Below are 57,671 nucleotides of genomic sequence, written 5' to 3'. Positions count from 1 at the left end.
GACGTGATTGAGGGTGACAATGATCTCATTTTGCCCCTCGGTCAAAAGCGCGCCGGGCAGAATTATCTGTTTGAACCCTTCAAAGGCATCCGGCCGGATAATCGGAAGATCAACACCGTTGACACGGATCGCCAGACGCGACTGCTCGGACAGAACGTAGATCGAAACCCGGTAAGACAGCACCATATCCCGAATGGCTGACGATTGCGGCAAATCAACGTAGAATGCCTCGCTTTGCACTTCACCTGTCAGCCGCACAATGCCATCCAGCGTCGCGTTGCCGGCATGCAGGGGCAACAGCAAGTCATCCGACGGTCCGCGCCACATCTCTTGCCCGGCATCCGAGCGGGCAAAGACCGGCAAGGTCAGCAAGCTCTCATCCAGTATCTCGGCCTTCAAGGGCGGGGCGCTGACCTCGGGGGCGGGCGCCGGGATGATGCCCCCAGCGCTGCCCTGCTCAACAGGAGCATCCAAGACGGCATCAAGATCTATCATCGGCGGGTCATCGGGGCTGACGCCGGTCTGCGCCGAAACCGGGCCACTGGTGGCCAATGCCAATGCCAGTACCACCACGAGACGAACAAGACCGATTTTGCAAACTGTCATTTGTCTACCCGCCTGGCGGAACTGTCGCCTTTGACACCAGGAAACCTTGCTGCCATTTCCCGCAGGTAGGCGGATTCGGCAGCTGTACTGCGAGACTGCTCTTGCGCCGCCACAATCTGGGCCTGCCGTGCGGCCTGTGCTGCGCGGGCCTGCGCCTCCAGATCGACACCAAAGGCCAGAAGATGGGCCGGCTTTTCATTGGCAAGCGGCACGCTGCGGATGGCAGCACGGCGAGCGGGCTCACGCGCCAGATCGCGCATCAACGCCGGGAAACCGGTAAGGAAAAGATAAATCGTATAGCCAAACCCGGCCAGAACCCCCTTCTTGGCCTGGCTTGCCTGACGGTATTTGCGCCAGTTCTCGCTATCGCCAAAAATCAGAAAGGCGACAGAGGATTGCACCTTCATATCCTGATCCGGTTCAAGAAACAGGCCAAGCACCTGCCCCTCTGGGGCGGATTGAATTGCGACGATCCGCGCAAGTACGGGGGCCTCCAGATGCGGGGAATCTTCAAAAAACGGACGGAAATAAACCGATTGCCCTTCAAGCTGGGCCGCGGGCAGGGGAAATTTGGTTTTCAGCAAAATCCGCATGCCGCCCGTTGAGGCATCTATTATCCTGACCGGGATCGTATTCTCACTATCCCCAGCCAACCACAGGGTAGCGGGTGTATCCATCTTTACCCGCGGTGCCGAGCGGCGCTGTTGCTTTTCAGCCACCGCGCGATACGCCAATGAGACCAGAAGAAAGTTGAAAATAGCCCAGCCCCCCACGACGATCAGCACCGTATGGTCGCCGGGAAACGCGATCCAGCGGATAATCAGCGCGATGACCCCTGCAAGCGTTACCAGCCACATAAAGGTCAGCGGGCCGTGGATTGGCGAAATGTAATCTTCGGCCAGGGTTTCATCCTTGGCGGTCACATTGAAACTTGCGCTGCGGGGGCGAATTATGGTTCTGAGAACGGCCTTTGCCAGATAGGGCGACTGCGCAACCTCATAAATCTCTGAGATCAACGGCCAGCGCGTTCGTTTATACAGCGCATTCTGCACCAGATAGGCCACAGCAAGGTAACTGAGCATATAGGCCATGACGTCACTGAATGTGGCGACAAAAATTTCTATCCCCAGAAACAGATAAACCAGTGGCGCGTAAATAAAGGTAAGCCGGATCAGCGGAAAAACCCAAAAGCTCATCGAGTTGATGTAGCACATGCGTTGCGGCAAGCGCAGACCTTTACGAAAGAGCGGGTTTTTCAACATCAACATCTGCATCATGCCCGATGCCCAGCGCCCGCGCTGCTGAATGAAAGAAGCAAAGGTTTCAGGCTGCAAACCAGCAATCATCGCGCGGTTTACATAGAGGCTTTTCCAACCTGCCGCATGAATTTCCAGCGCGGTTTCAGCGTCTTCGGTAATGGTTTCACCCGCAAAACCACCCACACTGTCAAGCGCCGCACGCCGCAACACAGCCGCCGAGCCGCAAAAGAACGCGCCGCCCCAGCGATCCAGCCCGCGGTGCACCTCGCTGTAGAACATCTCATTTTCAGGCGGACACTCCTGGCTGAGTTGCAAGTTGCGCTGGATCGGATCGGGATTGATGAAAAAATGCGGGGTCTGGACCAGAAACAACTTGGGATCTTCGTTGAAATAGCCAACGGTGCGGGCCAGAAAATCACGGGTCGGCACGTGGTCGGCATCGAACACCACCACCAGATCACCGTCCAGATCCTCTAGCGCGGCCGACATGTTGCCTGCCTTGGCGTGTTCATTGCGGGCACGCGTGGAATATTTTGCACCCAACTCGGCACAAAGCGCCTGCAAGTCGGCGCGCCGTTTTCTCGACTTTTCGGCAAGTTCGGCATTGTCGGAATTGCAGCGTTGGTCTGTACCGCCATCATCGCATAACACCACGGTTCGCAACTCACGCGGATAGATCATGTTCAGCGCCGCTGCCAAGGTGATGCTCAGCATCTCGACAGGTTCATTGTAGGACGGGATCAAAATATCAACCGTCGGCAGTTCATCCAGCGGAACCTGTGGCGGAAACGGGCGTTCGGTCGGATCTGAGATCACAAAGGCATTCAGCAAGAATACAAGGATCGAATAGGTTTCAACCACCAACAACAAGGTCGCAAGCACGAAAGGCAGCGTAAACCCAACCTCGGGAATGGTTTCCAAAACACGCCAGAACCAATAGCGCAGCACGATAATCGTCGCTGTCGCCAATAACAAAACCCGTGGCACCAGCTTGTGCGACATCGGTTTCAGCAAGGTAACGATGGTGACCGCAACAAGCCCCAAAAACGCCTGGCCGCCGGTTGATGTCGGTACGCTGGCCAAAACCGCAATCGGGATTGCGACCAGTATCCACAGAATAAGGACTGGCAGGTTCCGAGTTTCCCCTTTTGATTTTTTCTCTTTCATAATCTGTCAAACCACGCCTGTCTTGATCATGGCCGTGGACCTGCCAGTGGCGACAATAAGCGGGCACTGTCGTAAGGCGCGGTGGGGGCGTAGGCGACCGAGCGGTTGATCTGACCGTCGCGGATCGGGGCCAGCGCATCGTCGATAGAGCCATTGACGCAGTTGCGCAGCATGATGTCCAAGGCGCGCGTTCCTTTCGGCAAGGCGCGCGCGCCGCTGCCCAACTGGCGGAACGCAAGCACACAGTTAACCTGCCCGCCCGCAGTATATTCTTGCCAGAAATAGGTCCCGAGGCTGTCGCTGGCACTGCGCAGATTGTCGTTGCCCAAGGCCCGGAACGGGTAGGGAACCTCGCCAAAACGTGCGGTCAGTTTTTGCAGGCTAAGCCCTGAACGAACCTGGCCCTCACGCCCCGCATTTGCATTCAGCCACAAAAAATTGTCGCCCTTCAGGGTGGTTTCATTTTCCAACCCGATGATCTGTTCATTATCGCGGGCAGTATTGCGCTGCACCATGACCAGCGCAGTCGGCGGCACGGCCCAGACGCGCCCCAATTGGCCGCGGGTGAACTGTGCATTTGCTGTTGCCCCATCCTGCCCGGAACTGCCAAAACCGGGCAGATCAAGCCCCGGAACGGATGTACATGCGGCCACGGCCACAGCAATGCCAAGGAAAGCCCGATTCAGGGCCGTTCGCGCAAGCGGACGGTTAGCGGCACGAATCATCAAATCCTCCCCTTCAGATGGCGGACGGGTTGCCGATTTGTCAGCATTATTCATTTATGTACGTCACTACTGCTCATCGAAACCCGGTTCCGATTTATTCGGACTTCTCGAGAAAAATCGACTTTGGTAGTTTTGTCGAAAAATGTTTCAATTTTCCAGTAATTTCTATGCAACTTCACTGCCCGTGACATTTTTGTCGGACCTGTGACACCGTTCAGGTCAGCCGCATTTCCTGATCGCGATGCCGTTTTTTGGTGATCGGTCCGAAAAAAGCCCCAGTTGGCAACGTCTGCCTTGTTTCTGCCACACCCTGCAACTTGAAACCCAAATCGAGCCACAATCGGACCACATTCGGCTGGTTAATGTCCAATTAACGATAGTCAGCAGCCGGGCACGAGACTCGGCAATGTTTCAAACGGATGGAAATCAGATGCCTTGGACAGCGACAAAGCCACATAACGAAGCAACCCTTCTTGGGGGAAATTTGCGTCTGACTGGCCTGTCGTCGAAAATGGGCGGTGCTGGTGTTGTTCCTTTTATTGCTGCCATCGCGGCCTATCTTTTGGGTGTGACCATCACCGGGTTTGTGCCCATGGCTGTTGCCATCGCAGCCGGGCTGGTTGGCCTGATTTGCCTGATCGGAATTGATCAACTGCAAGGCCAGGCCCCCACCACCAACACATATGAAGCAACCGCAGATGCCCGCCTTGCAGGGCTGGAGCGCAAAAATGCCGCACTTCAGTTTGCCCTGGATTTGGCGCAAGCACGGCTGAGCCAGTCTATCGCCGAGCGTGACACCCTGGCTGTAGAGTTGACAGTTGACCCACTGACCGGGGTACAGAACCGTCGCGGGCTGGAGGCTGCGTTTGCAGATTGCGGCGCGGGTACAGTCATGGCGCTGCTGGATATCGACCATTTCAAAAAGATCAACGATACACTTGGCCATGATGTTGGTGATCGTGTGCTGCGTGATTTCGCCCAACGGCTGCGCGGCGCGCTGAATGACAGCCTGCCAATCTATCGTATCGGTGGCGAAGAATTTGTCGTCCTCTTCCCCAAAGCCCAGATGGAAACCGTTTCTGCCCTTCTGTCCGACTTTCGCACTGATCTGCAGGCTGCCAATGTCACACGGACCGAAGACGGCATGACGGTTTCGTTCTCGGCGGGCCTTGCCCTGCGGATGGATACAGCACAAAGCTTTGATGCGATTTTCAAGCAAGCTGACGAAAGACTGTACACTGCCAAGATGACAGGCCGCGCTAAAACCGTCTATTGTGACCTTGCGCCCCGTGATGAAATGGCCATTGCGGCCTAAGTCCCGGCCAGACTACTATCCGACTCAGGATCGAAAAGCCTGAATCAGATGAAAGCCGACATGCAAAAAGGGCAGACACATTCAAAAACTGCCCCGGCATGGACCGGCCCTGCGGAACATTTGAACGCCATTCTGTCGTTGATGAGTGACCTTGTCGTCAGCACAGATCGCGATGGCGCTATAACCTGGGTCAATCCGGCATTTGAAAGGCAAAGCGGTTACTCTTTGGCGTTGGCACGGGGCCGCCACATCATCGACATCACCATTGGGCCTGACGGCGACCCCCATACGTTTGCCCAAATCACGCAAGCCATGGCGGCCATAACCGCCTGCGCCGGCGAAACAACCTGCACATCCAACGATGGCACCGCCTATCACGTCAGTTTTGACATGAAACCCCTTATGGACGCCGACGGGCAGGCTTTGGGCTTTTTGTTCATGCACAGGGTCGTCACCGAACAGCGCGCGCTTGAATCCGCGCTTCGCAGCGAGCAGTATTTCCTGACAAAAATGATAGATACAGGCGTTTCTGCGGTGGCCGCCTTTGATGCAAAAGGGCGCTGCGTTTTCGCCAATTCCGAAGCGCGCGAGATCCTTGACCGCCTGACCCGCGCCGAAAGGCTTTGCGCGGCGTCTTGGCCCTTGGCGCGGATCACCCTCGATGCCGCCGATACAGACGCTGCGGATATTCCTGCCGCCGAAAGCGCCGATGACGCCCCGGACGAATTGCCCTTTGCCCGCGTCACAAGAACCGGCAAGCCCGTTCATGACATGATGGTCGCCCTGCTGTTGCCTGACGCCCCGCGCCGGATTTTTTCGGTGAATGCTGCACCGCTGCGCGATAGCGAAACGACTGCGCGTGTCGTTATGGCCCTGACCGATATCACCGCCCGGTTTGAGGCCGAGGTTGCCCGGCGCAGCGCCGCTGCCCAAGCCCGGTTTGACGCCCGGCATGATGCGCTGACAGGTCTGGCCAATGGCCGCCACTTCAACAACGAGCTGGCGCGCGCAACCTGTCCCTTTACCGTGATTTTCATTGATATCGACAATTTTCGCAGCATCCGCACGGTCTTGGGGCGCAGCGTCGGGGATGCCTTGCTTTGCGCCTTTGGCGAACGGCTTTCACAGGTTCTGGGCGCGCGGGGGCTTTTGGCGCGCAGTGAGGGTAACGCTTTTGTAATCAGGCTTGACCATGCAACACCCGAGGCGGCGGATGCCCTTGCACAAGAGTTTCACAGCGCCCTTCAGCACGCTTTCGTTTTAGAGCAAATCACGGTCTATGCAACCGCCAGCATTGGCCTTAGCCATCACCCCGCTGATACGGATGTAAAGCACCCCGCAACCCAGGACTTGCTGCGTCAGGCCGAGGTGGCGAATTTTGCCGCCAAATCTGCCGGTGGCAATCGTCAGGCCCGTTACAACCCCGATATGGATGCCCGCCTGTCGCGCCATAACATCATCATTCAGGCCCTGCGTCAGGCCTTGCAGCACAATCAGTTCGAGCTGGCCTTTCAGCCCAAATTTGGCCTTGCCGCCGGCACATTCAACCCCACCCAGCCCCATCAGTTGATCGGTGCCGAGGCACTGTTGCGCTGGAATGCGCCCAAACTTGGCCGGATAAGCCCCGAGGAATTCATTCCTATTGCCGAAGCGGCGGGGGTGATCTCGGATATTGATTTTCATGTCATGGCGATATTTGCCCGCCAACTGGGCCAGTGGCGGGCAAATTGGCATGGCATTCCGGCCAGCATCAACCTGTCGCCGCGCAGCTTTGAAGACAGCACACTTGCGCCCCGTCTGATTGATCTGCTGAAAAACGAAGGCGTAGCGGCCGAAAGCGTGACGGTCGAAATCACGGAAACCGCGCTGATCTCAATGTCTGACACGGCGCTTGCAAATATCAACCAGTTTCGCCAAGCGGGTATCAACCTTTCGATCGACGATTTCGGCACCGGCTATTCGTCGTTCAGTTATCTGCAAAAGTTTTTCGTATCAGAAATAAAGATCGACAAAAGCTTTGTGCATCTGCTGCCCTCAACCGGCAAAGATAGCCCCGCGACAGACAATCCCGGCACCCGGACCATCGTGCGCAGTATTCTTGCCCTTGCCCGCACCTTGGGTATTCGGGTGGTGGCAGAGGGCGTTGAAACGGCGGGGCAGCTTGCCTGGCTGCAACAAGAGGGCTGCCATGCGATCCAAGGCTTTTTGGGGGGCCGTGCCGTCAGCCCGAAGACCTTTGAACAGACCTATCTGCGCCCGGCGCGAAGCCTTGGGCCTATTCCGGCGCAAGCAGGCAAAGAATAGCGTTCTGACAAGGCCTGCACTTGTGGCACTGGCGCAATCTTGCCGCCGGCACGGGTGGCCACAGGCCCAAAACAGTTCCGGGGCATATTCTTGCCCCAATCGACGGCGCGATTTATCCGACATTCCGGGGGCAATAGCCGATCATTCGCGCCTGACGCCCTTGCAGCGATAGCCGTGGTGTGAACAACTGGCCCAAAATCATTCTCTGAACCACCCAATTTGAAAGACCGCCGCCATGACCATCGTGACCCGCCCCAAAACCCATTTGGCTGTGTTGGGGGTCCTGGGCCTGTCGCATCTGCTGAATGACATGATGCAATCGCTGATCCCGGCGGCCTATCCTATTTTGAAAGACGCCTATGCGCTGGATTTTGTTCAGATCGGCATAATCACCATGACATTCCAGATCGCCGGGGCCATGCTGCAACCAGTGATTGGCATGGTGACCGACCGACACCCCGCGCCCTATTCGCCGGTGGTTGGGATGATGTTCACGCTGTCGGGGCTGGTCAGCCTTGCCTATGCCCATAACTATCTGATGATCTTGGTGTCAGTCGCGATGATCGGCATCGGCTCTTCAATTTTTCACCCTGAGGCGACGCGGATGGCCCGCTATGCCGCAGGCGGCAGGCAAGGGCTGGCGCAGGGTATCTTTCAGGTTGGCGGGCAGGCAGGTGGGGCGCTTGGCCCGGTGTTCGCGGCCTTTATCGTGGTGCCATGGGGCCAGCCAAGCCTGGCCTGGTTCGCGGTTTCCGCGCTGGTGGCCATGCTGCTTTTAGCGTGGATCGGCAGCAAACAACGCCAACTGAGTGCCGAATTTTCGGCAATGCGGGCACGCAGCAAGAAAAACGCCGAGGCGGTCAAACACGCGCCCGCCACCATCGCCCTTGGTCTTTTTGTGCTGACATTTCTGATGTTTACCAAAAACACCTATGGAGAAAGTTTTCGGTCATTCTATACGTTCTACCTGATGGAACGGTTCGGCCTGTCTATCCCGTCGGCGCAGATAATGCTGTTTGTCTTTTTACTGGCAGCCGCGGTGGGTGTGCTGCTTGGCGGGATAATCGGCGACAAGATCGGCCGCTATCGGATTATCTGGATTTCAATTCTGGGGCCGCTGCCCCTGACGCTGATCCTGCCTTATGCTGATCTGTTCTGGACCGGGGTATTGACCATCATGATAAACCTGATCATGGCCAGCGCTTTCGCCTCTATCCTGATCTATGCGATGGATCTTTTGCCCAACCGGATCGGCCTGATCGGCGGATTGTTTTACGGGCTGAACTTTGGGCTGGGTGGTATCGCGGCTGCACTTTTGGGGGTGCTGGCAGATAGCTACGGCGTTGAAACGGTCTATCGAATCTGTTCTTTTATGCCGCTGGCGGGGTTGCTTGCATGGTTTTTGCCCCGGATTGATGAAGGGCGAGGCGGCTGAATCCCCCGCCCACATACAAGGGCGCAGCCAGCGACCAAGCCCGATACAACAGCGAAACCCGGAAATGAGCCTGGCGTTTGCCTTGTGCTGCCCATCATGCCTCGCCATATAAGAATGGCAGACAGTGAAAGGGCGATCATGGCCGAAGATAAATTCCCCGGTTGGCATGGAACAACCATTCTGGCAGTGCGGCGCGGCGGTGAAGTCGTCGTTGCCGGTGACGGTCAGGTTAGTCTGGGGCAAACCGTTATCAAAGGCGCGGCCCGCAAGGTGCGGCGATTGTCGCCCGGCAGTCACGATGTGGTTTGCGGCTTTGCAGGCTCTACCGCCGATGCTTTTACCCTGCTGGAACGGCTGGAGAAAAAGCTGGAGGCGATGCCGGGGCAATTGGCCCGCGCCTGCGTTGATCTGGCCAAGGATTGGCGCATGGACAAATATCTGCGCAACCTTGAGGCGATGCTGATTGTCACGGATGGCGCCGATCTGTTTGTGATCACCGGCGCGGGTGATGTGCTGGAACCCGAGCATGATATCGCCGCAATCGGATCAGGCGGGAACTTTGCTTTGGCGGCGGCGCGGGGCTTGATGACAACCGACCTGCCTGCCGAGGCAATCGCCCGCAAGGCCATGGCGATTGCCGCCGATATTTGCGTCTACACCAACGGCAATCTGACCGTTGAAAAAATCAGCCGCGCGTGACCGATAGGAACCTGAAATGACCGACCTGACCCCCCGCGAAATCGTGTCCGAGCTGGACCGCTATATCATCGGCCAACAAGATGCCAAACGCGCCGTCGCGGTGGCGCTGCGCAATCGTTGGCGGCGCAAGCAGCTTGGCGATGATCTGCGTGATGAGGTATACCCGAAAAATATCCTTATGATCGGCCCGACCGGGGTTGGCAAAACCGAAATCAGCCGCCGTCTGGCCAAGCTGGCAAAGGCACCCTTTCTGAAGATAGAGGCGACAAAATTTACCGAGGTCGGCTATGTTGGCCGCGACGTGGACAGCATTATCCGCGATCTTGTCGATGCCGCGATGATCGACACCCGCGCCTATATGCGCGAAGATGTGAAATCCCGCGCCTCTGCTGCCGCTGAAGAGCGGGTGATCGACGCCATTGCAGGCAAGGACGCCCGCGAACAAACCCGTGAGATGTTTCGTCGTAAGTTGAAGGCCGGCGATCTGGACGACACCGTGATCGAGCTTGAAATTGCCGATACCACCAATCCTTTCGCCGCATTCGACCCAACTGGTCAAGGGGGCGGACAGATGGGCGGCTTGATGAATTTGGGTGATCTGTTCGGCAAAATGGGGCGAACGCAGAAACGCAAGTTGACCGTGGCCGAAAGCCACGATCTGCTGGTGTCGGAAGAAGCTGACAAACTGTTGGATGATGAGGCGGTAAAGCTGGCCGCTTTGGAAGCCGTACAGCAAAATGGCATTGTTTTCATTGATGAAATCGACAAGGTTTGCGCCCGCGCCGATGCCCGCGGTGCCGATGTTTCACGTGAAGGCGTGCAGCGCGACCTGCTGCCCTTGATTGAGGGCACAACCGTTTCCACCAAACACGGCCCGGTCAAGACCGATCATATCCTGTTCATCGCCTCCGGTGCTTTCCACATCGCAAAACCCTCGGATCTGCTGCCTGAACTGCAAGGCCGCTTACCGATCCGGGTAGAGTTGCGCGCTTTGACCGAAAGCGATTTTGTGCGCATTCTGACAGAACCCGACAACGCGCTGACCCTGCAATACTCGGCGCTGATGGGGACCGAAGGCGTAACCGTTACCTTTACCGAAGACGGCATCAGGGCGCTGGCCCGCATTGCTGCCGAGGTCAACCAATCGGTCGAGAATATCGGTGCACGCCGCCTTTACACTGTGATCGAGCGGGTGTTCGAAGACCTGTCCTTCAACGCCCCTGACCGTGATGGCGAGGCGGTTGAGGTAAATGCCGCTTTTGTCGAGCAGCACCTGGGAGAACTTTCCCGATCAACCGACCTTTCGCGTTACGTTCTCTAGCACCCAGAAGACCCGGCTGCGGATTTCATTTCGATCTTTGGCGGCACTATCCGCGAACCGTTCGGCTGACAGGGGCCGATTGGCGGCTGCCCGCTATGGCCGACAACGGTTTTTTTGTTGTGGTTGCGGGGCTTGGCTATTGGCCCCCGGCTTTCGGGCTGGCGATAGAGGTGGAAAGCGGGTTGCGGTGAAGCCCATGCAAGGGCGCTAACGAGAGCGCCGCAAATAGACGTAAAGAGCCCCGCTGCCACCATGGCGCAGATGCGCCTCGGTCACTTGCAAAATGGCCTGGCCGCAGGGGGGTTGGCGTAACCAATGCGGCACTTGTTGGCGGATAATTCCGGTCCGGCGCGGCATGGGGCCGAAATCGGTTCCCGGCTTGCCCTTTCCGGTAATCACCAGCACCAAACGCAACCCAGTTGAATGGGCGTTCAGAATAAAGCGGATCAATTCGGGATGTGCCTCGGCCAGCGTCATACCGTGAAGATCAATCCGCGCTTCGGGTGCAAGTTTGCCCCGCGTCAGCTTGCCAAAGGCCTTGGCATCCATTTGCACGCCGCCAGCGATCGGCGCGGTTTGCGGGCGCGGCACTGCAGGCTTTTCACCCAGCCGAAACGGCGCGATCCGCGGCGGATCATGGGCCACAACAGGTGACGCCGGAAACTCTGCGGGCACCTCGGGGCCTTTGGGGCGGAAAACCGGGGCGTGCATCGGCTTGGCGGTGCGCGCGACGGCTTTCCACAATTCCTCTTCCTCGGGGCGTAATGGCCTGCGACGTGCCATCACTCTACCTCGGCCAGCGCATAAGCGCGTTCGATCGGCAGCAGCACCACCATGCGCCCACCATCCTTTACCGTTCCCGCATCTTCACCCGCCTGAAGCCCTGTGCCAAAGAAGATGTCGGCGCGCTGCGGCCCCTTGATCGCGCCACCGGTATCTTGCGCCACCATCAAGCGCCGCATTGGGTTGCGCCCGTTTTTTTCCAGCCAGACCGGCGCACCCAGCGGGGTATAAATCGGGTCTATGGCCACGCTGCGCATCGTGGTGATAGACCGGCCCATCGCACCAATCGGGCCTTTTTCGGGTGGCAAATCCGGCAGGCGGCGAAAAAACACAAACGACGGATTATGCCGCAGCAATTCGGCCCCCATGGCAGGATTGGCCCGCACCCAAGCCTTGATGCCTGATGCCGAAACACTGTGCTCCCCCATAATGCCGCGGCGAATCATCTCTTTGCCGACCGAGCGGTAAGGGTGGCCGTTGCGCCCGGCATAGCCCACCCGTACCACCTGCCCGTTAGGCAACCGAACCCGGCCAGACCCTTGAACCTGAAGAAAGAACACCTCAACCGGATCTTCCAGCCACGCAATTTCCAACCCTCTGCCCCGCAACGCGCCCGAGGTTTCAATCGCCCCCCGATCCAGCCAGATCTGCCCATCCTGCACTTCCGGCGGGCGGGCATAGATTGGGTAGGGATAGCGCGGCGTGCGAACAGGCGAGCCTGCCAGTTCCGGCTCATAATAGCCGGTAAACAGCGCGGGGCCATCACCCACCACAACCGGGCGGAACAGCATTTCGAAAAAACTGCGCGCCGTGGCCCTGGACAACATTGCCTTGGGTGCCAGCTTGCAAATTGGCGCCCAGTCGGGGTCTTGCAACAAAGCGCAGGTATCAAGGAATGTCGAAAGGGCGGCGCGATGATCGTCATCTTGCCACCCATCCAGATCAGAAAACGTCAGTATTTGCGCCACAGCCGAGCCTACCGTCAGGCCCAACACAAACACAGGTACCGCGACCCATGCGAAAAGGCGGGCCGCGCCACGCATCAATCCCCGGTGGCAACCAGCAGCCAGTTGGGGTCTGATGCCCCCATCTGCCGCGCGAACGTCCAGACATCGCGCTGACGCTTGATCGCTGTCGGGCTGCCTTCAACCACTTCGCCCAGCTTGTTGCGCACGACGGAATGCAGCTCGGCCACAAAACGCACAGCAATTTCGCCCTCGCGCGCGACGGAGTCAAACTCGGCGCTTTGCAGCGCCAATTCGCTGATACCGATAAAATTCGTCTCGATCGTCAGGCCTTGCGCTTCGCGCGCCTCAACCGCTTCGGCAAAGCTTTCGTACACATCGGGGGCAAGAAACGGCTTGATCTGCGCCAAATCGCCCCGCTCAAAGGCCATGAAGATCATTTCATAGGCGCCACGCGCGCCACCCAGAAACTCTCCCACAGAAAAGCTGGGCTCGGCGGCTTTCATCGCGACCAAGGCCTTGGCGGAATCCGTTCCGGCGGCCACATGGTCGGTTATATCCAGATCCGGGCCGCCGTCGATCACTTCAAACCCTTTGCGGCTGCGCGGCTTGGCTTCCTCCAGCGCGGCGGGGGGCTTTTCAAAACCTTCCCGCGTTCCCAGCACAGATTTCAGCTTGAGGATCAGGAAAACGGCAATCCCAGCCAGCACAAGAAGTTGGATCAACGAAGAATTCATATCTGACCTCAGAAAGCCGGGGGAAATAGCCCCGTAAAAATGATTGGGGTGTTGGTGTCACATCCCTTTCTCCCTATGTAGGGCTTGGGTGTCGCCAAGTCTACCGCCCCCAATGCAAAGAAATTGCCCGTTGACCGGGAAAGGAGACCGCCGAATGTGGCTATTGCTGGCTTTTATCGCCGTCCCATTGATCGAGATCGGTCTTTTCATCAAGGTTGGCGGCTGGCTGACCCTGTGGCCGACGCTTGCGATTGTGCTGGCAACCGGCATCATCGGCACATTTCTGGTACGCCAACAGGGCCTGAAAGTGCTGGCAGAGCTTCGCGGATCACTATCGCAAATGCGCGACCCGCTTTCGCCCTTGGCCCATGGCGTAATGATCCTGTTTGCGGGTGTGTTGCTGCTGACACCAGGTTTTTTCACCGATGCCATTGGTTTTTTACTGCTGGTCCCACCGCTCAGGCAAGCAATCATCGTGGCCGTTGCGGCCCGCATGCAGGTTGCAGACATCCGCACCCGCACGCAATATTCCAGCGATACCATGGCAGATGCCGACATCATTGACGCCGACTATTCCGACCTGACCGACGCTACCAATAGGTCTGATGCCCCAAAGAAAGACCCAAACAAGCGCCCTTCTGGCTGGACAGAGCATTGAGGCCCTTTCAATGTCCTGTTAAACCAGCCCCAATGAATTTTTGGGAGAATAAAACATGACCGAAACAAACGGGGCAACCCCCGCACCCCAACCCACCGCCCAGCCGGTTGAACAAGTGAAAATGCAGGTACTCGGGCAATTCGTGCGCGATCTGTCATTTGAAAACGCTGTTGCCCAGCGTGGCATGCAAGGTGGTGAGGTGCAGCCTGATACCCAGGTGGCCGTCAGCCTTGATGCGCGCAAGCGGTCGGCTGACCACCAATATGAGGTGATAACCAAGTTTCGGATCACATCAAAGAACAAGGCAAACGATGAGATCTTGTTTGTCGTTGAACTGGATTACGGCGGAATCTTTCATGTTGAAGGCGTGCCAGAAGATCAGATGCACCCGTTTTTGCTGATTGAATGTCCGCGCATGCTGTTTCCTTTTGTGCGCCGCATCATTTCGGATGTAACGCGCGATGGCGGCTTTCCGGCACTGAACATCGACACGGTTGATTTTCTGGCGCTTTACCGGGCTGAACTTGCACGCCGGATGGAAAGCCAGAAGGCCGCAAAGCCAGAGGCCTGATCCGTCTGAATGCGACTATCAAGGCCGGGCAAAGCGCCCGGCTTTTTTTATTGGCGTTTGGCCCAGATTGCCGCCTCGCCCAGTTTTTCGACAAAGGCACCATGTGCCTTGGCTTCGGCCTCGGTAACGCGTGGGGGTAAGCGTGTTGGGCGCGGTTTTGGCCGCCACTCGGTGCCAGCAGCATCACCCAGATTGCGCTGCCCAGCGGATGACAACGCAAAATCGGGCTGACGGCCGCCGATCAGCTCCAGATAAACTTCGGCCAAAATCTCACTATCCAGCAGCGCACCATGCTTTTCACGGCCCGAGTTATCAACGCCAAAGCGGCGGCACAGCGCATCAAGCGTTGCCGGAGAGCCGGGAAATTTTTGCCGCGCCAGCGCCAGGGTATCAAGCGTCTGGGCCATCGACAGTTTGGACAGACCTACAGTGCCAAGCTCATGGTTGATGAATTTCATATCAAAACTGGCGTTGTGAATGATCATCTTGTCAGTGCCGACAAAATCCAGAAACGCTTGGGCGATATCTCGAAACACCGGCTTGTCGCGCAGAAACTCATCGCCCAGGCCGTGCACCTCGAACGCGGCTTTGGGCATTGACCGCTGTGGGTTGATGTATTGATGATAGGTACGCCCGGTTGGCATATGGTTGAACAGCTCTACCGCGCCGATTTCAACGATACGATCGCCCTCGGTCGGCTCAAAGCCCGTGGTTTCGGTATCAAGAACGATCTCACGCATGTTTGGACTTTCGGATATAGGCGATAAGGGCGGTGACGCAGGCCTTGGCGGCATCAAGGCTTAGGGTTTCGATGATGTGGGTCGCACGCTGGCGTTTTTCGCTATCGGGCATTTGCCGCGATAAAATTGCTTGAAACTGCGTTTCGGTCATGCCGGGGCGCGCCAAAACGCGGCTTCGTTGCAAGGCAGGCGGGGCGGTAACCAACAAGGTCGCGTCCATATCAAGCTCGGTGCCTTTTTCAAACAGCAGGGGGATGTCAAACACCAGGATATCAGCGCTGGCGCTGGCCTGAAACTTGGCACGGTCCTGGGCCACCAGCGGGTGAACAATTTGTTCAATACGGGAAAGGGCTGTCGGGTCTGCCGCGATGATCGACTTCAGGATATGTCGATCAATCATCCGGTTCATCACCACCTCGGGCCAAAGTGCTGAAAGCGGCGCTATTGCCGCACCGCCCGCCGCATAAAGCCGATGCACAGCCGCATCCGCATCCCAAACAGGCAAGCCGGCATCAGCAAAAAATCCGGCAGTGGTTGATTTTCCCATGCCGATAGATCCGGTAAGCCCAAGCCGAAACGGCATCACAGCCCCATTATCGTGTCACGGGTTTGCGCATCCACCTCGGGGCGCTGGCCGAACCAGCGTTCAAACCCTGGTGCTGCCTGATGCAACAGCATCCCCAGCCCATCGACTGTTTTACAGCCCCGCGCCGCCGCACCTGTTAAAAATCCGGTTTTAAGGGGTGTATAAACCAGATCGTTGACCAAGGCCCTGGGGTTCAATTCATTCAGGGACACATTGAATTCTGGCTTGCCGATCATGCCCAGGGCCGTTGTATTTACCACGGTCGCCACGTCATCCAGCATATGCGCCGATTGCACCCAATCCACCACCGTAACCTTGGCACCAAAATCGGCGCGCAAAGCCTCGGCGCGCGCGCGGGTGCGGTTGGTTACACGGATTTCAGGTACGCCAACCTCTATCAAGGCCGCAATGACCGCACGCGCCGCGCCGCCTGCACCAAAAACCATAGCTGGGCCCACTTTGGGCTGCCAATCAGGTGCATGTTGGCGCAGGTTAGAGATGAATCCAGACCCGTCGGTGTTATCGGCATGTATCTTGCCATCACTGCGGAATATCAGCGTATTGGCCGCCCCGATCAAGGCCGCGCGATCGGTAACGATATCGGCCAGCGCAATCACGGTTTCCTTATGCGGGATCGTTACATTCAACCCAACAAAGCCCAGTTTTGGCAGCATGCGCAACGCCTCTGCCAGATCGGCCTGGGCGATATCCATCGGAATGTAATGGCCCTTGAGACCATAGCGTTTCAACCAATAATTGTGCAAGATCGGCGAGCGGCTATGCGCGATCGGCGAGCCGATAACCCCGGCGAGTGGAATACGCGGATGCTCTGTCATGACTCAATAAACCCCCTTTGCCTGAGATAGCCCAACAGTGGCAACAGGGGAAGCCCAAGGATGGTAAAGTAGTCACCTTCTACCTTTGAAAACAGGCGCACCCCTTCTTGCTCCAACAGATAACAGCCGGCAGAATGGCGGATACTGTCCCAGTTCCGGTCAACGTATGCGCCAAGCCAAGCATCCGAAAATGCATGCATCGTAAGCTGGGCAACGCCAATATGGCGCCAAACCGCGGCGCCTTCATGATAGGCGACAATGGCAGATAAGAGCTGATGGGTTTGGCCGCGCAGGTGTAAAAGCTGGGCGATAGCATCCTTGCGAGACTCGGGCTTTCCAAATGATTTTCCTTTCAGATCAATAATTTGGTCACAGCCAAGAACCAGAGCATCAAAATTCTTCTCGGCAACTTTCCGCGCCTTCATCTCGGCCAGCATGGCGGCAATATCGCGCGGTTTGGCGCCCTCAGCCTCCAGGCTTGTGCGAAAGGCAATTTCGTCAATGCGGGCGGGGGTATGCGAAAAATTGATCCCGGCCGCAGAAAGAAGGCGCTGCCGGGTTTCAGAAGAGGAGGCCAGGATGAGGTGGGGCGTGGTCATATCCTGTGATCAACCCTGTGGAAAATCATGATATGTTCCTTCGTGCGGAATTGGGGAGAAGTCAGTGAATGACGATTGGTGTGGGCAATATCGGGGTTTTGTCAAGCTTTGGCGCAGATATCCACATGTGGAAAGCCTTGAACCGAAGCGGGGGAAAACAAAGGATCTGATCAGATCCGGGATAAAACATGAAAAACAAATTCCCGGCAATATATTGATATTGTTACTATACTTTTGATTATTCCGATTTATCCAAGTTTTCATCCACAGCGATGTGTCTGTGGAAAAGAGCTGGGGCAATTTAGGCTATTCCCATATCCATAGGCCCATCTATAACTACATCCTTCTATAAATATCTTATATTTAATAGAGGCAATGAAAAGGAAAGTGTATGACATCCATTCTCGCAGATATGTATTTTTGGGTAAAAGCCCTGCATGTGATGGCCGTGATCACTTGGATGGCGGGTTTGTTCTACTTGCCCAGGCTGTTTGTCTATCACGCAGAACAGGTACAGACGGGCAGTTCAACCGACAGCTTGTTTCAGACGATGGAGGCCAAGTTGCTACGGGTGATCATGAATCCAGCAATGATTGCGACATGGCTGTTTGGCCTGATGCTGGTATTCACCCCCGGTATTGTTGATTGGTCTATGGTTTGGCCCTGGACAAAGGCAGCGTCAGTGATTGTGATGACCTGGTTTCATATGTGGCTTGGTGGCAGGCGCAAGGATTTTGCAGCAGGGCAGAACATTTTGACGGGGCGGCGCTATCGGATGATGAATGAATTGCCGACCTTGCTGATGATTGTGATTGTGTTGTCTGTCTTTATCAAATTCTGATAGTTGCCGGATTTATACCCGTCCATTGACTTTTCTGGCAGGTTTGCTTAGGTCCATGCAAGCTGGACCGTCCGGTTCATAAAGCGATTCCCCTGTTTTACGCGATGCCCAGGCCTATTTATGGTTTTGGTATGAGGATTGTTCTGAAGATGAATGAAGAAACCGTCACCACCGAAGACGATGTACAGCGTCTGAACCTTGCCGATCTGAAGGCCAAAACACCTGCCGATCTGTTGGCGATGGCGGAAGAATGGGATATTGATAACGCGCCTTCGATGCGCAAGGGCGAGATGATGTTCTCGCTTTTGAAAGAGCATGCCGAAGAAGGCTGGGAAATTGGCGGGGATGGGGTGCTGGAAGTGGTGCAGGACGGCTTTGGCTTTCTGCGCTCGCCCTCGGCCAATTACTTGCCGGGACCAGATGATATTTATGTTTCGCCTGATATTATTCGCCAGTTTTCCTTGCGCACCGGCGATACCATTGAGGGCGTAATCGCGGCCCCGCGTGAAACCGAGCGCTATTTCAGCATGACCAAGGTGACGCGGATCAATTTTAACGATCCGGAAAGAGCGCGCCACAAGGTGCATTTTGATAACCTGACGCCACTTTATCCAGATGAGCGTTTCAAGATGGAGGTGGATGATCCAACGCTGAAAGATCGTTCAGCGCGGATCATTGATCTTGTGGCACCGATTGGGAAAGGCCAGCGCTGTCTTATTGTCGCACCGCCGCGGACGGGTAAGACTGTTTTGCTGCAAAATATCGCCCATTCCATCGCGACCAACCACCCGGAATGTTATCTGATCGTTTTGTTGATTGATGAACGCCCCGAAGAGGTTACGGACATGCAGCGCTCGGTCAAGGGCGAGGTTGTTTCATCCACCTTTGACGAGCCGGCAACGCGACATGTCGCTGTCGCCGAAATGGTGATCGAGAAAGCCAAGCGGCTGGTCGAGCATAAGCGCGACGTTGTGATCTTGCTGGATTCCATCACCCGTTTGGGCCGTGCCTTTAACACTGTAGTGCCGTCTTCGGGCAAGGTTTTGACTGGTGGCGTTGACGCAAACGCATTGCAGCGGCCAAAGCGTTTCTTTGGCGCGGCCAGAAATATCGAGGAAGGCGGGTCACTGACCATTATTGCGACAGCCCTGATCGACACCGGGTCGCGTATGGACGAAGTGATCTTTGAAGAGTTCAAAGGGACAGGCAACTCTGAAATCGTGCTTGACCGGAAGGTTGCTGACAAGCGCGTATTCCCGGCCATGGATATTCTGAAGTCGGGTACGCGCAAGGAAGATTTGCTGGTTGAGAAAACAGACCTGCAAAAAACCTATGTATTGCGCCGAATCCTAAATCCGATGGGAACCACGGATGCTATTGAGTTCTTGATTTCCAAGTTGAAACAGACGAAATCCAATGCAGACTTCTTTGACTCCATGAACACTTAAGACCAATCACATCACTTGGTCTGATCCGGTTTTCGCAGCTTTTAACAGGGCAGCGAAAACCGATTTTGTTTCAGGGGATGGGGAAGACAGGCTTATGGATAGGGGGTTGGATATGTTAGAGACGATATATGCACTTGCCTCGGCGAGAGGCAAAGCTGGTGTATCCGTCATTCGGATTTCTGGCCCTATGGCACATAAAGCGCTTGGCTTGATGGCATCGGTGCCAAAAACCCGGCGGGCGAGTGTGCGCAAGCTTCACTGGCAGGGTGTGCTTTTGGATGAAGCGCTTGTGTTGGTCTTTGATGAAGGTGCGAGCTTTACCGGCGAAGCCAGTGTTGAGCTTCACCTGCACGGTGGGCGGGCGGTTGTAGCGGCTGTTCTGGGTGCTCTTGCTGAAATGGAAGGGCTGCGCCCCGCTGAAGCTGGAGAATTTACGCGGCGTGCGTTGGAAAATGGTTGCCTGGACTTGACCCAGGTCGAGGGTTTGGCAGATCTGATCGATTCGGAAACTGAAGCGCAGCGCGTGCAATCCATAAGAGTTTTATCGGGAGCGATCGGTAAAACGGTTGAGCGTTGGCGCCGGGATCTGGTTCGGGCTGCGGCCTTGTTGGAAGCCACAATTGATTTTGTCGATGAAGATGTACCGGTGGATGTGATGCCAGAAGTACAGGCGCTTTTGGAAGGATTATCGCGGGATCTGAAAAGAGAGGCTGAAGGGGTAAAAATTGCCGAGCGGATTCGCGATGGGTTTGAAGTAGCGATTGTTGGTAGGCCAAATGCAGGAAAATCTACGCTGTTGAACGCCTTTGCTGGGCGGCAAGCCGCGATTACATCCGAGATTGCAGGGACAACCCGGGATGTGATTGAGGTAAGGATGGATGTGGATGGGTTGGCCGTTACTTTTTTGGATACGGCCGGTCTGCGTGATACTGATAACAAGATCGAGGCACTTGGGGTTGATTTGGCCATCGAGCGGGCAAATGCAGCTGATATCCGCATATTCCTGATGGACGGGGATAAGGAAATCTGTCTGATTAAGCCACAAATTGGCGATTTGATCGTGCGTGGCAAGGCTGATACTGTAGAAAAAATCGGGGATATCCGATATGACCATAGCGTTTCGGGTTTGACAGGGCAGGGTGTTTCGCAGTTATTGGCGGCGGTTTCAAAGACGTTGTCATCGAGAACAGCGGCGGCAAGCGTTTTGACCCGTGAGCGACATCGTATTGCGATTTTAGGCGCGGTTCGAGCGCTGGACGTCGCGATGGCTGAATTGCAGCAGCCGATGCCGGTGGTGGAGGTGGTTGCTGAAGAATTGCGGACGGCATCTTATGCGCTTGAGGTGTTGCTGGGTAAAATTGATGTGGAAACCTTGCTTGGTGAGATATTTGCGAGTTTCTGCATTGGAAAATGAGGATGTTTCACGTGAAACAGTTTGATGTTATTGTTGTTGGTGGTGGGCATGCAGGCTGTGAGGCCGCCGCAGCTTCGGCGCGTATGGGCGCACAAACTGGGCTAGTGACATTAAAGCGCCAGTCATTGGGGGTGATGTCTTGTAATCCAGCGATTGGGGGGCTTGGAAAAGGCCATCTTGTTCGTGAGATTGATGCATTTGATGGGATTATGGGTGTTGCGGCAGATTATGCGGGCATCCAATTTCGTCTTTTGAATCGCAGCAAAGGACCCGCAGTGCAGGGACCGCGAACGCAGGCGGATCGAAAACGGTACCGTTTCGCAATTCAGAATATACTCAGCGAATATAATAATCTTGATATCATTGAGGGTGAAGTCATTGATTTCATCCAGGCTGGAACCAAAATTTTAGGTATCAGACTGGCCGATGGCACCGAATTCAGGGCAAATTCTGTTGTTCTTACGGCGGGAACCTTTTTGAATGGTCTTATTCATATTGGTGACGTGCGGACCCCAGGAGGCAGATCGGGAGAAATGCCATCAATTGAATTGGCCAAAAGGTTATCAGAGTTTGATCTGCCGCGTGGCAGATTGAAAACCGGCACCCCACCACGTTTGGATGGTAAGACAATTGCATGGGATCGGCTTGAAAAACAGGCCGGTGATGAAGATGCTACCATGCTGTCTTTCCTTAGCTCTGGTCCTATAGCCCGGCAAATTTCCTGTGGAATAACCGAAACCAATGAGAGAACCCACGACATTATTCGGGCAAACATATCACGATCGGCCATGTTTGGGGGGTATATTGAAGGGGTAGGGCCTCGGTATTGCCCATCCATAGAAGATAAAATTATCCGCTTTGCGGATAAAGTCTCACATCAGATATTTTTAGAGCCAGAGGGTCTTGACGAAGACACTGTGTATCCGAACGGCATCTCGACGTCTCTTCCGGCTGATGTGCAGGAAGATTATGTGCGTTCAATTTATGGGCTGGAGAACGTGGTCATCCTGCAACCTGGCTATGCAATAGAATATGATTACTTTGACCCCAAAGCGCTTACCCCTGGTTTGGCTGTCAGAGGTTTGTCAGGGCTTTACTTTGCTGGCCAGATCAATGGTACGACAGGGTATGAAGAGGCGGCTGCACAAGGCCTTGTGGCTGGATTGAACGCTGCCGCCGAATCGTTGGGGCGTGATCAGATCAGCTTCAGTCGAACTGAAAGCTATATTGGTGTTATGATTGACGATCTGATCATGCGCGGCGTCACCGAACCTTATCGTATGTTTACCTCGCGGGCTGAATACCGCTTACTGCTTCGTGCCGATAACGCGGATCAAAGGCTTAGTCCTAAGGCGATCGCTCTTGGTTGCCTAGGTGAAAAGCGGAAAAACTTATTTGAAAATAAGTTGGAAAACTTGTGCAGGTATAAATCTGAGCTGACGTCTGTGAATTATTCTTCGAAACAAATTGCAGATGCGGGCTTCAAGGCGCGGCAAGATGGATCTCGTCGGGATGGATTTGCTGTGTTATCGCAGCTTGATGGCTGCTTTGACGAAGTTGCTAAAAGACTTCCAAATTTTCCTGAAATCCCCCCTGAATACCTTGTCCAGCTGTGGAGAGAGTCACTCTATGCGAATTATACCGAACGCCAAAGTAATGAGATGGCCAAGCTAAAGCGCGATGAGCAAACAATTATTCCTGCCAATTTTGATTATGACGACCTGTCTGGCCTTTCTCATGAGCTTAGGGTGAAGTTGGCAGGGCAGCGGCCAACGTCGATTGATCAGGCTGGGCGTATCGAGGGCATGACCCCATCTGCCCTTATCCTAATTCTGTCGCGCATAAAAAGCGGTTCAAGCCAGCGGCAAATGCTATGATGAATGGTGCCAGGCTGCGGGGTGTGGATGTTTCACGTGAAACACTCGAACGTCTTGCTGATTTCGAAACTCTTATTCGAAAGTGGAACCCTGCGATCAACCTGATCTCCAAGAAAAGTGTTGATGATTTCTGGAACAGACATATAGTGGATTCCGCTCAGATATTTCCGCACATTCCTATTTCGGCCGACCGATGCCTTGATATTGGCAGCGGTGCCGGCTTGCCTGGTATCGTGTTGGCTTTGCTCTCCGCTGAATTATCGCCAAAACGGAAATTTGTATTCGTCGAAGTGGACCAACGAAAAGCGACATTTCTGCGAGAAGTTGTTCGCACCCTTGGGATTAGTGCTGGTATCGAATCCTGTCGTGTTGAAACTCTCAGACCTTTTGAGGCAGACCTACTCACCGCCCGCGCGCTGGCTCCTCTTTCTAAACTTTTGCCATTCGCACAGCGTCACCTGTCAAAAACAGGCGTTTGCCTTTTCCCCAAGGGCGAAAATTATCTGCTGGAATTGGATGAGGCGAAAAAGCTGTTCGATTTTGAATATGAAGTCATCCAAAGCCTGACCGACTCGAAAGCCAAAATCTTGAAAGTTCACGGGATCCAAAATGCCTGACACATTGTTTGCGAATACACCAAGAATTATTGCTCTTGCCAACCAAAAGGGCGGTGTCGCAAAAACAACTACGACGATAAACCTAGCCGCAGGGCTTGCCGAGCTTGGCGCAAAAGTGCTGGTTGTGGATTTGGATCCGCAAGGAAACGCATCTACAGGCTTTGGTATTGAAGTGGCAAATCGCACCTTGACGACTTATGATCTGATGGTTGAAGATGCCCCACTCAATTTGGTGATACTTGAGACTGGCATAGATCGAATTTCAATTTGCCCGGCAAACGCTGACCTTTCTTCTGCTGACATGGAGATGATTTCCAATGAAAAGCGAAGCTTTCTGTTGCATGATGCGTTGCGTCAGCCCGATATGACGGTATTTGGTTTTGATTTCATTCTGATAGATTGCCCGCCATCCCTCAATCTTTTGACTGTAAACGCATTGGTGGCATGCCATTCGGTTTTGATCCCTCTACAAAGCGAATTCTTTGCCCTGGAGGGGCTTTCACAACTCATGCTGACAGTCAGGGAAATCCGGCAAACAGCGAATAGTGACCTGCGCATAGAAGGCGTTTTGTTAACCATGTATGATAAACGTAACAACCTTTCGCAGATGGTTGAGGCTGACGCGCGTGAGAATCTCGGTGACCTGGTGTTCAAAACGATTATTCCTCGGAACGTGCGTGTGAGCGAGGCCCCGTCTTATGCTTTGCCTGTGCTTTCTTATGATTCGTCTTCAAAGGGTGCTGAGGCCTATCGCGCCCTTTCGAGAGAGATTGCTGAACGTTATGGTATCAAGATGCATATCAATGGGGGTGTAAACTGATGGAAAAGAAGCAAGAGCGGCGCGGTTTGGGCCGTGGGCTATCGGCGTTGATGGCCGACATCAATGTTTCTGCAGATAAAGTAGATGCGACGCCGGATGGGCGCCGCCCGGATTCCCTGATAGCTGTCGAAAAGCTCCTTCCAAACCCGAATCAGCCTCGGCGCGATTTTACGCCCGAGGCGCTGGAGGATCTTGCGGCTTCGATAAGGCAAAAGGGCGTTTTGCAACCGCTTATCGTTCGTCCGATTCCTGGCACTGATACTTATGAGATTGTCGCAGGCGAACGCCGTTGGCGGGCGGCACAAATTGCGCAAGTCCACAACCTGCCAGTTGTTATTCGAAACTTTGATGACACCGAGGTGCTTGAGGTCGCAATCATCGAGAATATCCAACGCGCCGATTTGAATGCGATTGAAGAGGCGGCGGGTTTCCGTCAACTTATGGAACGCTTCGGGCATACTCAGGAAAAGATTGCCGAAGCGCTGTCTAAAAGCCGTAGCCATATCGCAAACCTTCTTCGCCTACTGAATCTTCCTCAGGATGTGCAGGACCATATACGGAGCGGTAGCCTTTCTGCTGGTCATGCGCGCGCTCTTATCACCACCTCCGATCCATCAGCGCTTGCGAGGACGATCATAGACAAGGGTCTGTCAGTTCGCGAAACTGAGCGACTTTCACGGGAAACGTCAACAAGCCAGCCCCGCGCAAAACGCCAGGGCGGCCATAATGAAAAGGATGCCGATACCCGCGCATTAGAGGCAGATCTGGGTGCAAATCTGCGCATGGGGGTCAGTATCAATCATGAACCAGGCGGCGAACGCGGTACGCTTACAATCCGTTACAACACATTGGATGATCTGGACAACCTATGTCGGGCGTTATCCCAGATTGAGCGCGCATAGGTCCTGGAGCGTTTGCAAAAAACGGGTTTAGGGCCAATGCCCAGAGCGGGTATTCTGCGCAGGCGCCGACTCTGGGTATTGGCTGAATATGGTCTAATCAATCAAACGCTCAATCACGGCATTCAGAACCAAACGCCCTTGCCTGGTTGCTGACAGGCGGCCTTCGGCGATCTCTATCACCCCGATATCCCGCAGTTCGTCTAGTTTTGGCTGTGATATGGGGCTGCCCGAAAGGCGTGCAAATCTCTCAACATCAATCCCCACGTCTCGGCGCAATCCCATCATCAAATACTCTAAGCCTTGCTCTTTTGGGGTGACCCTCTGCCGTTGCTCGATGGCGCCGGCCCGCTCGACTCCTGACAGCCAGGTGATCGGGTTTGCTACTGCCTCGGTTGCATATCGCACCGAGCCGAGCGTAAGCCGGCCGTGCGCGCCGGGGCCAATGCCGACATAATCGCCCGCATTCCAATACATGCAGTTATGGCGGGATTCTTGACCGGATTTGGCATAGTTTGACACTTCGTATGACAGATACCCCGCTGCAGCCGTCATATCTTGAGTTGCCAAATACATATCTGCACCAAGGTTTTCATCAGGCAATCCGCGTAACAGGCCCCTTCGAAATCGGTCACCGAAGGCGGTGCCGTCCTCAATCGTCAATTGGTACAAGGAAAGATGCCCACTCGCCATTGCCAAGGCCTCTGAAAGCTCTGCCTGCCACTGTGCCAGGCTCTGATCTTGGCGCGCATAGATCAGATCGAAGCTCACGCGCTCAAAGATGGTTTGCGCCAATTCAATCGCGGATTTCGCCTCATGAACGCTATGCAGCCGGCCAAGCCTCTTCAGGTCGGTATCATTCAGCGCCTGCACGCCAATTGAAACCCGCCCTACACCCGCGTCTTTGTATCCGTGAAAGCGGCCAACCTCGATCGAGCTGGGGTTGGCTTCCATTGTTATTTCAACATCATTTGCTACGTTCCAGGTGGTGCGGATTTTTGACAAGATCGCATGCACCAGATCGGGCGCCATCAGCGATGGCGTGCCACCGCCGAAGAAAACCGTCTGCAGCACCCGGCCTGGCGTTTCTGCGCCCAAGCGTTCAATCTCAGACAGATAGGCATTTTGCCAACGTGTTTGGTCTATCTTTGCTGAAACATGGCTGTTGAAATCGCAATAGGGGCATTTTGATTGGCAAAACGGCCAATGAAGATAAAGGCCAAATCCGCCCGTCTGCCAATCCTCTACGGGTGATAATTGTTTCACGTGAAACAGCCGGCGATCAGTTTGCGAAACGCATCGGCGCGGTGGCTGATCTTGTTTTTCATCCCTGACTCCATCTCTCCAAATGTAATATCATGGCCATCGGGCACAAAGATCGGGTCATAGCCGTGCCCTTGGTTCCCCCGCATTGGCCAGACAACTGCGCCAGGCATTACGCCCTCAAACACTTCGTCATGCCCATCTGGCCAGGCCATGACCAGAGTGCAACGAAACTGCGCCGTCCACGGCTTTGGTGCGCCAGCAGCTTCCAGCTCACGCCAGGTTCGTTCCATGGCCACGGTAAAATCACGGCCGTTTGGTGTTTCTGCCCAATCGGCTGTATATACGCCGGGTGCCCCTTTAAGGGCATCGACGCAGATGCCGGAATCATCAGCCAGAGAAATCAGCCCAGAGGCGCGGGCCGCCGCATGCGCCTTTAGCTTTGCATTGCCGATAAAACTGTTCTCGGTTTCCTCGGGCTCTGGCAAGCCCAAGGATGCGGCTGACACGACAGAAATGCCAAACCCTTCCAGCAAAGAACCGATCTCTTGCAGTTTCCCTGCATTATGTGTCGCCACCAGCAATTCTGTACCATTGAATCGCCGCATCTTATGACAGGGCCGCTTTTTGTGCCGCCACAAGTTCCGCGCATCCTGCCTCGGCCAAATCCATCAACTGCCCCATTTCATCCCGCGAAAATGTGGCCCCCTCGGCAGACATCTGAATCTCAATCAGTCGCGCGGCACCCGTCAGGATAAAATTGCCATCGGTGCCGGCGTTCGAGTCTTCTGCATAGTCCAGGTCCAGAACAGCCTGTCCCGCATAGAGCCCACAAGACACCGCGACGACATGGTCTACAATCGGGTCAGACGTCACTAATCCCGCCTTGATCAGCTTGTTCACTGCCAAACGCAGTGCCACCCATCCCCCGGTAATGGCTGCACAGCGGGTCCCTCCGTCAGCCTGCAGCACATCGCAATCAACCACGATCTGCCGTTCCCCAAGCGCACGACGGTCAACGCCTGCACGCAACGCGCGACCAATCAAGCGTTGGATTTCCTGGGTCCGGCCCGTTTGCTTTCCGGTCGCTGCCTCGCGGCGATTGCGGGTATTGGTTGCGCGGGGCAGCATGCCATATTCCGCCGTTACCCAGCCTTGCCCGGTATTCTTCAAAAACGGCGGCGCTTTATCTTCGATGGAGGCTGAGCACAGCACATGCGTTTCTCCCATCTTGATCAGACAAGACCCCTCAGCGTGCTTCATCACACCTGTTTCTATGGTCACATTACGCATTTGATCTAGGTTTCGTGCTGATGGCCGCATGGTACGCTCCTGAATTTCAATTTTTGCACAAATACCCGCCCTGTGGATAAGGATGCAAGTCTCATTGACGAATGGGGCCAGTGCTCCTTAATGTACATGGCCCTTTGGAAATAAGCCGATGACCGATCAAAACAGACGTGCCGCCCTGATGTCCGAGCTGAATGACCGTTCGCGCGAGGTGTTTCGCCGCGTGGTCGAGGGCTATCTGATGTCGGGCGATCCTGTCGGCTCTCGAACGCTAAGCCGCACAATGTCCGAAAAGATCAGCGCAGCGACAATCCGCAACGTGATGCAAGATCTTGAATACCTCGGGCTTCTTGGCAGTCCGCATACGTCCTCGGGTCGCATTCCCACACAGATCGGCCTGCGCCTTTTCGTTGATGGTGTGCTTGAGGTGGGCGAGGTTGCGTCCGAGGACCGCAATTTGATTGACGCGACGTTGGGGAATGCGCAATCCGATGTTGCAACGCTTCTTGACCGGATCGGCTCTACTTTGTCTGGCCTTACGCAGGGTGCCAGTCTTGTGTTTTCGCCAAAACACGAAGCGCCGATCAGGCATATCGAATTTGTCAGCCTTGGTGCCGATCGCGCGCTTGTCGTTCTGGTCTTTGCCGACAGCCATGTCGAAAATCGGGTCTTTACGCCGCCGCCGGGCCAAACCCCATCTTCGATGCGCGAGGCGGCAAACTTTCTGAATGCGCTGGCCGAGGGCAAAACCCTGTCCGAGCTGCGCAAAACCGTGACCGCCGAGATTAAAACCCGGCGCCAGGAAATTGATGTTCTGGCGCAGCAACTTGTCGAAACTGGCCTGGTGTTGTGGGAAAATGCCGGTGAGCAAAGCGAGCGTCTGATTGTGCGTGGCCGGTCAAATCTGCTGGACGGCACGACCGAGGCGTTGGATTTTGAACGCATTCGCCACCTCTTTGATGACCTGGAACGCAAGCGCGATATTGCCGAGTTTCTGGAACTGACGGAAGAGGGTGAAGGCGTTCGTATCTTTATTGGCTCTGAGAACAAGTTGTTCTCACTTTCGGGCTCGTCTCTGGTCGTTTCCCCCTATATGAACGCTGATCGAAAGATCATCGGCGCCGTGGGTGTGATTGGTCCGACACGGTTGAATTATGGCCGTATCGTCCCCATCGTAGACTATACGGCGCAGCTTGTCGGGCGGCTTATATCCGACCGCACAAGAGGATGAGACAGGATGACTGAAATAAGGAAAGACGACATGGCCCACGAACAGGCAGCCAAAACCAACACCCAGGACGCGGCAGAGACTGAAATTGATATGTCCGAATTTGGTGGCGCCGCCCCAATGGATGAGCTGGAGGCGCTGCGCGCCGAGCGCGATGATTTTCGCGATCGTTTCATGCGCGCGCTTGCAGATGCTGAAAACTCGCGCAAACGCGGCGAGAGGGATCGGCGTGAGGCCGAGCAATACGGCGGCTCCAAGCTTGCGCGAGATCTGCTGCCGGTTTATGACAACCTGCGCCGCGGCCTGAATGCCGCAACCGATCAGCACCGTGCCGATGCTGCCGCCCTGATTGAGGGTGTTGAACTCACCCTGCGCGAACTTCTCAGCGTGATGTCAAAACACAATGTTACCCCGGTGATCCCCGAAATCGGCGATCTATTTGATCCCCAGTTCCATCAGGCGATGTTTGAAGCACCGGTCCAAGGGACCAAAGCGGGCCAGATCATACAGGTTATGACCGAGGGCTTTTTGCTGCATGACCGCCTGTTGCGGCCGGCGCAGGTGGGCGTTTCTTCAACTCCCGGTTAAGCCTTGTGAGGAGGGTGCGGGGGGGGTAACCAACCCCGGCACCCTTTCCCGCCCGCAGGCCAGCAGCTTTGGGGTTTACGCAATACCCCGCACGGGGCTGCATGCCTCGCCCCCGTTACCATCTGTGGGGCAACATCTGTTTTCCCGTGAAACGTGGCAGAGCGTAGGCATGCCATTGATACCGCAACCTATGCGGTTAGCGGAAGGCTCTGGCCAGATCACTTTTGCCGGGGGCAGGGTGGCGTTGGTTACAGGGGCATTTCTTCCAGCAGGCAGGCCCATTGCGCGCCATGCATGTCGCGGTCACTGCGGCTGCCCTGCACCACCGGCCGCGGGATCGAGAACTTGATCACATGCAGATCGGCAATGTCGAACCGCCGGACCAATTGCAGCGGCGTATCAAACAGCGCGGCCACCCGGCTGGTGTCGATCTGCGACATGATCCGCTGATAGACCTCGGGCGAGCCGCAGAAAATATCTATGGTCACCCAGAACGGCCCGGCATTCTTGGACCGTACCTTCAATACCTGTTCGCCCAAGGTCATGCGCCCACCTCCTCTACAACAAGGCGAAAGGCCGCCATTGGATCATCGAGGCCCATCACATGGTTCAGCGCAAATTCGTACAATGCGCCCCGGTCTGTGGTGGCAGGGGAATAGGGAAAGGCAAAGGTTGGCAATTCTTCATCCTCGGTTAGCGGATAATGCAGCACAAAGGGGTTGATAAGCTTGCCGATCTCGGCCGCTTCCGCTTGTGTGCGGGCGGTAACGATGCCCAACACGCCCACTTCGACCGGGCTGCCACTGCGGTTTTCCTGATTGCCAAGCGCTGCGTCCACGCCGATCAGCCGAAATTCCAATGTGTAATGGCTGGGGTCAAGGCCCATGCGGCGGGCGATCGTGGTGTTCAGATGGGTGGTCAGCTTGTCCACCCAGGCGCTGGCATTGGCAACATAATGGCGGCTGCGCAAGACGGCCAGAATGGTGGTCTGATACCCCGCAATCTGCGCGCCTTCAAGTTTGACGGTATAGCGCCCCGGCACCCAGGCAGAGCCTTCAACGCGCACACGGCGCGCATCAAGGGCGCGGTAACGTGCGGTGGTGACATCCAGGTGGCCGCCAGGCTCGTACAAGACAAAAGGATCGGTGTTTTCATACAGCATATGGGCCGAAACCGAATGCGGGGTACACAGGGCTGTCTCGTGCATCGCCTCTACCGTAAAGCCGGTTTCGTCAAAATCGACCACGATCACGCCCGAGGTGGGGTTGGTCGAACACAAGGCCCCGCACTCGGCAATCTTGGCCCCGTGCCAGGCCGCACCCGCATGGTCGCCCCGCAGCAGGGGCAGGGCGGCGATGGTGGCGGTGTCGGTTGTGCGGCCTGCGATGATAATATCGGCCCCGGTGTTCAGCGCCGCCTGGATCTGTTCGGCCCCGGCAAGCGCCACGATATTGGTCATTGCCAATAGCGCATCCGCATCAATCTGCGGTGCCGGGGTCAGCGGTGTGATCTGGCCGTCTTGCAAGGCTTGCGCCACGCGGGCGGGCGGTTGGCTGGAATACAGCCGCGCCACGCGCAGGGTTTGGCCCAGCTCTGCTGCCAGCTCAACCGTGATCTGATACATCCAGTCCACCGTCGCATCGGTGCCGCAGGTGCCCGCGGTGCCGATGATCAGCGGCACACCTGCCTGCGCCCGCGCCAGCATCAAATCGCGCCATTCCGATTTGGTCACGGCGCGGGAATATTTTGATTGCCCCGCACCAAGGGAAAACGGGCCCGAGTCGGTTGATCCGCCATCAATTGCGATGATGTCGGGGCGCATGGCCACGCCGCGCGCCAGCGCGTCGCGGTCAAACCCAAGGCAAAGAACGCCCGAAGGCACAAGTACACGCGTTGGCATTGTCAGCCCCCTTTAATCACTGCTCATGTCGTCATGCGCGGGAAGTGCCGGCTTTTTCAAGACCCCGCGCAACAGAATGGGGGCTACAAACCCCAAAGCCGCCGCCAACCACAGCCCGATCGAGATAGGCGAGGAAAACAGATAGGTCCAGTCGCCATCCGAAAGCACCATGGCGCGCCGCAGGTTATCCTCCATCGAGTTGCCCAGAAGAATGCCAAGGATCACGGGCACCGTTGGTATCGACAGCTTGCGAAAAACCCAGCCCAGCACGCCAAAGGCAACCATCAGCAGCATATCAAAGGAAGACCCGGTCAGCGAGAAGATACCGACAAAGGCCACCATCGTCACACCCGGCAGCAAGATCCAGCTTGGCACTTGCAGGATTTTCACGAACACTTTTACCATCGGCACGTTCATCACCAACAGCACAAAGTTGGCAATCAGCAGCGCCGCAATCAGGCCCCAGACCACTTCGGGGCGTTCGGTGAACAGCAGCGGCCCCGGTGTGATGTTCAGCGTCAGCAGCAACGCCAGCAGCACCGCCGTAGTGCCCGACCCCGGCACGCCCAGCGTCAGCATCGGGATCAGCGCGCCACCCGCGGCGGCATTGTTGCCCGCTTCGGGGGCGGCCACGCCCTTTGGGTTGCCCTTGCCATAGCTGGCCTTTTCATGCGCTGGCGAGGCTGCCTTTTGCGTCATATAGGCCAGGAACGACCCCAAGGACGCCCCCGCACCCGGCAGGATGCCCGCCAAAAAGCCAACGCCGGTGCCGGTCAGCATCGCCCAGCGGGTAGACCACAGCATTTTCCAGTTGATCGTGATCTTGCCCAGCTTGACGCCGATGGCACTGTCTCGCCCATGGGTTTCAATGAAGTGAAACACCTCGGCGACGGCAAACAGACCAACGATGGCGACCAGAAAATCAACCCCGTCCATCAAATGCAGCTCGCCAAAGGTAAAGCGCGGCATCCCCGTGGTTTTATCCATGCCGATCATCGCGATACCAAGCCCAAGCGCTGCGGCAAGCGCTGCCTTGGCCTGATTGCTTGATCCGATCCCGCCAAGCGTACAAAACGCCAGCATATACAGCGCGAAATACTCGGCAGGGCCGAAACTGAACGCGACCCGCGCCAGCAGCGGTGCCAGCAGCATCAGACCCACAGTGGCCAGAAAGGCCCCGACGAAAGACGCAACGCCCGAAATCACCAAAGCATCCGAGGCAAGCCCCTGTTTGGCCATCGGATAGCCGTCAAGGCAGGTCATCATTGCAGGCTCGTCGCCCGGAATGTTCAGCAAGATGGATGAGATCCGCCCGCCATACATCGCGCCGTAGTAAACCGAGGTCAAAAGAACCAGCGCCGAAATCGCATCCAGCCCCATCGAAAACGAAATCGGAATCAGCAGCGCCACGCCGTTTGACGGGCCAAGCCCCGGCAGCGCGCCGATGATGGTGCCAACAAAACAACCGATCACGGCCAGCAGCAGCGTCCAGGGCGAAAGCGCGATACTGAACCCAAGGGCCAGGTTAGAAAGAATATCCATGTGATGTTCCTGTCAGCCCATCAGGGCGCGGGGCAGGGCGTGCAGGCCCAGACCAAGGATGGTTTTGAACAAAACGTACAGCCCGATACCCAACCCAAGCCCGCTGAGTGCAGCGGAAACAGGGCGCGGGTTGATCATATAGCTGATGATCCCGGCGGCGATGGTTGTGGGAAAAATGAACCCCAAAGGCCGGATTGTATAGGAATAGGCCACCAGAACGGCCGTTGCAAATGCCAGCTTTGCAAGCATCGACAGGCCCGGCCATTCGCCATTCGGATCGGGGCGCAGCATCATGGCCAGTGCGCATATCATCACCACGCCCGCCACCAGATACGGAAACACCCGCGGCCCGACCGGATCGGTCATGAACGAGGACTGGATGTTCATGGCGCTGAGGATATACCCCAGCGCCAGAACGATCATGACCCCACCAAAGATGCGGTCTGCGGACATTATTGAATAACCCCGATTTCCTTGGACATGGTGACGGTGTCGGCAATCACGCCATCAACCCAGGACTGGAAATCGCCGCCGATCTTGGTGAAAGGGGCAAGGCCATTGTCGGCCATCGACTTTTGCCACTGTTCGGATTCGGCAACCACCTTTAGCTTTTCAGCCCAGGCGTTGAACTGTTCATCGGAAATGTTCTTTGGCACATACAGCCCGCGCCAGTTCACGGCGATCACGTCAAAGCCCTGTTCCTTGGCTGTTGGAATGTCTTCAAACCCCGGAACCCGCTCTTCGGTCAGGACAGCCAGTGCGCGCACATCACCCGATTTGATAAAGCCGACAATTTCCGACATGTCGCCGGTCATGGCCTGGGTAAAGCCGCCAACGGTCTGGGTGATCGCATCTGCGCCACCATCAACGCCGATATACTTGATCTTGGTGATGTCATCAAAGCCTGCGGCCTTCATCACCTGCAAGGGTTTCATATGGTCAAAGCCGCCCACAGCCGAGCCACCCGCAAACGCGACAGAGCCGGGATCGGCCTTGATCGCCTCAACCATATCGTTCAGCGACTGGAACGGGCTGTCTTTGGCCACAACGATCACGCCCGGATCCCCGCCGATGGCGCCAAGGAACCGCACCTGATCGGCAGTCGCCCCGGCAAAGGCGTTTTGCGCCAGACGTGTGGTGGTGGCCGAAGACGCAGCGACAATCAGGTCGGCGTCGTCGTTGCGGTCAGTCACGACATAGGTATAGGCCACGCCGCCACCGGCACCCGCCATATTGGTCACAACCATCGGCGCGTCGATCTGCTTGGTTTCATACAAGATGTTGGCGATCTGGCGGCAGGTGAAATCCCAGCCGCCGCCGGGGTTCGCCGGGGCGATACATTCAGTGGCAAGCGCCGAGGTGGTCGCGGCCAAAAGGCCAAAGGCGCCAAGTGACAGCGCGCGGGTTGTGATTGACATGGATAGTCCTCCCAAGACTTGTGATTAGGGCATCAGCCCGGCGCCGCATGGCGTTTGGGCTTGCGAGAGCAACTCAAAGCTGGAAAGCTGACACCAACCTGTCACGGCGCAAAATAATTGTACTCAATGTGAAAAGGGTGGGCTTTGCGGTTCTTGTTGGTCGAGGACAACGCCGATCTTTCTGCCTCGGTCGCTGCGCGATTGGGGTTGGATGGGCATGGCGTGGATTGTGCCGCCACGCTGGCCGAGGCGGAGGGGTTTCTGGCCGTTGCGGTCTATGACCTGATCTTGCTGGATATCATGCTGCCCGACGGTGATGGCCGCGATTTTCTGGCCCGCCACCGCCGCGCCGAACGCCAGACCCCGGTGATCGTTATGACCGCCCGCTCATCCGTGCGCGACCGGGTGGATGCGCTGGATACAGGGGCCGATGATTATATCACCAAACCCTTTGATTTTGCCGAGCTGGAGGCGCGATGCCGCGCTGTTTTGCGCCGTCGCGGGGGGGCTGCACAAATCCTGCGCAGCTTTGCCGACCTGACATTTGATCCCATGGCCGCGACGTTGACCATCGGGCAGGAAACGCGCGACCTGCGCTCGCGCGAGATGCGCTTGCTGGAACTGTTCTTGAATGCTCCGGGGCGGATTCTATCCAAGGAACATCTGGTTGATCGGTTGTTCTCCTTTTCGGAATCCGTCAGCGACAATGCGATAGAGGTCTATGTCGGCCGGTTGCGCAAGAAACTGGCGGGTAGTCGTGCACGGATTGAAACGGTGCGCGGCCTTGGCTATCGGCTGACCGATGGGTAAGCAGGCGCGCCTGCCATCGCTGCGCCGTCGCTTGATCTGGCAATTGCTGGCGTTATCGGCGGTTCTGGCGCTTTCGCTGTATTTTGCGGTGCGGGTCGGGGCCGAACGCGCCTCCGAGGCTACGCTGGACGCGGTTTTGGGGGCCGCCGCGTAGGCCATGGCAGAAGAGCTGCGCAGCGCCGAGGGGGGGCTGGTGATTGCTATCGCCCCCGGCACCTTTTCAATGCTGGCGGCCATGGGCGAGGAGCGTATCTTTTACCGGGTTGATGTGGCGGGCCAAACCGTGACCGGCTATGAAGATCTGCCACCCCCCGAAATGCCGCCCTCCGCCCTTGCGCCGATCTTTTATACCGTGCCGTTTCGTGAGTTTGACGTGCGGATTGCCGCTGTCGCCCGGTCGGTGCGGGTTGATGGGCGCGCGGCCCCGGCGCTGATCTTGCTGGGCCAAACCCGCGAGGGGCAGGGGGCAATTGCGGCCAATCTGGGCAACCGGGCGGCGGCGCTGGGCCTTTTGGTGTTTTTTGTGGCAATTCCACTGTCCCTGTTTGTCGCGCGCAGCCTGTTTTCCCCCATCGACCGTCTGGCCGAGGCGGTGGGCCGGCGTGGCCCGCGCGATCTGCGCCCGGTACTTCATGCAGCCCCAGCGGAATTTGCGCCCTTTGTCACTGCGTTGAACAGCTTTATCGGCCGGTTGCGCGGCACGCTCAGCCAGACCGAGACATTCATCGCCGAGGCTGCGCATCACATTCGCACACCCTTGGCCGTGATGCGCAATGATGCCGAACTCGCCCTGCGCCAATCGGGCGAAGAGGGCACGCGGGCCCGGCTGCGCGCCCTGATCCGATCAGCGGATGATGCCGCGCGCTCTGCCGGCCAGCTTTTGGACCATGCCACGGTCTTGTACCGCGCCGATCAGGCCGATTGGGCGGCCGTCGATCTGGCCGATCTGACGCGGGCACTTGTGGCGCGGTTGGCCCCGGCAGCCGAAATGAAGGATATCGGCTTGCAACTGCGCATTGACGGCCCGCTGCCCGCCGTGGGGGATGTGGTTCTGATCGAGGCGGCCTTGCGCAACATTCTGGACAATGCGATCAAATACTCGGCCGATGAAACGGTAATTGATGTTCGGGCGGCTGCGTGCGGTACCATGGCCCGGATCACCGTGTCGGACCGGGGGCGCGGGCTTGATGGGGTGCCGCATGACCGCCTGAAACGCCGCTTTCGCCGTGGTACCAATGTGGCCGATGTGGCAGGCTCGGGGCTTGGGCTGACGATTGTGGCCGAGGCGGCGGGCGCAATGGGCGGCAGTTTTTCCCTGACCCCACGCGATGGAGGTGGCACATGCGCGGCATTATCCTTGCCTTTGGCCTTGTCATAACGCTGGCCCGTATGGGCCAAGCCTATGAGATTGAGGATGAACGCCATTTCGGCCCCACGGGCGGAGCAGAAATTACCGTGCTGTCAACCACTGATATTGCCATTCTGGAACCCGTGATCACCGCCTATCTGGATAGCAACCCTGACCTTGGCCTGCGCTATGTCGTGGCCTCCAGCCAAGAGGTGTACCGCGCCATTGCCGAAGAGGCCGCTGTCTTTGATGTGGTGATTTCCTCGGCCATGGATTTGCAGATCAAACTGGCCAATGATGGCTTTGCCCTGCCGCTGCCTTCTGACGTGATGGCATCGCAACCGGGCTGGGCGCGCTGGCGTGATTTACTGGTGGCGGTGGCGCAAGAACCCGTGGTGCTGCTGTTGGCCCAAGGCGCACTGGCCCCGGATGAGGCCGCACCCCGGTCGCGTCGTGACCTGATCGCGCTGCTGCGTGACAACCCTGACCGGTTTCGCGGGCGTGTTGGCACCTATGACCCCGCGATTTCGGGCGCGGGCTATTTGTTTGCGGCGCAGGATGCACGGCTGTCAGATACGTTCTGGCGGCTGGCCGAGGTAATGGGGCGGCTGGACGCGCGGCTGTATTGCTGCTCATCCGACATGATCGCAGATCTGGATACGGGGCGGTTGATGGTGGGTTACAATGTGCTGGGCTCTTATGCGCTGGCCGGGGGCCATGCCGGGTATCAGGTGATCGAGCTTGAGGATTTTACCCTGACCTTGCTGCGTACCGCGTTGATTCCGCACCAATCCACAAACCCAGACGGCGCAGAGGATTTCATCCGCCACCTGCTGTCGCCACGGGTGCAGGCGCTGGTCTCGGAAGGGGCAGGCCTGCCCTCGGTTGAAGCCGCCGCCTTTGAGCGCAAACCACATCTGCGCCCGATCCGCCTTGATCCCGGCCTTCTGGCCAATCTTGACCGTGTGACCCGCAAGCGGTTTCTGGAGGAATGGAATGCAGCGATGGTGCAGCCCTGACTCTGGCCTGACTCTGGCTCTTGTCATGCTGATCAGCCCCACCCAAAACGCGAAACATAATTGACACAATGGGTTTTGCGGGGTCAACTTGCCCATGGGTATATTTAAGCCCTTTGACAGAGAGAACCCCAAGCAGATCCATTCTGGAGGTGTAGTGAGTCATGAAATTCGTACCGCTTCTTTTCACCCTCAGCGTTTTCGCCCTTCCTGTTCTGGCCTTTGAGATCGAGGAGATCGGCAGCCTTCACGCCACATTCGGTGAGGAAAGCATCGCGCAGCCCACCGTCATCGCCTCACAGGATGGCGAAGTATCCCCAACCGCCTATTTTATGCTGCTTGGCGGCGGCATGTCATTGCTTAACCTCAGCGGGTTTCAGCGTGACAACAGCAGGTTTGATATCAGCGCATCCTTTATGGTCGAAGTGCCGGGGCCACAGACGGTGCCGATGGAGATAACCCTGAGCTATTCGCCAAAAGGTGGTGAATATTGGGTTTCCGATGGCGCGCCGACACCCGCCAGCGTCACCTTCACGACGCTTGATTTCACGGATAAGGAAGGCCGTGCAGCGGGTAACTTTGTGGGAGAGCTTTGCTTTTCCCCAGACTATGGCAGCACCGTTGACAGCAACACCTGCCGCCCGATAAAGGGCAGTTTCGACAGCAGATTTTTTGTGGAGTGACAGGCAGACGGTCATCGGATCAAGGGGCCAGCCACGGCAAAACCGTCGCAACCCTTGCCCTGTCTTTTGGGGGCGCGCTGGCCGGTCCTTGGCCCTTTTGTGGCCTATCAAACGCCGCGTGCTGGCCCAGGCGTTGGGGGGCATGAAAGCGGCCAGTCTTGCGATACAGGGAAACCGCGTGCGAAGAAATGTCGCGACAACCGGGGTTGTTCCAGCTTTTTCAGTCGATCAAGCCATGCCACCGCGGCTTTTGCCTGCCTTTCTTTCGTCAAATCCCATGTGTGCGGGCAATGGCTTGCATTCACGTCTTGCCCCTTTCGCACAGCCGCTTTATCCCTTTGTCCAAGCGATTTCCCGGAGGACCAGCCATGATTAACAGCCGTTTCGATAAATCCAGACTTCCATCCCGCCATGTGACCGAGGGGCCGTCGCGTGCGCCGCACCGGTCGTATTTCTATTCCATGGGCATTTCCGAGGAAGAGATTCACCAGCCGTGGGTTGGCGTTGCGACCTGCTGGAACGAGGCGGCACCTTGCAACATCTCGCTGAATCGTCAGGCACAGGCCGTCAAAGGCGGCGTGAAAAAAGGCGGCGGCACCCCGCGCGAATTTACCACCATCACCGTGACTGATGGTATTGCGATGGGCCATGAGGGCATGCGTTCATCCTTGGCCAGCCGTGAAGCGATTGCCGACACGGTTGAATTGACCATGCGCGGCCATTGCTATGACGCGATTGTGGGCCTTGCGGGCTGCGACAAATCCTTGCCGGGTATGATGATGGCGATGGTGCGGTTGAACACGCCGTCGGTGTTTATCTATGGCGGGTCGATCCTGCCGGGCCGCCTGAATGGCAAAGATGTCACCGTGCAGGATGTGTTTGAGGCGGTGGGCCAGCACCAGGCCGGGAACATGACAGACGCCGAGCTGGAAATTCTGGAGCGTATCGCCTGCCCTTCGGCGGGTGCCTGTGGCGGCCAGTTTACCGCCAATACCATGGCCTGCGTGTCCGAAGCGCTGGGCCTTGCGCTGATGAACTCCTCTGGCGCGCCGGCCCCTTATGAGTCGCGCGATGTATACGGCGAGGCGTCAGGCGTTGCTGTGATGAATCTGATCGAAAAGAATATCCGCGCGCGTGATATCGTAACCCGCAAATCGCTGGAAAACGCCGCGCGGGTCGTGGCCTGCACCGGCGGGTCAACCAACGCCGGGCTGCACCTGCCCGCGATTGCGCATGAGGCGGGGATTGATTTTGATCTGTTCGACGTCTGCGAAATTTTCCGCGACACGCCGTATTTCGTCGATCTGAAGCCCGGTGGCCAATATGTGGCCAAAGACCTGTATGAGGCGGGCGGCGTTCCGGTTGTGATGAAAGAGCTGCGCAAGGCGGGCCTGATGCACGAAGATTGCATGACCGCGACGGGCCGGTCGATGGGCGAGGAACTGGACCGTATTCAGGGTGAGGCCGATGGCCGCGTTATCCACCCTGTGTCCACCCCGATCACCAAAACCGGCGGCGTTGTCGGGTTGAAGGGCAACCTGGCCCCTGAAGGCGCGATTGTGAAAGTCGCTGGCATGACCGAGGAACAGCAGGTCTTTATCGGCCCCGCCCGCGTGTTTGAATGTGAAGAAGACGCGTTTGAGGCTGTGAAGGCGCGGCAATACGCGGAAGGCGAGGTTATCGTCATCCGTAATGAAGGCCCCGCAGGCGGCCCCGGTATGCGCGAAATGCTGTCCACCACAGCGGCGCTTTCGGGTCAGGGCATGGGCAAAAAGGTGGCGCTGATCACTGATGGTCGTTTTTCGGGCGCGACGCGCGGTTTCTGCGTTGGCCATGTCGGCCCCGAGGCGGCGCATGGTGGCCCGATTGCGCTGTTGCAAAACGGCGATATGATCACACTGAACGCAATCACAGGCGAGCTTTCGGTCGCTTTGAGCGATGCGGAACTGGCCACGCGCAAAGCCAATTGGAAAGGCCCGCGCCAAACCGAGTATGACAGCGGTGCGCTATGGAAATACGCGCGGCTGGTGGGGGGCGCGCGGCTTGGTGCCGTTACCCATCCCGGCGCAAAGGAAGAGCGCCATGTCTACATGGATCAGTAAGACGGTTCTTCTTCTGCCGTTGCTGGTGTCGGGCTGTGTCATGCCCGATGCCACGGCGGGGGGCGGGCAGGGGGCTGTGCGCCAATCGCTTTCGCTTGGCGGGCTGGAACTGGTTGGGCCATCCGGTTTTTGCCCGGTTTCAACCACGCAACAAAGGCTTGCGGGGGCCGATTTTGTGGCCTTCGCCCCTTGTAGCGGCGAAAAAGGCCCTATTCTGGCCGCAACGATCGGTGGCGAGGGAAGTGCGGCAGGCATTACCCTGAAGCGCGACCTTATGGCGCCTTATTTTGAAACCTCTGAAGGGCAGGCTGCGCTGCGGGGGGCGGGCAATACGGACGCGATCAGCGTGCATGAGGTTGCAGATTACAAGGGGGCCGTGGTGTTGCGCCTGACCCGCCAAAGCAAAGGCAAATCCAACGATTCCTGGCGGGCATTGATGCAAAGCAGCGGTCGCCTGGTCACGCTTTCGGTGCGGCCACGCAGCGGTACAGAAATTCCGCAGACCGATGGCCGCAGGCTTGTCACGCGTTTTGTCGATGCGATGCGCCGGGCCAACGGGTCGTGATGGCCTCTTGCCCGTCTGCGGTGGTTTTTTGCCGGCGATATCGTTCGGGCTGACAGTTTGAAAGTTTTGGTTGAATAGAGAGTTCGTTTCCATATGGTCAACAATTCGCGTGATCCAGTTCCCGAGTGGCACCATAAGCTATGACAAAACGACGCGACCGCCTGATTGACCGGCTTGTGCATCGCAGCGCGCTGCGACGCTGGCGCAGGCTTGCCGATGGCGCGGATGGGATGGATTTTTACAGCCTGCGGCGCTATCGCAACCAAGCCCTGTTGTTGCGGCGCAATCTTGATCGGGTGATCCATTCGGCCGAATATCAACTTGCGCTGCCGGTCATGGGCTCTGACGCCTTTCGAAAGCCGATGGGTACAGATTGGGCCTGGCGGCCGACGCTGTGGAAGGGCCCTATTGCGGTGCCGGGGTTTTCCAGTGTGGCAAACAAGACGATGCTTTGTGACGGCGTGACGGTATTTCATGATTGCCGCCATAGCGAATTGACTGTTCGTCAGGTTCGCAACACCCGCGATACGGATCTGGCCCCTTTTGGCGTGCGGATGGATGTGTTTCGTTTTGATGGCTCGTTCCTGTCACTGGTGCTGGAACTGCCCCCCGAGGCCGTTGAGGGGCTGCGTCTGACACATTTGATTCGACTGGATACGGTTGTCGCAATGGAAAAGCCGCTGGAAATTTTTGCACGGTTGAACATCAAACACGGCCCCAATGTGGAACAGGTGGTGCGCGAATTACCGCTGAATGAGGCAGAAGTGACGGTAGAGTTTGACCTTGCCTATACAAAGCTGAACGAAAAACGTGCCGAGCGGATCTGGGTTGATCTGATCTTTGAAAGCCCGCAGATGAACCAGATTACCCTGCATGACGTTACGTTTTCGCGCAGGCCAAGGGCGGAATTATGAGGCGGGCAAGGATGGGGTGGCAAGATGGCTGAGGCCAGATTGGTCAAGACACGGCTGCGGGCGGGCGTGTGGGAAGGTGTGCTAAGCGGGGTGTCCGGCCAGCCCGCGCTGGAAGTGTGGCATCTGGAAGCCCCGGTTGCAGGCATCAGCCTGATCGAGATCCCTGATCGCCCCGGCGATTGGGCGGTGCGCGTGCCGATCCCGGTTGAGGTGCTTTGTGAAGGGGTGCAAACCTTTTTGATCCGCGATGCCGGTTCGGGCGATAAGCTGGGGCATTTCACCATCATCACCGGCGTCGCGATGGAAGATGATATCCGGGCCGAGCTGGATTTGCTTCGGGCAGAACTGGATATGTTGAAGCGCGCATTCCGGCGGCATTGTCTGGAAGCCATGGGCTGATCTGGCGAAACGGCCTTGGCGGCGGCTCTTAAGCGGAGGGCGTTCAGAAGGCTTGCGCAGGCAAAGCCGAAACGCTGGGGTGGTTCGGCGATACAGGCTTTTTGCCGAAATGCTGTAAACCCACAACCGATGAAAGAAATGGCCGCACAGCAAGAGTTGTGAAGAAATTCAGGTTTGAACCGCCAAAAAAGCTTTTGACAAACTGAAATTTTGTGGCAGGCTCTGTTTATCGGCAACGTATTTGAAAGGAGGTGATCCAGTGTCTAGAGTGATGTTGGAGAGAGGTGTCGGGACAGTCAGTCGGGGTGTTGGCCGGGGATAGACCTTGGTGAAACAAACCATTGATTGGGCTTGTCATCCTAACTGGCCCATCTCCTTGAAACTCGGAAAGGGTTGCCTGAAAAGGCAACCCTTTCTCTATTTCAGAACGGGTTCAAACCCTAAAAACCAAGGCACAGCCTTCGGCCGCAGGCGGCATTTCGCCTTTGACTTGAAACAGGGCCAACCCCATAACGCGTTGAAATCGTTTATTTCAGGCAGCGACAGGCCAGCCAGGTTCAAGGCTAAAGCGTAACGCCGCCCCACCACACTTTGGAAAGCTGCCAATCGGCATCCAGATAGACCAGATCTGCCCGCCGCCCCGGTACAAGGTGGCCCAGGCTCTTGTCCATTCCGATCAGGGTTGCTGGCGTCGAGGTGGCCATGGCAAGGACGCGTGCAGGCGCCACCCTGGCTTGATTTATCATGACCGCAATGGCCTGATCCAACCGCAGATCAGCCCCGGCGATGGTGCCATCATCCAGCGTCAAATGACCATCCCGGCGCAGAATACGCCGCCCGCCCAGCACCATTTCCGTCAAAGCGGTTCCGGCAAAGGCCATGCAATCCGAAACGAGGTATAGGCCTTTGGGGCGCGCGGCCATCGCAAGGCGCAGGGCGGCCGGTGCCACATGATAGCCATCGGCAATAAGGCCTGCCGCGATGCTGCTGTCCAGTACCGCCCCTGCAAGCCCCGGATTGCGGGCCGTAATCGGGGCCATCGCATTGTAAAGATGCGTGGCACTTCGCGCCCCTGCCGCAATATAGGCACAGGCCACATCAAAGCTGCAATCAGAGTGGCCAAGGCTTACAATAACGCCTGCATTGCACAGGGCCCGCACCTGCGCCAGCGTTACCGAGGCCGGCGCAACAGTGACCATCAGCACCGGCAGCGCCTGTGCGGCTTGAACAAGCTGCGCCAGATCGTCCTCATCCATCGGGCGGATAAGTGCCGGATCATGCGCACCCTTGCGGATTGGGTCCAGATGCGGGCCTTCCAGATGCAGGCCCAGAAAGCCCGGAACATTGGCTTGCGCCGCCTCGATCCCGGCGGCGATAACGCGGCGGGTTGCAGCGGCGCTATCGGTAATCAAGGTTGGCAACACACCCACGCAGCCCAGCAAGATATGGGTCGCACAGATCGCCGCAATCCGACCGGCATCGGCCTGACCATCCAACATGATCCCGCCACCGCCGTTCACCTGCAGGTCGACAAAGGCAGGCGCCAAAACGCCGCCGTCAAAGGTGCCCGGCCCCGGTGCCGCCTTTTCCAGCCCGGTAATCACCCCGTTTTCCACGATCAATGCGTGATCCGACAAAAGTTGCGTTCCGTCGAATATCTGCGCCCCTGAAAAAATTTGCCGCATCTGCTCCCCGCAATAGTCTTACGCCTTCAATTTATACGCAGACCCGCGGCAGACTTGCACCCGTGTTTTTCAAAAGTGATACGGCACAGTCAATTCTATCGCCGCAAAAGCAGTCAGATCCCAGTCTGGCACCAAGGCGGCGGTGATCGGCATCCGAAACCGCCACCGCGCCTTCAGATATTATCCGGTCGAAAGCCAAGCGCCTTATGCTGCCGTTCTGCCCTTTGAACGGTTTCTCGCCTGCGTCTGCGCCCCTGTGCTGCGGCCCGGTTTTGTGCCCGTTTGCGCAATACCTCTGCCAACAGCCCCAAAAGCCTGCCGCGATAGCCGATGGTCAAAGACCGGATCAAACCCACGCGCCCCGGCACATTATCAAGAAAAAGCGGATCGTTGAGGGAAACAATGGCGCGCGCAGACCCGCGTTGCCCCTGTCGCGCGGCCCGGCCGATCAGCTGACGGTCAATGCGGGCTGCGGTGTGAAACTCTGTCAATATGACATGCAGCCCGCCGCGTGCCTCTACCGCTGGCCCGACAGGAATATCGGTGCCGCGCCCGGCCATATTGGTTGCAACAGTGATGCGCCCCGCAGTGCCTGCTTCGGCAATCAAAGCCGACTCATCCGCGTCCTGGCGGGCATTCAACACCTGCGGTGCCAGCCCTGCGCCGCGCAGCAAGGTTGCGACATGTTCCGATGCCGCGACAGAGCGGGTACCGATCAGCACGGGGCGCCCCTGGCTTGCAACCGATTTTGCCTCGGCCACAACCGCGCGCCAGCGTGCCGCGTCAGAGCCAAACAGCCATGTGGCCCACATCTTGCGGCGGGACGGGCGGTTGGTCGGAATGCGAAACACCGCGCGGCCATGGCTGCGCTGCAACTCGCGGGCGACCTCGGTTGCGGTGCCGGTCATGCCTGCAAACCAAAGATAGCGGGCGAAAAAGGTTTGATAGGTAATCTGCGCCAGGGTTTCGCGCCTGCCAGAACGATCAAGTTTTTCTTTTGCCTCAATCAGTTGATGCAGCCCCGATTGCCATTGCCGATCGGGCATCACGCGGCCGGTGAACTCATCCACAATCACCAGCCCGTCGTCGTTCAGAATGTAATGCTCATCCCGGATATAAAGGTGAATCGCGCACAGCGCCTGTATCAGCGCCTCACGCCGGGCGGGTTCTGGAACAAGGGCGGCGGTGGGTGGCACAAAGCCGGCCAGCATGGTTTCGGCAGGGGGCAAAAGCGTGACATTGCGTTTCTTGCGATCAAGGGTAAAGTCGCGCCCTGCCTCGAGACTGGCGGCAAGCGCCAGAATTGCGTCCTCGCCTGCTGTCAGCGCGTCATCACCGGGGCGTTGCGCCGTGATGATCAGGGGGGTTTGCGCCTCATCAATCAAGATCGAATCCACCTCATCCACCACCGCAAACCCAAGCCCGCGCGTCAAGATGCGCTGGCCGTCGCGGGCCGCGTTTGCCGACAGCACCCGCTGTGCGATCTGGGCCAGAACCGTGCGACTGCGGCCAAGGGCAAGACGGTCGCGCAGGTAATCAAAAGCAATGTCGGAATTGGTCGAAAACACCACATCGCGCGCATAGATTCCGGGGCGAAGGTGGTGTTCGGTTTCACTGGTGATGAGGCCGTGGCTAAGGCCGAATGCGTTCAGTACCGGGGCAAGGGTTTCAGCGTCACGCGCCGCCAGATAGGCATTGACGGTCACGACATGCACCGGCACCCCGACCAGCGCCACCACCACCGCCGGAAGCAGGGTTGTCAGCGTCTTGCCCTCGCCGGTTGCCATTTCGACAATCTGGCCGCGCAACAGGCCAAGCCCGCCCATGATCTGTACCGGGTGGTGACGTTTTCCGGTATGGCGAAAGGTCATTTCACGCACCCCGGCAATCGCAATCCGCAGCGGTGGTCCTGTCAGGCCGCCTTGCAAAAGCGCTGGGGCTTGGGCCTGTACCTTTGCCGCCAGCGCCTCTGGAGACAATGCCTCCATGCGCTGCCCTTCGCGCCGGATTTGCCACACCTCAAACCAGCGCAGCAAGCCCGGCCTGATAACGGCCCGGCGCAGCGGTGCCAGAAAACCGCGCACCACCTCATCCGAGAGATGCGGGGGCGTGGCGCGGCGTTCCGGCTCTGCCGTATCCGCGCGGTCGCGAATGTGCCAAAAGCGCGCGTCAAACACCGAATGCATTGATGAACACCTCTCGAACGGCGCGGGCCAGGCGCAGGCCAAGCGGCTTGGGGGCAAAGCTTAGCCGCACAAAGGCACGCAGGCCCCATGCCGGGCGGATATCCGTGGCCAAGCTCAGATCCAGCTCGAATATCCGGGTAACAGAGCGGTTTGCGCCGCCCGCATCGGGTGCGGTGGCAAACGGCCCGCCGCCATCCAGCGACAGCACCGCCGAGGGCAGGCGATTGTCGCCCGCTGGCAGGGCGCGCTGCACCCGTGCAGGATGAATTTTGCCGATGTCATCAGCAAAGCGAACCTCTACCGCGCGGGTTTCGCTGCGCACCAGCTCTATCAGGTTTTGTGGCACCGCAACCCGGATCACCGGCGCGGCTTTGGGCAGGATAAAGGCGATCACATCGCCCCGGTCCCGGTGCTGGCCAACCGGCGCGACCCGCCCCGGTAGGTCAAGCTGCCCGGTCAAGGGGGCGAAAAGTTGCAGTTCCGCAACTTGGCGTTGCGCATCTGCCACTTGCCGCTGCAAATCCGCGATCGTGGCGAAAAGCTGCACCGCCTTGGCGCGGTCCTTGACCTGCGCAAGGTCATATTGCGCCTGTCTTTGCGCAAGCTGGGCGCGGGAAATCGCAAGTTTGGCGGCAAGTTCGGGCGCGTCGATCCGGGCGATGCTGTCACCTGCAAAAACCGGGGTGCCATGCGAAGCTGTGAAAGCCGCAATCTGGCCCGCTTGCGGGGCCCGCAAGAACGCCTCTTCGGGCAACCAGGTTACGCCTTGCACAACCGCCCGATGCGGGAAGGGAACCGCCAGACCAAATACCAGCAGCACCGCTGCCGCCATCGCGGCCCGCTGCCACGCCCGACCCCCCGCCTGCCTTATACGGCCATCGGTAACCGCCGCCTTGGTGGTTTTGAGGATCGGCCAGATCAGCGAAAGGGTCAGCGACCAAATCGCAAGCACGGCACCAATCGCGCGGTAGGTCGTCGCCACAAACAGCGCAATCGTCAATGAGATGAAAATCCGGTAGATAAACGCCGCAGGCGGATAGACCGCAAACCAAAGCCGTTCCCACAGTACCGTGGGCATCCGCGCCCGCGCCCGTTCGCGCGTGCCAAACAGATGAACCCGCGCCATTTCCGCCCACCATTGATTGCCCCGCTGCGACAGGTTCGGCACCTCGATCAGATCGCACATCACATGATAGCCATCGAATTTCAAAAGCGGGTTGCCGTTGATCGCCAGTGTTGAAAACCCTGAAATCAGCATCGTGTTGAACAGAACCACCCGCAGCATCCCCGGCTCTGCCAAGGTCCACAGCAAAAAGGCGATTGCGGCGATGCACAGTTCCACCATGACGCCCGCCCCGGCTACAGCCGCCCGATCCCATTTTGACCGAAAGGTAAGCGAGGCCGAGGCCTCGACATAGGGAATGGGAAAGAAGGCGATGAACATCAGGCCCATTTCATGCACCTCGCCGCCGCGCGCGCGGGTGGCGATGCCGTGGGCCAGTTCGTGAAAGGCCTTTACAACCGGATAGATGCAACCGATCAGCACGAGGTTTTCAAGATCCAGAAATCCCTCCAGCCCGCGCTCTTTCAGCGCTGACCAATGGGCCGGAAGCAACATCAGCGCGATCACGATCAGCCCCAGCCCGCTGCCCCACCAAACCAGCGATGGCAGTGCAGAGGTTGCACGCGCAAGCCATGTCAAAAGCCGGTTCGGGTCGATCAGGGGCACCGTCATCGACACCGGATTCATCAGCAGTTTTTTCCAGATCTGCTTGCTGTCTTTGTCGCGGCGCTCCAGCAGATCGGCCAGCAGCGGCGTTGCCGCCCCATCAAGAAAATCGGTCTGATGCAGGTTTGCCAGCAGATGCACGATCTCATCCTGAGTCGGGGCATCTTCATGCAGGGTTTCCGACAGTGCGTGCCAGATGTCCTCGACCGTCGCATGTCCATCCAGCCGCCCGACAAAGCCCCAGGCGGCGGGCGTCAGGCGGTGAACCTTGGTGCCGCTGCGATCGGCCATCACATACCACGGCCGCCCCAGATAGATGTGGCGCGCGGCATTGACCCCCTGGCGCAAACGCGGTGCGGTTGTGGCCACACGGTACCAATCCTGGCTGTGATGCGACTCGGTGCTCATGGCAAGAACTGCCATGCGAAAAGCCGCAGGCGAACCGCCGTGCCCCGCAGCCAAACCCAGGCCAGCGTGCTGCGCCCTGCCTCTATCTTGGCGGTGCCTTGCAATCCGGGGCGTAGGGCGGGGGGCGCATTGGTAACTGCCGCCTCGACCTGAAAGCGGTTTTCACCGCCGCCGGGGTCAGATACGGCGGCGATATTGGTCACCTCAAACGGGACGGCGATGCCGGAAAGACCGGCAAAAACCGCCGTGCCTGTCGCAGCGGGATGGACCAGCGCAAGATCATATTCCGACACCTCTATCCGCAGCCGCCAGCCGCTTTCTGCGGCCACCTCAAACAAATCCTCGCCGCGGCGAACCGGGGTGCCGATACGCTGCGAAAGGTCACCCGACACCACCAGGCCGGCAATCGGCGCGATGATATCCAGCCGCGACAATTGCGCGTTTATCAGATCCAGCGTGGCCAGCGTTTCGGTCAGTTCGGCACTGGCAACGGCGCTTGCGGTTCGGTCGCCAAGGGCAAGTGCGTCACGCTGGCTTTGCTTGGCGCGGGTGGCGCGGGCCGTGGCTGCGGCATGTTCCAGCCGCAGATCCTGATCATCAAGTCGGGCCATCAGCGCCCCCGGCAAAACCCGATCACCCGCACGCACCCCGGCACTTGCGATAAACCCGTCAACCGGGGCAACGATGGTTTGCTGTACCGCGCCTTCAACAGTTGCATCCGCGCCGACCCGCAGATTGGTGGTAATGACGAACGGCAGAACAAGGGCCAGCCCCAGACCAAGGGCCGCAAGCGCAAGGGCGGGGCGGCGGCCAAAAACGGCTGTCAGCGCCCGCCCTGCCAAATCGCGCAATCGGCCTGAAACCAGCCGCCTTTCACGAAGTTTTGCATCCATTAACGGGGCCAGCGCCGCCGCGACCAGCCGCAAATCATCCAGCACATCGGCAGGCACCAGCGCCGCGCCTGCGGTGGCGTCCCGCGCCAGGGTCAGAACGCCGACAACCTGCCCGTGCAGCATCATCGGCGCAGAAATCACAGCCGCCGCGCCCAGTTCTTGCGCCAATGCACGATGTGCGGCATCAACACAGCGCCGCGCCCCATCCGGCGCAGGGATTGCCACAATATCGCCTTGCGCATAGGCCTCGTCCATCGCGGCTTCCCACGCGCGGGCGCGCTCTGACCTGCGGGAAAAGCTGGCCATGCGGCTGATTGCCTCTAGCCGCACGCGCCGCCGTTTGACCGTGCCCAAAGCCGCCTGATCCATGCCCGTCACATCCGGCACGGCATTGACCAAGGCAAGCGCCGCACCGTCAAAGCGCCGATGTTCGGCGGTGGCGGACAAAAGCTGCAGCACCAGTTGCGCCGAACCTGCCTGCTTGCGGCCAAGGGTTGCATGGCCTTGCCAGATGCGGTTTTCCAACCAGCCACCCGACCAGTGCAATTCCCGCATCAAACGGCGAAAGGCGGCACCATCGGGGTGGTGCGACAGTTGCAACACCAGCACCGCCTGCAATTCACCCGCGACCTCGACCGGATAGCCAAGCAGGCTGCGGGTTTCTTCGCGTTTCACCAGGGGTTCCGGGCTGCGGGCCAGGGCCTCGGCCAGGGTGGTGACGCCCGCATCCTGCGCGGGCATCTGCCAATGCGCGGCAAGCCCAAGCCGTCCGCCATCGCCACGCAAAAACAACACAGCGCCGGTGGTATGTTCCAGCCGCCCGGCGGCAATCGCCAGCCAGCCGCGTAGAAACTCGGCTGCGGTTTGCGGCTCCAGAAAGGCGCGCCACGGGTCTGCCGGGGGGGCGATAACCGGCTGTTCTGGCGGTGCTTGTGCGGCGTCTTCCAAACCGTGTCAGTCCTGCAACGGGCCGTAACGCGTTTCATAGCTGCGCAAAAGCTCATCCAGCACTTCGCGCAATTTCTGGGCGGCATGCGGGCTCATGATCACGCGATGCTGAAGCTCGATTTCCAGTTCGCCTTCGGGCCGGTCCCAGCTTTGGTTCAGGCCAAAATTCAAGACCACTTCGTCGCGGGTCGAGGTTGCGTTGCACACATTGCAATAGCTGCTTTTCATCTGGCTGGTTTCAAGCCGGATGCGCCGCTGCGGTTCGGTTGGGTCACTGTGCATGGGCTGCGTCTGGTCAGTCATGGGCGCTCCATTCTTGCGGGTGGGTTTCGTCCAGCAAGGCCAGCGCTTTGCCGTGCCGCTTGCGTTCGCCAGTTCTGGCATTTGGCAGGCTGGCTGTAAGGGCCACGAATGACGCCATCGCCATTAAAACCGCACTATCCCCGGCCTGCTTGGCGGTTGAGATTGTGATCTCGGGCGGTGTGTCTTGCAGCAGTTTTACCTCAACATCCGGTTTCGACACCTCAAAGCACATTTGACGATGGCGCGCGATGGGTTCGACCTTGGGGGGGCCGTCCTCGGTTTGCTCGGGCAGCAAGGCGCGGGCAGCGCTGAATATCTGACCCTCGGTGAAGGGGGTCTCTGTGTCTACGACAATGCAAACATTGCCATCGTCCCGCCGCTCGCGCTTTGGTGGGGTGTCGGCGCCGGGCGTCATCTCGGTTATCCCGACAAGTCGCCAGCGCTGATCTTCATCGACAAGATCCACCGGCTGGCCGGCAAAGCAGAGCCCGTTCTTTTTGGCCTGCGCAATCCGCGCTGCAGTGGCCTCTTGCCCCTCTGGCACAAGGCAGATCACCGTTGCGGCACCAAACATCACCCCCCTGGAGTCGGAACTATAAAACACCCGGTCATTCACGGGGTCAAAGGCCGCATTGATCAGGTTGGCAGAAAGCCCGATCGAGGCAGTGTTTGTCAGGGCCACAGGGCCAGATGCGCCGCCGATCAACCTTGCAAGGGATGATGAGGCAGACCCGCCACTGCTGGCGCTTCCCGCGTTCCCGCCGGCGCTTTCACTGGTGTTGCTGCCTGTGCCTTCTCCGGTGCTTCCTCCGGTGTTGCCCCCAGTGCTTCCGCCCGTTCCGGCCTGTATCCGCAACAGCCCCGGATCAATATTGCGCCAAGCCTCCAGCCCCATCATCGCTTGCTGATCAACCTGCGCAAAAACGGCCTCGTCTTCCTCATCCATGCGGCTATCGCCGGTGGCATCGCCCCAAAGCGCAGATAGCGCCATGACCCGATCCCCAGTGCGGGCCTTGCTGGCCATGTTTTGCGCAACGCCGTTGATTTCCAGGATGGTCACCCCAAAGGGGCGGCCAATCGTGCCATAGGCGATGTCTTGCCGCATTTTCCCTTCGATTTGACCAAGCACGATGCGGCCTGCCTGCGGGCTGTTCAGGAATTGAATACGGAAATGCGCGGCCCCGCTGCCCCACAGCTCACGCGTGATCGTCACGCCGGGCAGGTCGCTGACCAGCCCCTGAATATCAAGTAAACTGGCATCCCAATCAAGCGCGAGCAGCAGCGAGCGCAATCCGCCCGCCTGTTCAAGCCGAATATCCAGCCCTTGGCCATCACTGCCAAGCGCCTTGCCGGGGGTCTGAATCGCTTCTTGCAAAAACACCTGTACCGGGGTTTCGCTGATGTCAAAACTTGTCTCAAGATAGCCTTGCGGGCCATTGGAAAGCAGATCCCACTGGCTGCGCCAGCCGATGGTATCGCCAGTCAGGCGCAGCCGGTAGGTGCCGGGTGCCAGACCGTCGCCGCTTGTGATCAGGGTAAAGCCCTGGCTGTCGGCATCGGGCAACAGGCTGCCTGTCACCGGGCGACCGTCTGCATCCAACAGCAAGATATCAACCGGCTCACCGGGGCGCGAGGCGTAGGTATAGGGGTTGGGCAGGCCGATATCGACCGGCGCGTTGAACCGTACATTCACCCCCCACGGCCCCGCCGTCAGCGCCGATACAAACAGCCCCGGCGTTTTGACCGCAAGGTTTGCGGATACTTCTGGCGTGGCGGCATCGGTGCCAAACACTTTCACCAGATAATCACCGGGCGCTGCATAGGTATGGCCTGGCCGCAAATTGCTCGCCGAAACGGTTTCAACCGTGCCATCGCCCCAATCAATGCTCAGTTGCGCCGCTGCCCCGCCCGGATCGCTATAGCCGATAGTGGCTGTGACCAATTCGCCCAGAACAGCGCTGGCAGGCAGTTGCAGCGTAACGGTGGGCGCAAGGTTGGTCACGGTCACACGCAGGGTTTGCGATGCCGTGCCCCCCGCACCATCGCTGACCGTCACCTGAAAATCACGCGCACCAACAGGCCCCGCCACCCAGCGCAACAAGCCATCCGCCGTCAGTGTGGCACCGGCGGGCCCGCTGATCAGGGTGAAGTGCAGCGAGTCGCCATCCGGGTCAGTGGCTGTCAATTGCAGGCTTAGTTCCTGCCCCTCGGCAACCGATGCCGCAGCCTGCGAGGTGATCACCGGGGCATCATTGACCGGCGTCACCCGGATTGCAAAGGTAACCGGCAAGCTGAGGGATTTTCCATCGCTGGCCGCAAAGGTAAAGCTGTCGTCGCCATTGAAATTCTCGGCAGGGGTATAGCGGTAAATACCGGCCGAGATTTTGGCAAGCGTGCCATGCGCAGGGTTTCGGTCGATCACCGGAACAACCGGGTCACCATCGGGGTCACTGACCAGGCTGCGCAGGTCGATTTCAATCGGTGTATCCTCAACCCCGGTCGCGCTGCCGCCGCCCATGGCCACAGGAAGCCGGTTATCCTCAACCGGCGGCACGTCAAATTCCAGATCAAGGATTTCAATCTGCGCATCACGGGCGCCAAAACCCAGCAGGTCAAACGACAATGTTAGCTGTGCTGCGGCATTTATGGCGGCAAGATCAACCACGATCTTCCGCTCTTGCCAGCCATCCGCCGTGGTGACAACCGCGCTTGCGGTCAGGCCGTTTGCCAGCCGCAACAGCCCGCCCGCCTGCAGGTTCAGCGCGGCATCGGTATTGGAAAGCCCGCCAACCACCGTAAACGCCTCACCAAGCGCGTTCAGCAACCCGATCTCGAACGCGTCCGGCACCTGGCCCGCCACCTGCGTCATCTGGCTGCGTAGGGTAAAGGTAAGCTGCTTTGCCTCGGCGGGCAGAACAAAGGTGCGCACTGCCGCGGTACGGGCCGTATTCGCCTCGATCAAAAGCAGGCCATCGGTAATTTTCTCTACCTGGCCAAGCACATGCCAACCCGTACCGACCAGCGGAACCGACCCGGTAAAGGGTGAAAAGGCGTAATCGCGCCCGGTGCCGTCGCCCCGGTTCAGCATGCCAGCCTGCCGCATTTCGCCAAGGAATGCGATCAAACGATCCACCTCGATATCCAGATAAGCCTGCGGATTGTCAGAGGCGAGCTTGATAATATCGCGCAATTCTGCTGACAGCACAAAATCACCCTGCTGGCCCATCAGGCCCGCATTGGGCAGGCGGGTGTTGCTGGCAAAGTCATACATATCGGGCGCGCCCAGCGTATGCATGATTTCATGCGCATAGGCCCATGCGGCCAATGTAGCAAACGCCTCTATTCCGTTGAAATCCACATTTCCGGCTGCCGGTTTCAGCGCGTTGAACAGGGCCGCGCTGTCCAACACCACCTTGTCGCCAAAGCGCCGCTGATTGAACAACTGGTCCAGCAGGAACCGCTTTTGCGGCTCTGTCAGTTTGGCGTTCTCGGCGCTATTCAGCAGCTTGTCGAGCGTTGTGTTGGCGGCGGCATTCCCGTCTTTTGCCGGGGCGAAATCAAAGCTGGCAAGGCCAAGCCTGCGGAACATCACCTCGGGGGCTTCTGCCCCGTCCTCAAGGGTGCCCCAAGGGGCTGCGCCCGCCTCAAAGATCAGATCAAGAGATCCTTTGTTGCCCTCGCTTATGCGGAAATCGGTCGACCCGCTGGCGCTGAGCAGGCTCAGCACACGGTTATACACCTCGCGCGCGACCACACCCCATTGCGCCTCGGCCAAGCCGGTAAACTGCGCGGCAAACAGGCTTTCCTCGCTTTCAGGGTCAGGGTTTGCCGCCACCAATCTGGCAAGCTCGGCGGTCACCGCCGCGCGCAACCCTTCCAGATCAAGGTTGATGATCTGGCTTTTGACCGCCTTGCCCCGCAAATCAACAGAGCCGATTTTCAACCCATTCCATGCGAAATCAAGCGTCCCGGTGTCGGTCACCTGATCCGGGCCGACACCCGCAGCGCCCAGCGACGTGGGCGTGAAGTGATAGACCAGATATGACCCGTCCTTGGTCACGTCACTGAAAAACGCAAAATCGCCGGTGTTCAGGATGCTAGCGCTCAGATCGGTATCGGTTGCCAAGGCGCCCTTGACCGGAATACGGATGATGCGCGCACCACCCGGCACATCGGCAACCGGGGCCATATCCAACAGCCCGTCCGTTACCGATCCATCGCCGGCATCCAGCAGATAGAACAGGTTGCTTTGGCGGATCTGATTGCCGGTTCCCCCCTTGTCGGGCCAGCTTATCGCCATCTTGCTGGTCAGCATCGCAATCCCGTCTTCGCCCAAAAGCGTGTCCAGCGCATCAGGGCTTACGGCGGCCTCAACCGCCAGTTCAGCAAATTCATTGGCTTGCAGCGTGACCGTCAAGGAGACCGATTGCGTGCGGGTATCCAGCTTGTCGAGGCCAATCGACGACCCGGCGCGCTGCCAGTCACCACGCTGACCAACAAGTGTCACAAAGTCGTTCTGGTCGATATGAACCCGGATCGTGACCGGCTCTTTTTCAGTGTTGCGCAGCGTGATGACCTGCCTGTCTTTGCCCGCACCCGTGTTTTCTGCAGTCGTCAGCACGGCTTTGCCGGTCGCGTCGTCTGGCAAAACCTGGCCCTTGTCCGAGAAGAACAGGTTTAGGTCACCCGTATCACCCGAGGTTTCCGTCAGCGTCACGCCGCCTTTGAAGCTGATATTGTCAACATAAAGCCGAATGTCGGTATTTGCCGCACTGTCCGGTGCAGCAGCGGGTCGGTGCTGAATGATCAGCCGCCCGGTCTTGCCTTTTACGTCGTCGGGAATGGTGAACAATACCCGTTCATAATGCCCGAAATTGCCGCTGGTAAGCGAGGTGGGATAGCCCGGTGCCGCCACCAGTTCCTTTAGCACGCCGTTGATTTCGGCAGATACCTTGATCTCGTTCACCACCGCGGGAAAGCTGGTCCAGCCGCCCGTCCCGGCAGTCCATTTGACATCAATCCCTAGCTGGGTTTCCGTGTCAGGAAACCGCATGGTATTATGGATCAGCGCATCATTGGGCTGAATTTCAAAGCTCCACGCCGCAAACTGGTCTTGCAGATAGGTCAGAATTGCAGGCAGCTTGTCCAGCATGGCCTCAATCTTGGCGGCGGTCTTGGATTCCTTCTTGGCCGTGTCTCTGGATTTGATGGTATTTTTCGCCCAATCCTTTTCCAGTTGGGCCAAGCTGCCATTCGGGTCTTTGGCCCTTACGAATTTCTCGGTCATATGCAGGCGGTGCAGGCGCTGTGCCTCTTTCAGGGTATCTTCGTCAGCTTTATCAAGGATTTTATCCCAGCGATCACCGTCGGTTATATATTCAAAGATATCGGTATCAATTTTATCCAGATCAAGAAACACCTCCAGCACCTTGAGAAGCTCGCCTGATTTCAGCCGCTCTATCACCGCCGGCAGGTTTTCAAGGAAGCTTTTATCCGGATCAACCTTGATGTCTGCATCGGGGTCATCCGGGTCGCCGCGGTCGGCGGCAATTTCTGCGCCCGATTCAGGGAAGAAAAGCTTGATGAAATCGCCCAGCATCGTTGCCAAGGGCTGGGCGTCGCTGGAAGAGCTGGCGATGCCTTTCTCAATCAGCAAATGCACGATTCTTGTGGTGTCGAATTCCAGCGCCAGCGAGGAAAGGCCCGGCAGCGGCAGCCCCATCACTTTGGTTGCGGATGAGAACTGGTCCAGCTCTGGTTGCAGGTTTTCCAGATTTCCAAGCCCGCCACCCTGGAAGGACCAGCCCGGAATTTCATACATTGACCGGTCAAGCACCGGCACACGGCCAAAGAAGGGCCGGTAAGACGCCTCAAAATTGCCGTTGAAGATGGATTCCAGCACCTCTTTATGATCGCTGTCGGGCGAGTTGTTCAGCGTTACCGGATCGGATTCGGCCCGCAGTTTGACGGCGCTAGGGTCTGTGACACGCAGCAAGGCACCCCCCCCGAGGGCGCTGTAAAACCACCCGGTTGCAACGCCTTCCCAATCTTCTGGCGTGTTGCCGGTGATATTTATCTTGTCGCCGCGCGCGGTCTTTTCCTCTTCGCGCGCGATATACCAACTGCGGAGGTTCTTTTCGTAGGCGTCGCTGTGCTCTTTGATATTTGTGGCCGATGGCGGCAAGCCGGATTCAGCCTTGTCATTGTAGAACCGTGCCAATTTCCCGATCTCGATCTGAACCGAGCTGAAGAAGGGAATTTGTGCGCTATAGGCGGTTTTCACCTCGGCAAAACGATCTGACAAGCCCCGCCAGATGTTTTCCATCGAGCCGCCAGCCCCGACAAAGGTCTGGGTCGAAACATCCGCGGTTCCAAGATACCAGCCAACCGCACGGGCGTTTAATGTGCCGACGCCAAAACCGTATTGCTTGGGCGAGAAGAGCCCGATCTTTACATTCGGCACCGCATCATCTTCAAAAAATCCGGGGCGTTGGTTCAGGTTAAGGTTCACATCGGCGGTCGGAACAGGGGCGCCAACCGTGGTAAAGGATGACCTGTCGGGGCTGTAGCCCGCTGTCTGGAAATAGTTGTCGGCATAATCCACACCGGCCCAGTTCACCACAATCGGGTCGCGGAAGTCGCTGTAATCAAGTTTGTCAAAACCCAACCATGTTACGGCTTTCTGGGTTTTCTCGATAATCGTCTCGAACTTTGCGGCAAGGCGTGCAAAACGGAACGAGGTTGCCGTCAGCGGCCCCGTGACCGCCGCCGTCGCGCCCCCCGAAACCACTGTGGTAAAGGCCGAACCAAGGCCCAAAGTATACAGCCCCACCTTTGTCAGCGTGGCCATCTTGCCAACCAAATCAAGATAGCCATCAACATCAACCACCATTTGCGGCTGTTTCGTCATCATCGGGTCGATGGTGGTCACATGGATCTTGCCCAGATCCTCGGCGCCATATTTGACCAGCAAGCGCTGGATGATTTCAGAGTTGACAGCCGCGCCACGGTCTTGGCCGATGAAATGCAAGGGTGATTTCAGCAGGCCCGGAACAAGGTCTTCCAGCTTGACGATATCGGCATAAAACGCATCCGCCGCAGCTTCGGCAAAGCCGCCTTCATTGGCGACGCTTGCGTCTGTCCAATCGGGCACCAGAACAAGCGCGTTGGCCGTCAGCGGGTTGCCCGCCAGCGCAACCCAGTTTCCGATGCGGCCGGGGTCTGTGCCGCC

Annotated in this window: 49 protein-coding genes (2 of these 49 running past the window's edge); 25 read left to right on the top strand and 24 right to left on the bottom strand. The window is 57.8% G+C overall.

Annotated features, from left to right (window positions below; genetic code table 11):
- The 3 genes in view from VDP61_RS02695 to VDP61_RS02685 are tightly spaced (at most 26 nt apart) and all read right to left on the bottom strand, a layout consistent with a single transcriptional unit that may run on beyond the window.
- A protein-coding gene (locus tag VDP61_RS02695) for a cellulose biosynthesis cyclic di-GMP-binding regulatory protein BcsB (RefSeq protein WP_323005393.1) crosses the window boundary here: on the bottom strand, positions 1 to 606 show its beginning. Its footprint begins 1,689 nt before the window's first position; the window shows 606 of its 2,295 coding nt (coding positions 1–606); the start codon lies at positions 604 to 606; its stop codon lies beyond the left edge, outside the window.
- Complete coding sequence (gene bcsA, locus VDP61_RS02690; RefSeq protein ID WP_323005392.1) at positions 603 to 3,032, bottom strand: UDP-forming cellulose synthase catalytic subunit; 2,430 nt, start codon at positions 3,030 to 3,032, stop codon at positions 603 to 605. The genes VDP61_RS02695 and bcsA overlap by 4 nt, the downstream gene beginning before the upstream one ends.
- Positions 3,033 to 3,058: 26 nt before the next feature.
- A complete protein-coding gene (locus VDP61_RS02685; RefSeq protein WP_323005391.1) occupies positions 3,059 to 3,757 on the bottom strand; it encodes a hypothetical protein in 699 nt (232 codons plus the stop codon).
- Between the two features lie 484 nt (positions 3,758 to 4,241).
- On the opposite strand from VDP61_RS02685, the gene VDP61_RS02680 reads away from it, so the two are divergent.
- The 5 genes from VDP61_RS02680 (at position 4,242) to hslU (ending at position 10,831) form a co-directional block, all read left to right on the top strand.
- Positions 4,242 to 5,072 carry a GGDEF domain-containing protein gene (locus VDP61_RS02680; protein WP_323005390.1) on the top strand — a complete coding sequence of 277 codons (831 nt, stop codon included), beginning with the start codon at positions 4,242 to 4,244 and terminating at the stop codon, positions 5,070 to 5,072.
- A gap of 60 nt (positions 5,073 to 5,132) precedes the next feature.
- Positions 5,133 to 7,376: an EAL domain-containing protein gene (locus tag VDP61_RS02675; protein ID WP_323005389.1), complete on the top strand. Its 2,244-nt coding sequence runs from the start codon at positions 5,133 to 5,135 to the stop codon at positions 7,374 to 7,376.
- 235 nt (positions 7,377 to 7,611) lie between these two features.
- Positions 7,612 to 8,811, top strand: a complete 1,200-nt coding sequence (locus VDP61_RS02670) for an MFS transporter (protein ID WP_323005388.1) — start codon at positions 7,612 to 7,614, stop codon at positions 8,809 to 8,811.
- A gap of 138 nt (positions 8,812 to 8,949) precedes the next feature.
- Positions 8,950 to 9,510 carry an ATP-dependent protease subunit HslV gene (hslV, locus tag VDP61_RS02665; protein WP_323005387.1) on the top strand — a complete coding sequence of 187 codons (561 nt, stop codon included), beginning with the start codon at positions 8,950 to 8,952 and terminating at the stop codon, positions 9,508 to 9,510.
- Positions 9,511 to 9,526: 16 nt separating this feature from the next.
- Complete coding sequence (gene hslU, locus VDP61_RS02660) at positions 9,527 to 10,831, top strand: ATP-dependent protease ATPase subunit HslU (RefSeq protein WP_323005386.1); 1,305 nt, start codon at positions 9,527 to 9,529, stop codon at positions 10,829 to 10,831.
- A gap of 207 nt (positions 10,832 to 11,038) precedes the next feature.
- Here the strand turns inward: hslU and VDP61_RS02655 are convergent, their stop codons facing one another.
- From VDP61_RS02655 to VDP61_RS02645, 3 genes are read right to left on the bottom strand one after another with little or no spacing between them, the layout of a single operon-like run.
- Positions 11,039 to 11,614 (bottom strand): Smr/MutS family protein, encoded by a 576-nt coding sequence (locus VDP61_RS02655; protein WP_323005385.1) that lies wholly within the window; start codon positions 11,612 to 11,614, stop codon positions 11,039 to 11,041.
- Positions 11,614 to 12,657: a murein transglycosylase A gene (locus VDP61_RS02650; RefSeq protein WP_415234150.1), complete on the bottom strand. Its 1,044-nt coding sequence runs from the start codon at positions 12,655 to 12,657 to the stop codon at positions 11,614 to 11,616. The genes VDP61_RS02655 and VDP61_RS02650 overlap by 1 nt, the downstream gene beginning before the upstream one ends.
- Positions 12,657 to 13,316: a Tim44/TimA family putative adaptor protein gene (locus VDP61_RS02645; protein ID WP_323005383.1), complete on the bottom strand. Its 660-nt coding sequence runs from the start codon at positions 13,314 to 13,316 to the stop codon at positions 12,657 to 12,659. The genes VDP61_RS02650 and VDP61_RS02645 overlap by 1 nt, the downstream gene beginning before the upstream one ends.
- Before the next feature lie 154 nt (positions 13,317 to 13,470).
- Between VDP61_RS02645 and VDP61_RS02640 the strand changes: the two genes are divergently transcribed.
- Both VDP61_RS02640 and secB read left to right on the top strand, forming a co-directional pair.
- Positions 13,471 to 13,974: an FxsA family protein gene (locus tag VDP61_RS02640; protein ID WP_323005382.1), complete on the top strand. Its 504-nt coding sequence runs from the start codon at positions 13,471 to 13,473 to the stop codon at positions 13,972 to 13,974.
- 55 nt (positions 13,975 to 14,029) lie between these two features.
- Complete coding sequence (gene secB / locus VDP61_RS02635) at positions 14,030 to 14,545, top strand: protein-export chaperone SecB (protein ID WP_323005381.1); 516 nt, start codon at positions 14,030 to 14,032, stop codon at positions 14,543 to 14,545.
- Positions 14,546 to 14,592: 47 nt separating this feature from the next.
- On the opposite strand, the gene dnaQ is transcribed toward secB, so the two are convergent.
- Genes dnaQ through VDP61_RS02615 form a run of 4 tightly spaced genes read right to left on the bottom strand, consistent with a single transcriptional unit; the run spans position 14,593 to position 17,306 of the window.
- Positions 14,593 to 15,285, bottom strand: a complete 693-nt coding sequence (gene dnaQ / locus VDP61_RS02630; protein ID WP_323005380.1) for a DNA polymerase III subunit epsilon — start codon at positions 15,283 to 15,285, stop codon at positions 14,593 to 14,595.
- Complete coding sequence (coaE, locus tag VDP61_RS02625; protein WP_323005379.1) at positions 15,278 to 15,871, bottom strand: dephospho-CoA kinase; 594 nt, start codon at positions 15,869 to 15,871, stop codon at positions 15,278 to 15,280. Before coaE ends, dnaQ begins: the two co-directional genes overlap by 8 nt.
- A complete protein-coding gene (locus VDP61_RS02620) occupies positions 15,868 to 16,707 on the bottom strand; it encodes a shikimate dehydrogenase (protein ID WP_323005378.1) in 840 nt (279 codons plus the stop codon). Before VDP61_RS02620 ends, coaE begins: the two co-directional genes overlap by 4 nt.
- The gene (locus tag VDP61_RS02615; RefSeq protein ID WP_323005377.1) at positions 16,704 to 17,306 is read right to left on the bottom strand and encodes a nucleoside triphosphate pyrophosphatase; all 603 of its coding nucleotides are present in this window, start codon (positions 17,304 to 17,306) and stop codon (positions 16,704 to 16,706) included. Before VDP61_RS02615 ends, VDP61_RS02620 begins: the two co-directional genes overlap by 4 nt.
- A gap of 391 nt (positions 17,307 to 17,697) precedes the next feature.
- Between VDP61_RS02615 and hemJ the strand changes: the two genes are divergently transcribed.
- The 7 genes from hemJ to VDP61_RS02580 all read left to right on the top strand — a co-directional run bounded on the left by hemJ (position 17,698) and on the right by VDP61_RS02580 (position 25,225).
- Complete coding sequence (gene hemJ, locus VDP61_RS02610; RefSeq protein ID WP_323005376.1) at positions 17,698 to 18,147, top strand: protoporphyrinogen oxidase HemJ; 450 nt, start codon at positions 17,698 to 17,700, stop codon at positions 18,145 to 18,147.
- 149 nt (positions 18,148 to 18,296) lie between these two features.
- The gene (gene rho, locus VDP61_RS02605; RefSeq protein ID WP_415234160.1) at positions 18,297 to 19,595 is read left to right on the top strand and encodes a transcription termination factor Rho; all 1,299 of its coding nucleotides are present in this window, start codon (positions 18,297 to 18,299) and stop codon (positions 19,593 to 19,595) included.
- Between the two features lie 112 nt (positions 19,596 to 19,707).
- Positions 19,708 to 21,009 (top strand): tRNA uridine-5-carboxymethylaminomethyl(34) synthesis GTPase MnmE, encoded by a 1,302-nt coding sequence (gene mnmE, locus VDP61_RS02600; protein ID WP_323005374.1) that lies wholly within the window; start codon positions 19,708 to 19,710, stop codon positions 21,007 to 21,009.
- Positions 21,010 to 21,011: 2 nt separating this feature from the next.
- A complete protein-coding gene (gene mnmG / locus VDP61_RS02595; RefSeq protein ID WP_323005373.1) occupies positions 21,012 to 22,886 on the top strand; it encodes a tRNA uridine-5-carboxymethylaminomethyl(34) synthesis enzyme MnmG in 1,875 nt (624 codons plus the stop codon).
- A complete protein-coding gene (gene rsmG, locus VDP61_RS02590) occupies positions 22,883 to 23,503 on the top strand; it encodes a 16S rRNA (guanine(527)-N(7))-methyltransferase RsmG (protein WP_323005372.1) in 621 nt (206 codons plus the stop codon). The genes mnmG and rsmG overlap by 4 nt, the downstream gene beginning before the upstream one ends.
- Positions 23,496 to 24,323, top strand: coding sequence for a ParA family protein (locus VDP61_RS02585; RefSeq protein ID WP_323005371.1), 828 nt, complete (start codon positions 23,496 to 23,498; stop codon positions 24,321 to 24,323). The genes rsmG and VDP61_RS02585 overlap by 8 nt, the downstream gene beginning before the upstream one ends.
- A complete protein-coding gene (locus VDP61_RS02580) occupies positions 24,323 to 25,225 on the top strand; it encodes a ParB/RepB/Spo0J family partition protein (RefSeq protein WP_323005370.1) in 903 nt (300 codons plus the stop codon). Before VDP61_RS02585 ends, VDP61_RS02580 begins: the two co-directional genes overlap by 1 nt.
- Positions 25,226 to 25,318: 93 nt before the next feature.
- On the opposite strand, the gene hemW is transcribed toward VDP61_RS02580, so the two are convergent.
- Genes hemW through rph form a run of 3 tightly spaced genes read right to left on the bottom strand, consistent with a single transcriptional unit; the run spans position 25,319 to position 27,808 of the window.
- A complete protein-coding gene (gene hemW, locus VDP61_RS02575; RefSeq protein ID WP_323005369.1) occupies positions 25,319 to 26,488 on the bottom strand; it encodes a radical SAM family heme chaperone HemW in 1,170 nt (389 codons plus the stop codon).
- On the bottom strand, positions 26,485 to 27,093 hold the full coding sequence (gene rdgB / locus VDP61_RS02570) for an RdgB/HAM1 family non-canonical purine NTP pyrophosphatase (protein ID WP_323005368.1): 609 nt from the start codon (positions 27,091 to 27,093) through the stop codon (positions 26,485 to 26,487). The genes hemW and rdgB overlap by 4 nt, the downstream gene beginning before the upstream one ends.
- Position 27,094: 1 nt before the next feature.
- Positions 27,095 to 27,808: a ribonuclease PH gene (gene rph, locus VDP61_RS02565; RefSeq protein WP_323005367.1), complete on the bottom strand. Its 714-nt coding sequence runs from the start codon at positions 27,806 to 27,808 to the stop codon at positions 27,095 to 27,097.
- A gap of 118 nt (positions 27,809 to 27,926) precedes the next feature.
- Between rph and hrcA the strand changes: the two genes are divergently transcribed.
- Together hrcA and VDP61_RS02555 are read left to right on the top strand one after the other, a co-directional pair.
- Positions 27,927 to 29,006, top strand: coding sequence for a heat-inducible transcriptional repressor HrcA (hrcA, locus tag VDP61_RS02560; protein ID WP_323005366.1), 1,080 nt, complete (start codon positions 27,927 to 27,929; stop codon positions 29,004 to 29,006).
- A 6-nt stretch (positions 29,007 to 29,012) separates the two neighbouring features.
- A complete protein-coding gene (locus VDP61_RS02555; protein ID WP_323005365.1) occupies positions 29,013 to 29,591 on the top strand; it encodes a nucleotide exchange factor GrpE in 579 nt (192 codons plus the stop codon).
- 248 nt (positions 29,592 to 29,839) lie between these two features.
- On the opposite strand, the gene VDP61_RS02550 is transcribed toward VDP61_RS02555, so the two are convergent.
- From VDP61_RS02550 to VDP61_RS02530, 5 genes are read right to left on the bottom strand one after another with little or no spacing between them, the layout of a single operon-like run.
- A complete protein-coding gene (locus VDP61_RS02550; RefSeq protein WP_323005364.1) occupies positions 29,840 to 30,136 on the bottom strand; it encodes a DUF4387 family protein in 297 nt (98 codons plus the stop codon).
- Positions 30,133 to 31,491 (bottom strand): acyclic terpene utilization AtuA family protein, encoded by a 1,359-nt coding sequence (locus tag VDP61_RS02545; protein WP_323005363.1) that lies wholly within the window; start codon positions 31,489 to 31,491, stop codon positions 30,133 to 30,135. Before VDP61_RS02545 ends, VDP61_RS02550 begins: the two co-directional genes overlap by 4 nt.
- A gap of 12 nt (positions 31,492 to 31,503) precedes the next feature.
- Positions 31,504 to 33,033, bottom strand: coding sequence for a tripartite tricarboxylate transporter permease (locus tag VDP61_RS02540; RefSeq protein WP_323005362.1), 1,530 nt, complete (start codon positions 33,031 to 33,033; stop codon positions 31,504 to 31,506).
- A gap of 12 nt (positions 33,034 to 33,045) precedes the next feature.
- Entirely contained in the window at positions 33,046 to 33,486 is a 441-nt protein-coding gene (locus tag VDP61_RS02535; RefSeq protein ID WP_323005361.1) for a tripartite tricarboxylate transporter TctB family protein, read from the bottom strand.
- Complete coding sequence (locus tag VDP61_RS02530; protein ID WP_323005360.1) at positions 33,486 to 34,451, bottom strand: Bug family tripartite tricarboxylate transporter substrate binding protein; 966 nt, start codon at positions 34,449 to 34,451, stop codon at positions 33,486 to 33,488. The genes VDP61_RS02535 and VDP61_RS02530 overlap by 1 nt, the downstream gene beginning before the upstream one ends.
- Before the next feature lie 144 nt (positions 34,452 to 34,595).
- On the opposite strand from VDP61_RS02530, the gene VDP61_RS02525 reads away from it, so the two are divergent.
- The 9 genes from VDP61_RS02525 (at position 34,596) to VDP61_RS02485 (ending at position 42,288) form a co-directional block, all read left to right on the top strand.
- Positions 34,596 to 35,261 (top strand): response regulator transcription factor, encoded by a 666-nt coding sequence (locus tag VDP61_RS02525; protein WP_323005359.1) that lies wholly within the window; start codon positions 34,596 to 34,598, stop codon positions 35,259 to 35,261.
- Positions 35,254 to 35,415 carry a hypothetical protein gene (locus VDP61_RS02520; RefSeq protein ID WP_323005358.1) on the top strand — a complete coding sequence of 54 codons (162 nt, stop codon included), beginning with the start codon at positions 35,254 to 35,256 and terminating at the stop codon, positions 35,413 to 35,415. Before VDP61_RS02525 ends, VDP61_RS02520 begins: the two co-directional genes overlap by 8 nt.
- Positions 35,416 to 35,418: 3 nt before the next feature.
- Positions 35,419 to 36,639 (top strand): sensor histidine kinase, encoded by a 1,221-nt coding sequence (locus tag VDP61_RS02515; protein WP_323005357.1) that lies wholly within the window; start codon positions 35,419 to 35,421, stop codon positions 36,637 to 36,639.
- Positions 36,603 to 37,628 (top strand): ABC transporter substrate-binding protein, encoded by a 1,026-nt coding sequence (locus VDP61_RS02510; RefSeq protein WP_323005356.1) that lies wholly within the window; start codon positions 36,603 to 36,605, stop codon positions 37,626 to 37,628. Before VDP61_RS02515 ends, VDP61_RS02510 begins: the two co-directional genes overlap by 37 nt.
- 161 nt (positions 37,629 to 37,789) lie before the next feature.
- The gene (locus VDP61_RS02505) at positions 37,790 to 38,308 is read left to right on the top strand and encodes a hypothetical protein (RefSeq protein ID WP_323005355.1); all 519 of its coding nucleotides are present in this window, start codon (positions 37,790 to 37,792) and stop codon (positions 38,306 to 38,308) included.
- A 368-nt stretch (positions 38,309 to 38,676) separates the two neighbouring features.
- A complete protein-coding gene (gene ilvD / locus VDP61_RS02500) occupies positions 38,677 to 40,410 on the top strand; it encodes a dihydroxy-acid dehydratase (protein WP_323005354.1) in 1,734 nt (577 codons plus the stop codon).
- Positions 40,391 to 40,975, top strand: a complete 585-nt coding sequence (locus tag VDP61_RS02495) for a hypothetical protein (RefSeq protein WP_323005353.1) — start codon at positions 40,391 to 40,393, stop codon at positions 40,973 to 40,975. The genes ilvD and VDP61_RS02495 overlap by 20 nt, the downstream gene beginning before the upstream one ends.
- Before the next feature lie 140 nt (positions 40,976 to 41,115).
- On the top strand, positions 41,116 to 41,889 hold the full coding sequence (locus tag VDP61_RS02490) for a DUF6478 family protein (protein WP_323005352.1): 774 nt from the start codon (positions 41,116 to 41,118) through the stop codon (positions 41,887 to 41,889).
- A 24-nt stretch (positions 41,890 to 41,913) separates the two neighbouring features.
- Positions 41,914 to 42,288 carry a hypothetical protein gene (locus VDP61_RS02485; protein ID WP_323005351.1) on the top strand — a complete coding sequence of 125 codons (375 nt, stop codon included), beginning with the start codon at positions 41,914 to 41,916 and terminating at the stop codon, positions 42,286 to 42,288.
- Positions 42,289 to 42,851: 563 nt separating this feature from the next.
- Here the strand turns inward: VDP61_RS02485 and nagA are convergent.
- From nagA to VDP61_RS02455, 6 genes are all read right to left on the bottom strand, one after another.
- Positions 42,852 to 43,973, bottom strand: coding sequence for an N-acetylglucosamine-6-phosphate deacetylase (gene nagA, locus VDP61_RS02480; protein ID WP_323005350.1), 1,122 nt, complete (start codon positions 43,971 to 43,973; stop codon positions 42,852 to 42,854).
- 173 nt (positions 43,974 to 44,146) lie between these two features.
- The gene (locus tag VDP61_RS02475; RefSeq protein WP_323005349.1) at positions 44,147 to 46,159 is read right to left on the bottom strand and encodes a translocase; all 2,013 of its coding nucleotides are present in this window, start codon (positions 46,157 to 46,159) and stop codon (positions 44,147 to 44,149) included.
- Positions 46,143 to 48,311 (bottom strand): peptidase M50, encoded by a 2,169-nt coding sequence (locus tag VDP61_RS02470; protein ID WP_323005348.1) that lies wholly within the window; start codon positions 48,309 to 48,311, stop codon positions 46,143 to 46,145. The genes VDP61_RS02475 and VDP61_RS02470 overlap by 17 nt, the downstream gene beginning before the upstream one ends.
- The gene (locus tag VDP61_RS02465) at positions 48,293 to 50,137 is read right to left on the bottom strand and encodes an HlyD family efflux transporter periplasmic adaptor subunit (protein ID WP_323005347.1); all 1,845 of its coding nucleotides are present in this window, start codon (positions 50,135 to 50,137) and stop codon (positions 48,293 to 48,295) included. The genes VDP61_RS02470 and VDP61_RS02465 overlap by 19 nt, the downstream gene beginning before the upstream one ends.
- Before the next feature lie 6 nt (positions 50,138 to 50,143).
- Positions 50,144 to 50,440 (bottom strand): DUF3467 domain-containing protein, encoded by a 297-nt coding sequence (locus VDP61_RS02460; protein ID WP_323005346.1) that lies wholly within the window; start codon positions 50,438 to 50,440, stop codon positions 50,144 to 50,146.
- A protein-coding gene (locus VDP61_RS02455) for a CARDB domain-containing protein (protein ID WP_323005345.1) crosses the window boundary here: on the bottom strand, positions 50,433 to 57,671 show its 3' end. Its footprint extends 24,945 nt past the window's final position; the window shows 7,239 of its 32,184 coding nt (coding positions 24,946–32,184); its start codon lies beyond the right edge, outside the window; its stop codon occupies positions 50,433 to 50,435. Before VDP61_RS02455 ends, VDP61_RS02460 begins: the two co-directional genes overlap by 8 nt.

Source organism: Pseudorhodobacter sp. (genome assembly GCF_034675685.1).
GTDB lineage: Bacteria > Pseudomonadota > Alphaproteobacteria > Rhodobacterales > Rhodobacteraceae > Pseudorhodobacter.
Note: the sequence above shows the minus strand (reverse complement) of the source record. Positions and strands in the feature narration are given on the sequence as shown.

What these genes read in the sequence shown, in the direction of transcription:
- bcsA (WP_323005392.1), bottom strand. Translation starts at nt 3,032, where the DNA reads ATGAAAGAGAAAAAATCAAAAGGGGAAACTCGGAACCTGCCAGTCCTT.
- VDP61_RS02685 (WP_323005391.1), bottom strand. Translation starts at nt 3,757, where the DNA reads ATGATTCGTGCCGCTAACCGTCCGCTTGCGCGAACGGCCCTGAATCGG.
- VDP61_RS02675 (WP_323005389.1), top strand. Translation starts at nt 5,133, where the DNA reads ATGCAAAAAGGGCAGACACATTCAAAAACTGCCCCGGCATGGACCGGC.
- VDP61_RS02670 (WP_323005388.1), top strand. Translation starts at nt 7,612, where the DNA reads ATGACCATCGTGACCCGCCCCAAAACCCATTTGGCTGTGTTGGGGGTC.
- hslV (WP_323005387.1), top strand. Translation starts at nt 8,950, where the DNA reads ATGGCCGAAGATAAATTCCCCGGTTGGCATGGAACAACCATTCTGGCA.
- hslU (WP_323005386.1), top strand. Translation starts at nt 9,527, where the DNA reads ATGACCGACCTGACCCCCCGCGAAATCGTGTCCGAGCTGGACCGCTAT.
- VDP61_RS02655 (WP_323005385.1), bottom strand. Translation starts at nt 11,614, where the DNA reads ATGGCACGTCGCAGGCCATTACGCCCCGAGGAAGAGGAATTGTGGAAA.
- VDP61_RS02650 (WP_415234150.1), bottom strand. Translation starts at nt 12,657, where the DNA reads ATGCGTGGCGCGGCCCGCCTTTTCGCATGGGTCGCGGTACCTGTGTTT.
- VDP61_RS02645 (WP_323005383.1), bottom strand. Translation starts at nt 13,316, where the DNA reads ATGAATTCTTCGTTGATCCAACTTCTTGTGCTGGCTGGGATTGCCGTT.
- VDP61_RS02640 (WP_323005382.1), top strand. Translation starts at nt 13,471, where the DNA reads ATGTGGCTATTGCTGGCTTTTATCGCCGTCCCATTGATCGAGATCGGT.
- secB (WP_323005381.1), top strand. Translation starts at nt 14,030, where the DNA reads ATGACCGAAACAAACGGGGCAACCCCCGCACCCCAACCCACCGCCCAG.
- dnaQ (WP_323005380.1), bottom strand. Translation starts at nt 15,285, where the DNA reads ATGCGTGAGATCGTTCTTGATACCGAAACCACGGGCTTTGAGCCGACC.
- VDP61_RS02620 (WP_323005378.1), bottom strand. Translation starts at nt 16,707, where the DNA reads ATGACAGAGCATCCGCGTATTCCACTCGCCGGGGTTATCGGCTCGCCG.
- VDP61_RS02615 (WP_323005377.1), bottom strand. Translation starts at nt 17,306, where the DNA reads ATGACCACGCCCCACCTCATCCTGGCCTCCTCTTCTGAAACCCGGCAG.
- hemJ (WP_323005376.1), top strand. Translation starts at nt 17,698, where the DNA reads ATGACATCCATTCTCGCAGATATGTATTTTTGGGTAAAAGCCCTGCAT.
- rho (WP_415234160.1), top strand. Translation starts at nt 18,297, where the DNA reads ATGAATGAAGAAACCGTCACCACCGAAGACGATGTACAGCGTCTGAAC.
- mnmE (WP_323005374.1), top strand. Translation starts at nt 19,708, where the DNA reads ATGTTAGAGACGATATATGCACTTGCCTCGGCGAGAGGCAAAGCTGGT.
- mnmG (WP_323005373.1), top strand. Translation starts at nt 21,012, where the DNA reads ATGTTTCACGTGAAACAGTTTGATGTTATTGTTGTTGGTGGTGGGCAT.
- rsmG (WP_323005372.1), top strand. Translation starts at nt 22,883, where the DNA reads ATGATGAATGGTGCCAGGCTGCGGGGTGTGGATGTTTCACGTGAAACA.
- VDP61_RS02585 (WP_323005371.1), top strand. Translation starts at nt 23,496, where the DNA reads ATGCCTGACACATTGTTTGCGAATACACCAAGAATTATTGCTCTTGCC.
- VDP61_RS02580 (WP_323005370.1), top strand. Translation starts at nt 24,323, where the DNA reads ATGGAAAAGAAGCAAGAGCGGCGCGGTTTGGGCCGTGGGCTATCGGCG.
- rdgB (WP_323005368.1), bottom strand. Translation starts at nt 27,093, where the DNA reads ATGCGGCGATTCAATGGTACAGAATTGCTGGTGGCGACACATAATGCA.
- rph (WP_323005367.1), bottom strand. Translation starts at nt 27,808, where the DNA reads ATGCGGCCATCAGCACGAAACCTAGATCAAATGCGTAATGTGACCATA.
- hrcA (WP_323005366.1), top strand. Translation starts at nt 27,927, where the DNA reads ATGACCGATCAAAACAGACGTGCCGCCCTGATGTCCGAGCTGAATGAC.
- VDP61_RS02555 (WP_323005365.1), top strand. Translation starts at nt 29,013, where the DNA reads ATGACTGAAATAAGGAAAGACGACATGGCCCACGAACAGGCAGCCAAA.
- VDP61_RS02550 (WP_323005364.1), bottom strand. Translation starts at nt 30,136, where the DNA reads ATGACCTTGGGCGAACAGGTATTGAAGGTACGGTCCAAGAATGCCGGG.
- VDP61_RS02545 (WP_323005363.1), bottom strand. Translation starts at nt 31,491, where the DNA reads ATGCCAACGCGTGTACTTGTGCCTTCGGGCGTTCTTTGCCTTGGGTTT.
- VDP61_RS02540 (WP_323005362.1), bottom strand. Translation starts at nt 33,033, where the DNA reads ATGGATATTCTTTCTAACCTGGCCCTTGGGTTCAGTATCGCGCTTTCG.
- VDP61_RS02535 (WP_323005361.1), bottom strand. Translation starts at nt 33,486, where the DNA reads ATGTCCGCAGACCGCATCTTTGGTGGGGTCATGATCGTTCTGGCGCTG.
- VDP61_RS02530 (WP_323005360.1), bottom strand. Translation starts at nt 34,451, where the DNA reads ATGTCAATCACAACCCGCGCGCTGTCACTTGGCGCCTTTGGCCTTTTG.
- VDP61_RS02520 (WP_323005358.1), top strand. Translation starts at nt 35,254, where the DNA reads ATGGGTAAGCAGGCGCGCCTGCCATCGCTGCGCCGTCGCTTGATCTGG.
- VDP61_RS02515 (WP_323005357.1), top strand. Translation starts at nt 35,419, where the DNA reads ATGGCAGAAGAGCTGCGCAGCGCCGAGGGGGGGCTGGTGATTGCTATC.
- VDP61_RS02510 (WP_323005356.1), top strand. Translation starts at nt 36,603, where the DNA reads ATGCGCGGCATTATCCTTGCCTTTGGCCTTGTCATAACGCTGGCCCGT.
- VDP61_RS02505 (WP_323005355.1), top strand. Translation starts at nt 37,790, where the DNA reads ATGAAATTCGTACCGCTTCTTTTCACCCTCAGCGTTTTCGCCCTTCCT.
- ilvD (WP_323005354.1), top strand. Translation starts at nt 38,677, where the DNA reads ATGATTAACAGCCGTTTCGATAAATCCAGACTTCCATCCCGCCATGTG.
- VDP61_RS02495 (WP_323005353.1), top strand. Translation starts at nt 40,391, where the DNA reads ATGTCTACATGGATCAGTAAGACGGTTCTTCTTCTGCCGTTGCTGGTG.
- VDP61_RS02490 (WP_323005352.1), top strand. Translation starts at nt 41,116, where the DNA reads ATGACAAAACGACGCGACCGCCTGATTGACCGGCTTGTGCATCGCAGC.
- VDP61_RS02485 (WP_323005351.1), top strand. Translation starts at nt 41,914, where the DNA reads ATGGCTGAGGCCAGATTGGTCAAGACACGGCTGCGGGCGGGCGTGTGG.
- nagA (WP_323005350.1), bottom strand. Translation starts at nt 43,973, where the DNA reads ATGCGGCAAATTTTTTCAGGGGCGCAGATATTCGACGGAACGCAACTT.
- VDP61_RS02475 (WP_323005349.1), bottom strand. Translation starts at nt 46,159, where the DNA reads ATGCATTCGGTGTTTGACGCGCGCTTTTGGCACATTCGCGACCGCGCG.
- VDP61_RS02470 (WP_323005348.1), bottom strand. Translation starts at nt 48,311, where the DNA reads ATGGCAGTTCTTGCCATGAGCACCGAGTCGCATCACAGCCAGGATTGG.
- VDP61_RS02460 (WP_323005346.1), bottom strand. Translation starts at nt 50,440, where the DNA reads ATGACTGACCAGACGCAGCCCATGCACAGTGACCCAACCGAACCGCAG.